Origin of the sequence: Kitasatospora sp. NPDC088779 (assembly GCF_040685395.1) — a bacterium.
Classification (GTDB): Bacteria; Actinomycetota; Actinomycetes; order Streptomycetales; family Streptomycetaceae; genus Kitasatospora.
Genome location: NZ_JBFBHW010000032.1, coordinates 1 through 56,498 on the forward strand (window position 1 = coordinate 1; position 56,498 = coordinate 56,498).

General features: G+C 71.5%; 56 protein-coding genes and 1 pseudogene (1 of these 57 running past the window's edge). 33 read left to right on the plus strand and 24 right to left on the minus strand.

Going from position 1 to position 56,498, the window contains the following annotated elements; genetic code table 11:
- The 13 genes from AB0P03_RS26355 to AB0P03_RS26415 form a co-directional block, all read right to left on the minus strand.
- On the minus strand, positions 1–782 hold a 782-nt coding region (locus AB0P03_RS26355), incomplete at its 3' end, for a trehalase-like domain-containing protein (protein WP_363631123.1).
- A 57-nt stretch (positions 783–839) separates the two neighbouring features.
- A complete protein-coding gene (locus tag AB0P03_RS26360) occupies positions 840–2,180 on the minus strand; it encodes a hypothetical protein (protein WP_363631124.1) in 1,341 nt (446 codons plus the stop codon).
- Complete coding sequence (locus tag AB0P03_RS26365; protein ID WP_363631126.1) at positions 2,177–3,064, minus strand: Scr1 family TA system antitoxin-like transcriptional regulator; 888 nt, start codon at positions 3,062–3,064, stop codon at positions 2,177–2,179. Before AB0P03_RS26365 ends, AB0P03_RS26360 begins: the two co-directional genes overlap by 4 nt.
- On the minus strand, positions 3,061–4,917 hold the full coding sequence (locus tag AB0P03_RS26370) for an AsnC family protein (RefSeq protein WP_363631127.1): 1,857 nt from the start codon (positions 4,915–4,917) through the stop codon (positions 3,061–3,063). The genes AB0P03_RS26365 and AB0P03_RS26370 overlap by 4 nt, the downstream gene beginning before the upstream one ends.
- Complete coding sequence (locus AB0P03_RS26375; protein ID WP_363631129.1) at positions 4,914–6,863, minus strand: hypothetical protein; 1,950 nt, start codon at positions 6,861–6,863, stop codon at positions 4,914–4,916. The genes AB0P03_RS26370 and AB0P03_RS26375 overlap by 4 nt, the downstream gene beginning before the upstream one ends.
- A 192-nt stretch (positions 6,864–7,055) precedes the next feature.
- Positions 7,056–7,952, minus strand: coding sequence for a Scr1 family TA system antitoxin-like transcriptional regulator (locus tag AB0P03_RS26380; protein ID WP_363631130.1), 897 nt, complete (start codon positions 7,950–7,952; stop codon positions 7,056–7,058).
- Positions 7,945–8,088, minus strand: coding sequence for a hypothetical protein (locus AB0P03_RS26385; RefSeq protein WP_363631131.1), 144 nt, complete (start codon positions 8,086–8,088; stop codon positions 7,945–7,947). Before AB0P03_RS26385 ends, AB0P03_RS26380 begins: the two co-directional genes overlap by 8 nt.
- A gap of 21 nt (positions 8,089–8,109) precedes the next feature.
- The gene (locus tag AB0P03_RS26390; RefSeq protein ID WP_363631132.1) at positions 8,110–8,349 is read right to left on the minus strand and encodes a hypothetical protein; all 240 of its coding nucleotides are present in this window, start codon (positions 8,347–8,349) and stop codon (positions 8,110–8,112) included.
- Positions 8,346–8,546, minus strand: coding sequence for a DUF5999 family protein (locus AB0P03_RS26395; protein WP_363631134.1), 201 nt, complete (start codon positions 8,544–8,546; stop codon positions 8,346–8,348). Before AB0P03_RS26395 ends, AB0P03_RS26390 begins: the two co-directional genes overlap by 4 nt.
- Before the next feature lie 36 nt (positions 8,547–8,582).
- Positions 8,583–8,999 carry a hypothetical protein gene (locus tag AB0P03_RS26400; protein ID WP_363631136.1) on the minus strand — a complete coding sequence of 139 codons (417 nt, stop codon included), beginning with the start codon at positions 8,997–8,999 and terminating at the stop codon, positions 8,583–8,585.
- 28 nt (positions 9,000–9,027) lie between these two features.
- Positions 9,028–9,885, minus strand: a complete 858-nt coding sequence (locus AB0P03_RS26405; RefSeq protein ID WP_363631138.1) for an SAM-dependent methyltransferase — start codon at positions 9,883–9,885, stop codon at positions 9,028–9,030.
- On the minus strand, positions 9,882–10,067 hold the full coding sequence (locus AB0P03_RS26410) for a hypothetical protein (protein WP_363631140.1): 186 nt from the start codon (positions 10,065–10,067) through the stop codon (positions 9,882–9,884). The genes AB0P03_RS26405 and AB0P03_RS26410 overlap by 4 nt, the downstream gene beginning before the upstream one ends.
- Before the next feature lie 52 nt (positions 10,068–10,119).
- Positions 10,120–10,638, minus strand: coding sequence for a hypothetical protein (locus AB0P03_RS26415; protein WP_363631142.1), 519 nt, complete (start codon positions 10,636–10,638; stop codon positions 10,120–10,122).
- A 543-nt stretch (positions 10,639–11,181) separates the two neighbouring features.
- Between AB0P03_RS26415 and AB0P03_RS26420 the strand changes: the two genes are divergently transcribed.
- Positions 11,182–12,354 carry an aldo/keto reductase gene (locus AB0P03_RS26420; protein WP_363631143.1) on the plus strand — a complete coding sequence of 391 codons (1,173 nt, stop codon included), beginning with the start codon at positions 11,182–11,184 and terminating at the stop codon, positions 12,352–12,354.
- A 58-nt stretch (positions 12,355–12,412) separates the two neighbouring features.
- On the opposite strand, the gene AB0P03_RS26425 is transcribed toward AB0P03_RS26420, so the two are convergent.
- Positions 12,413–13,114, minus strand: coding sequence for a 2'-5' RNA ligase family protein (locus tag AB0P03_RS26425; protein WP_363631145.1), 702 nt, complete (start codon positions 13,112–13,114; stop codon positions 12,413–12,415).
- A gap of 19 nt (positions 13,115–13,133) precedes the next feature.
- Complete coding sequence (locus AB0P03_RS26430; RefSeq protein ID WP_363631147.1) at positions 13,134–14,483, minus strand: hypothetical protein; 1,350 nt, start codon at positions 14,481–14,483, stop codon at positions 13,134–13,136.
- Between the two features lie 214 nt (positions 14,484–14,697).
- Here AB0P03_RS26430 and AB0P03_RS26435 point away from each other — a divergent pair, with 214 nt between their 5' ends.
- The 4 genes from AB0P03_RS26435 to AB0P03_RS26450 all read left to right on the plus strand — a co-directional run bounded on the left by AB0P03_RS26435 (position 14,698) and on the right by AB0P03_RS26450 (position 18,248).
- The gene (locus tag AB0P03_RS26435) at positions 14,698–15,549 is read left to right on the plus strand and encodes a helix-turn-helix transcriptional regulator (protein ID WP_363631148.1); all 852 of its coding nucleotides are present in this window, start codon (positions 14,698–14,700) and stop codon (positions 15,547–15,549) included.
- The gene (locus AB0P03_RS26440) at positions 15,546–15,812 is read left to right on the plus strand and encodes a DUF397 domain-containing protein (RefSeq protein WP_363631150.1); all 267 of its coding nucleotides are present in this window, start codon (positions 15,546–15,548) and stop codon (positions 15,810–15,812) included. The genes AB0P03_RS26435 and AB0P03_RS26440 overlap by 4 nt, the downstream gene beginning before the upstream one ends.
- Positions 15,813–16,057: 245 nt before the next feature.
- Positions 16,058–17,452 (plus strand): hypothetical protein, encoded by a 1,395-nt coding sequence (locus tag AB0P03_RS26445; RefSeq protein ID WP_363631152.1) that lies wholly within the window; start codon positions 16,058–16,060, stop codon positions 17,450–17,452.
- A 217-nt stretch (positions 17,453–17,669) separates the two neighbouring features.
- On the plus strand, positions 17,670–18,248 hold the full coding sequence (locus AB0P03_RS26450) for a hypothetical protein (RefSeq protein WP_363631154.1): 579 nt from the start codon (positions 17,670–17,672) through the stop codon (positions 18,246–18,248).
- Positions 18,249–18,437: 189 nt separating this feature from the next.
- On the opposite strand, the gene AB0P03_RS26455 is transcribed toward AB0P03_RS26450, so the two are convergent.
- A complete protein-coding gene (locus AB0P03_RS26455; RefSeq protein WP_363631155.1) occupies positions 18,438–18,734 on the minus strand; it encodes a helix-turn-helix transcriptional regulator in 297 nt (98 codons plus the stop codon).
- Between the two features lie 111 nt (positions 18,735–18,845).
- Here AB0P03_RS26455 and AB0P03_RS26460 point away from each other — a divergent pair, with 111 nt between their 5' ends.
- The 8 genes and pseudogenes from AB0P03_RS26460 to AB0P03_RS26495 all read left to right on the plus strand — a co-directional run bounded on the left by AB0P03_RS26460 (position 18,846) and on the right by AB0P03_RS26495 (position 28,910).
- Positions 18,846–19,772 carry a hypothetical protein gene (locus AB0P03_RS26460; RefSeq protein ID WP_363631156.1) on the plus strand — a complete coding sequence of 309 codons (927 nt, stop codon included), beginning with the start codon at positions 18,846–18,848 and terminating at the stop codon, positions 19,770–19,772.
- The gene (locus AB0P03_RS26465) at positions 19,769–20,965 is read left to right on the plus strand and encodes a hypothetical protein (protein WP_363631157.1); all 1,197 of its coding nucleotides are present in this window, start codon (positions 19,769–19,771) and stop codon (positions 20,963–20,965) included. The genes AB0P03_RS26460 and AB0P03_RS26465 overlap by 4 nt, the downstream gene beginning before the upstream one ends.
- Positions 20,966–21,620: 655 nt before the next feature.
- Positions 21,621–22,478 (plus strand): annotated as a pseudogene (locus AB0P03_RS26470) (reverse transcriptase N-terminal domain-containing protein); the annotation flags it as partial.
- Between the two features lie 592 nt (positions 22,479–23,070).
- Positions 23,071–24,366: a group II intron reverse transcriptase/maturase gene (gene ltrA, locus AB0P03_RS26475; RefSeq protein ID WP_363624192.1), complete on the plus strand. Its 1,296-nt coding sequence runs from the start codon at positions 23,071–23,073 to the stop codon at positions 24,364–24,366.
- Between the two features lie 38 nt (positions 24,367–24,404).
- Positions 24,405–25,316: a group II intron reverse transcriptase/maturase gene (locus AB0P03_RS26480; RefSeq protein WP_363631159.1), complete on the plus strand. Its 912-nt coding sequence runs from the start codon at positions 24,405–24,407 to the stop codon at positions 25,314–25,316.
- A gap of 210 nt (positions 25,317–25,526) precedes the next feature.
- Positions 25,527–26,069 (plus strand): hypothetical protein, encoded by a 543-nt coding sequence (locus tag AB0P03_RS26485; protein ID WP_363631161.1) that lies wholly within the window; start codon positions 25,527–25,529, stop codon positions 26,067–26,069.
- Between the two features lie 354 nt (positions 26,070–26,423).
- Positions 26,424–27,299, plus strand: coding sequence for a hypothetical protein (locus AB0P03_RS26490; protein ID WP_363631163.1), 876 nt, complete (start codon positions 26,424–26,426; stop codon positions 27,297–27,299).
- 156 nt (positions 27,300–27,455) lie between these two features.
- Positions 27,456–28,910: a hypothetical protein gene (locus AB0P03_RS26495; RefSeq protein ID WP_363631164.1), complete on the plus strand. Its 1,455-nt coding sequence runs from the start codon at positions 27,456–27,458 to the stop codon at positions 28,908–28,910.
- Positions 28,911–29,044: 134 nt separating this feature from the next.
- Here AB0P03_RS26495 and AB0P03_RS26500 read toward each other — a convergent pair whose 3' ends face one another.
- The 3 genes from AB0P03_RS26500 to AB0P03_RS26510 all read right to left on the minus strand — a co-directional run bounded on the left by AB0P03_RS26500 (position 29,045) and on the right by AB0P03_RS26510 (position 30,790).
- A complete protein-coding gene (locus tag AB0P03_RS26500) occupies positions 29,045–29,554 on the minus strand; it encodes an SUKH-4 family immunity protein (protein WP_363631166.1) in 510 nt (169 codons plus the stop codon).
- 136 nt (positions 29,555–29,690) lie between these two features.
- Positions 29,691–30,215 carry a hypothetical protein gene (locus AB0P03_RS26505; RefSeq protein WP_363631168.1) on the minus strand — a complete coding sequence of 175 codons (525 nt, stop codon included), beginning with the start codon at positions 30,213–30,215 and terminating at the stop codon, positions 29,691–29,693.
- A gap of 80 nt (positions 30,216–30,295) precedes the next feature.
- Positions 30,296–30,790, minus strand: coding sequence for a hypothetical protein (locus AB0P03_RS26510; RefSeq protein ID WP_363631170.1), 495 nt, complete (start codon positions 30,788–30,790; stop codon positions 30,296–30,298).
- 116 nt (positions 30,791–30,906) lie between these two features.
- Here AB0P03_RS26510 and AB0P03_RS26515 point away from each other — a divergent pair, with 116 nt between their 5' ends.
- From AB0P03_RS26515 to AB0P03_RS26525, 3 genes are all read left to right on the plus strand, one after another.
- A complete protein-coding gene (locus AB0P03_RS26515) occupies positions 30,907–31,251 on the plus strand; it encodes a hypothetical protein (RefSeq protein ID WP_363631172.1) in 345 nt (114 codons plus the stop codon).
- A 262-nt stretch (positions 31,252–31,513) separates the two neighbouring features.
- Positions 31,514–32,338, plus strand: a complete 825-nt coding sequence (locus AB0P03_RS26520; protein ID WP_363631174.1) for a hypothetical protein — start codon at positions 31,514–31,516, stop codon at positions 32,336–32,338.
- Positions 32,335–32,736, plus strand: a complete 402-nt coding sequence (locus tag AB0P03_RS26525) for a hypothetical protein (protein WP_363631176.1) — start codon at positions 32,335–32,337, stop codon at positions 32,734–32,736. Before AB0P03_RS26520 ends, AB0P03_RS26525 begins: the two co-directional genes overlap by 4 nt.
- 45 nt (positions 32,737–32,781) lie before the next feature.
- On the opposite strand, the gene AB0P03_RS26530 is transcribed toward AB0P03_RS26525, so the two are convergent.
- On the minus strand, positions 32,782–33,609 hold the full coding sequence (locus AB0P03_RS26530) for a S1 RNA-binding domain-containing protein (RefSeq protein ID WP_363631178.1): 828 nt from the start codon (positions 33,607–33,609) through the stop codon (positions 32,782–32,784).
- A 128-nt stretch (positions 33,610–33,737) separates the two neighbouring features.
- Here AB0P03_RS26530 and AB0P03_RS26535 point away from each other — a divergent pair, with 128 nt between their 5' ends.
- From AB0P03_RS26535 to AB0P03_RS26545, 3 genes are all read left to right on the plus strand, one after another.
- Positions 33,738–34,322 carry an SMI1/KNR4 family protein gene (locus AB0P03_RS26535; RefSeq protein WP_363631180.1) on the plus strand — a complete coding sequence of 195 codons (585 nt, stop codon included), beginning with the start codon at positions 33,738–33,740 and terminating at the stop codon, positions 34,320–34,322.
- A gap of 132 nt (positions 34,323–34,454) precedes the next feature.
- Positions 34,455–35,135, plus strand: coding sequence for a hypothetical protein (locus AB0P03_RS26540; RefSeq protein WP_363631182.1), 681 nt, complete (start codon positions 34,455–34,457; stop codon positions 35,133–35,135).
- A complete protein-coding gene (locus AB0P03_RS26545) occupies positions 35,132–35,536 on the plus strand; it encodes a hypothetical protein (protein ID WP_363631184.1) in 405 nt (134 codons plus the stop codon). The genes AB0P03_RS26540 and AB0P03_RS26545 overlap by 4 nt, the downstream gene beginning before the upstream one ends.
- 90 nt (positions 35,537–35,626) lie before the next feature.
- Here AB0P03_RS26545 and AB0P03_RS26550 read toward each other — a convergent pair whose 3' ends face one another.
- Entirely contained in the window at positions 35,627–36,973 is a 1,347-nt protein-coding gene (locus AB0P03_RS26550) for a tetratricopeptide repeat protein (RefSeq protein WP_363631186.1), read from the minus strand.
- Between the two features lie 172 nt (positions 36,974–37,145).
- On the opposite strand from AB0P03_RS26550, the gene AB0P03_RS26555 reads away from it, so the two are divergent.
- From AB0P03_RS26555 to AB0P03_RS26565, 3 genes are read left to right on the plus strand one after another with little or no spacing between them, the layout of a single operon-like run.
- Positions 37,146–37,727, plus strand: coding sequence for an ATP-binding protein (locus AB0P03_RS26555; RefSeq protein WP_363631188.1), 582 nt, complete (start codon positions 37,146–37,148; stop codon positions 37,725–37,727).
- Positions 37,728–37,779: 52 nt separating this feature from the next.
- Positions 37,780–38,472: a phytanoyl-CoA dioxygenase family protein gene (locus AB0P03_RS26560; RefSeq protein WP_363631190.1), complete on the plus strand. Its 693-nt coding sequence runs from the start codon at positions 37,780–37,782 to the stop codon at positions 38,470–38,472.
- A gap of 44 nt (positions 38,473–38,516) precedes the next feature.
- Positions 38,517–38,948, plus strand: a complete 432-nt coding sequence (locus AB0P03_RS26565; protein WP_363631192.1) for a hypothetical protein — start codon at positions 38,517–38,519, stop codon at positions 38,946–38,948.
- Positions 38,949–39,004: 56 nt separating this feature from the next.
- On the opposite strand, the gene AB0P03_RS26570 is transcribed toward AB0P03_RS26565, so the two are convergent.
- Entirely contained in the window at positions 39,005–40,249 is a 1,245-nt protein-coding gene (locus AB0P03_RS26570) for an MFS transporter (RefSeq protein WP_363631194.1), read from the minus strand.
- Between the two features lie 216 nt (positions 40,250–40,465).
- Here AB0P03_RS26570 and AB0P03_RS26575 point away from each other — a divergent pair, with 216 nt between their 5' ends.
- Positions 40,466–41,266 (plus strand): hypothetical protein, encoded by an 801-nt coding sequence (locus tag AB0P03_RS26575; RefSeq protein WP_363631196.1) that lies wholly within the window; start codon positions 40,466–40,468, stop codon positions 41,264–41,266.
- A gap of 86 nt (positions 41,267–41,352) precedes the next feature.
- Here the strand turns inward: AB0P03_RS26575 and AB0P03_RS26580 are convergent, their stop codons facing one another.
- Positions 41,353–41,550 carry a hypothetical protein gene (locus tag AB0P03_RS26580; RefSeq protein ID WP_363631198.1) on the minus strand — a complete coding sequence of 66 codons (198 nt, stop codon included), beginning with the start codon at positions 41,548–41,550 and terminating at the stop codon, positions 41,353–41,355.
- A 242-nt stretch (positions 41,551–41,792) separates the two neighbouring features.
- Here AB0P03_RS26580 and AB0P03_RS26585 point away from each other — a divergent pair, with 242 nt between their 5' ends.
- Genes AB0P03_RS26585 through AB0P03_RS26620 form a run of 8 tightly spaced genes read left to right on the plus strand, consistent with a single transcriptional unit; the run spans position 41,793 to position 51,149 of the window.
- Positions 41,793–42,443: a hypothetical protein gene (locus tag AB0P03_RS26585; RefSeq protein ID WP_363631200.1), complete on the plus strand. Its 651-nt coding sequence runs from the start codon at positions 41,793–41,795 to the stop codon at positions 42,441–42,443.
- A gap of 50 nt (positions 42,444–42,493) precedes the next feature.
- Positions 42,494–43,846, plus strand: coding sequence for an aminotransferase class III-fold pyridoxal phosphate-dependent enzyme (locus tag AB0P03_RS26590; RefSeq protein WP_363631202.1), 1,353 nt, complete (start codon positions 42,494–42,496; stop codon positions 43,844–43,846).
- Positions 43,846–44,595, plus strand: a complete 750-nt coding sequence (locus AB0P03_RS26595; RefSeq protein ID WP_363631204.1) for a hypothetical protein — start codon at positions 43,846–43,848, stop codon at positions 44,593–44,595. The genes AB0P03_RS26590 and AB0P03_RS26595 overlap by 1 nt, the downstream gene beginning before the upstream one ends.
- On the plus strand, positions 44,592–45,815 hold the full coding sequence (locus AB0P03_RS26600; protein WP_363631206.1) for a hypothetical protein: 1,224 nt from the start codon (positions 44,592–44,594) through the stop codon (positions 45,813–45,815). The genes AB0P03_RS26595 and AB0P03_RS26600 overlap by 4 nt, the downstream gene beginning before the upstream one ends.
- Positions 45,816–45,847: 32 nt before the next feature.
- Positions 45,848–46,705: a TauD/TfdA family dioxygenase gene (locus AB0P03_RS26605; RefSeq protein WP_363631208.1), complete on the plus strand. Its 858-nt coding sequence runs from the start codon at positions 45,848–45,850 to the stop codon at positions 46,703–46,705.
- 36 nt (positions 46,706–46,741) lie between these two features.
- Entirely contained in the window at positions 46,742–48,091 is a 1,350-nt protein-coding gene (locus AB0P03_RS26610) for a hypothetical protein (protein ID WP_363631210.1), read from the plus strand.
- Positions 48,088–49,410 (plus strand): aminotransferase class I/II-fold pyridoxal phosphate-dependent enzyme, encoded by a 1,323-nt coding sequence (locus tag AB0P03_RS26615; RefSeq protein WP_363631212.1) that lies wholly within the window; start codon positions 48,088–48,090, stop codon positions 49,408–49,410. The genes AB0P03_RS26610 and AB0P03_RS26615 overlap by 4 nt, the downstream gene beginning before the upstream one ends.
- Positions 49,407–51,149 carry an amino acid adenylation domain-containing protein gene (locus tag AB0P03_RS26620; protein WP_363631214.1) on the plus strand — a complete coding sequence of 581 codons (1,743 nt, stop codon included), beginning with the start codon at positions 49,407–49,409 and terminating at the stop codon, positions 51,147–51,149. Before AB0P03_RS26615 ends, AB0P03_RS26620 begins: the two co-directional genes overlap by 4 nt.
- 12 nt (positions 51,150–51,161) lie before the next feature.
- On the opposite strand, the gene AB0P03_RS26625 is transcribed toward AB0P03_RS26620, so the two are convergent.
- Entirely contained in the window at positions 51,162–52,355 is a 1,194-nt protein-coding gene (locus AB0P03_RS26625) for an IS110 family transposase (protein WP_363631216.1), read from the minus strand.
- 229 nt (positions 52,356–52,584) lie between these two features.
- Here AB0P03_RS26625 and AB0P03_RS26630 point away from each other — a divergent pair, with 229 nt between their 5' ends.
- On the plus strand, positions 52,585–54,771 hold the full coding sequence (locus AB0P03_RS26630; protein WP_363631218.1) for an HAD family hydrolase: 2,187 nt from the start codon (positions 52,585–52,587) through the stop codon (positions 54,769–54,771).
- Positions 54,768–56,498, plus strand: partial view of a hypothetical protein gene (locus AB0P03_RS26635; protein ID WP_363631220.1) — the 5' portion only. It continues 195 nt past the right edge of the window; only the first 1,731 of its 1,926 coding nucleotides appear in the window; its start codon is at positions 54,768–54,770; its stop codon lies off the right edge, out of view. Before AB0P03_RS26630 ends, AB0P03_RS26635 begins: the two co-directional genes overlap by 4 nt.

Consider the following 56,498-nt stretch of genomic DNA (forward strand, 5'->3'; position numbering starts at 1 on the left):
CCGCCGGTGGGGGCGTAGGTGAGGCCCTTGAGGGTGATCAGGGAGCGGATCACGGCCTCGCGGTAGGGGCCCTGGTAGGTGCACTGGGCGGCCCAGTCGCGCCAGAAGTCGGTGGTGCGGGCGAGTTCGTGGTCGGGGCCGACGATGGGTGGGGCGCCGCGGTGGGACTCGCGGTAGGTGAGGACGAACGCGGTCCATTCGCCGGCGGTGACGGTGAACTCGGCGGTGAGGGTGGCGTCCGTGTCGGCGTGGTAGTGGGCGCTGTCCAGCCATATCGCGTCGGGACCGGCGACCGCGGCCAGGCGGTGCGCGCTGCCGGGTTCGGTGTTCGGGCGGTCGAGGGCGGGCCGGGTGCGGCCGTAGCCGAAGCGGGGCCGCAGGGTGGAGCGCACCCGCACGGTGCCGGACACGCCCTCGACGATGCGGACGATGCGGGGCACCGGGTCGGCGCCGACACGGGCGGCGGCGGGCATGAAGTCGGTCACCCGGACGGTCCCGCCGGGGGTGTCCCACTCCTGTTCCAGGATCAGCGAGTCGCCCCGGTAGCGGCGGCGGTCGGCCGGGCGCGGGCGGTCGGTGGCGGGGGCCAGGTGCCAGGAGCCGTGTTCGTCGGTGCCGAGCAGGCCGGCGAACACGGCCGGCGAGTCGAAGCGGGGGGCGCACATCCAGTCGACGGTTCCGTCCCGGTGGACGAGGGCGGCGGTCTGCGTGTTGCCGATCAGGGCGTGGTCTTCGATCCGGCGTGCGGTCGGGTAGGCGTGGGCGTGGGCGTGGGCGTGCACGGGCGTCCTTACGTGGGTGGGAGCGGGGCGGCCGGGGGTCCTGGCCGTGGTGGGTGGTCAGGTGGTGCGGCAGGTGGGGGCGGTGCGGGGGGTGTCCGCTTCGAGCAGCACGCGGGCGGCCGTGCGGCGCAGGCCGGGGGACAGTCCGTCGGGCAGGACGACCCGGTCCAAGGCGCCGCCCGCCGTCCACGGATCGCCGGTGCGCGCACCAGGGGAGTGGGCCAGGGCCCGGCGCAACGAGGGGTCGAGGGCGGCGAGGACGCCGAGTACGGCGGCGGCGTCGGCGAGGTCGGTGTGGGGGTCGCGGCGGCCGGCGGCGGCGAGTTCGAGGGGGCCGGTCAGTACGAGCAGGTCGGGTCCCGGGTGTGCGAGGCCGCGTTCGAGCGCGGCGAGTACGGTCCACGGCATCCGGCCGGGTGCCAGCAGCATCACCGCGTCCACCGGTGTCGGCAGGGGCGAGCAGGTGGCGACGACGGCATGGCTGTCGCGGGCCAGGCGCGCGAGGATCTGCGCGCGCTCGTACGGGGGCTGGGCAGCGGTCAGGCACACGACCGGGCGGGGTCCGCGTCGGCGTGGCGCATCGGGCAGGGCGTGGGCCCGGGCGGTGAACCTGCGCGCGGTGGTGCCGTCGGGACACACCACCACGACACGGCCGATCCCGGGCCGGGCCGCGACGTCGAGGGCCAGGCGGGCGGCGGCGTCCAGGCGCGCGGTTCCGCCGGTGGGCCGTGCCGGGGCGTCGAGCGGCAGCTCCAGGCGCCAGCCGCGGGCGGTGGCCGGGCCCAGCTCGTGCAGCCGGCCGTACCGGGGGCCGGGGCGGGCGGTCCACAGCTGGCCGGCCTGGTCGACCATCGCGGTGGCGGTGGTCTGCAGCAGGCGTCGTGCGGCCGGGACCGCGGCATCCGACAGCAGGTCACCGGCTGCGGTGCCGGCCGCCTGGAGTGCCAGGACGTCTTCGACCAGCAGCAGCTGCCAGGGCCCGAGCCGGTGCGCGCGGTGAGCGTCGGCGACGACCTCGGCGCCCGCGAGCGTGGCCACGGCCAACACTGGCCCCGGGTCCCGGAGTTCGCGCGCCACGGCGATGGGGTCGCCGTGCAGCGTGCTGCCGGCCGGGGCACGACCGACTGCGACGCGCTCGCCGAACCCGTGGACCCCGACCAGCCGGGCACCGGGCGCCGCGGAGGGTTGCCAATGGGAGAGCGCGTGGGCGATGTCGCCACCTTGCAGGATCACCAGTGCACGGGCGGCGGCGCCGACGGCGTGCCGGGCCTGGACGGTGAGCGCGGTGCGCGGCCCGGTCATCAGCAGCCGCGCGGCCCTCCCGGTCCTGGCCGGCGTCTGCGGTACCTCGGCCCGGTGGTGGGCCGGGTACGCGGATGCGGTCTGTACCGCGGTCACCGGGTTCCTCCCGGCCGCTGGGACCTCACGCGGCGGGGGGTGGTGCGGACGTGCATCCACTGCGCCGCGATGCGTACTTGGCTGATGCTCGTCTGGGCGGAGGCTGCGCGGTGGGCGAGGGTGTCCAGGGCGAGCCCGGCATCCGCTGCGGCGGCGCCGGTGCGGTAGCGGACGCCGTCGGCGGCGATGTCGACCACCAGCAGGCTCCTGGCAGTGGTGGTGATCTCGATGAGAGGAGTACCCGTGTGCGGGCCCTCGACGAGGCGCAGGTCCACCTGCTTGGAACGTGCGAGTTCGACGAGATGGCTGAGCTGGGCAGCGGCAGTTGAGGGGCCACCCGTGGGCTGATGAAGGATCGCCTGGTCCAGGTATGCGGTCCGGCGCCCGGCCGACGTCGGCACCGTGGTCGCGAGGGCGGCGAGGGCCACGCGTTCGGCATCCGGCACGGTGGGCAGCACCGTGCTGATCCATAAGGCGTAGTAGTCGGTGGTGTGCAGTCCCAGCGGGATCACGCTGCCGCCGCCGGCTCGCCAGCCCGGGGCACCGTTCAGCACACTCGCCAGACGGGCGGCCCAGCCGGGCATCCGGTCGGTGACGGTGTGGGCGTCCATCCGGGCCAGGGCCTGCAGCGTCTTGAGCTCCGCCTCGGCTCCCATCGCGGCCAGCGCTGTGGCGAGCTGCTTGCGGGACGGCCGGGCCGTCCCGTCCCGGAAGGGCGCCAGCTGGTCCAGGGTCAGACCACTGCGTGCGGCCAGTTGGGGCCAGGTGAGGCCGCAGGCGGCGAACAGGTGGGCCAGACGCCCGTTGACCACGGCCGGGCCCGGCAGCAGGTGGGAGTGAATGGTGCCCGGCTGGGTGCCAGGAGTGATCGACACAGTACTCACGCCCCCTTCCCGGCGAGGTTGCGGGCGGCGTCCTCGAGCAGCATGAGGTGACGCCGGGGCACGCCGGGACCGGACTGGATCCAGGGCGAGGCGGAGCCGACCGGGTGCTGCCTGGCCCGCTCGGCCAGGGCCGGGTCCAACAGCGCGCAGGCGCGCACCAGGCCGGCGGCCCGCTGCGCGGCGCCGTCCTGCCCGCCGCTCGCGACGTGGTCGCCGGGCAGGGGGAGGACGACCACCAGGGGACGGGCGGCGTCTGCGCTGTCGCGCGCGAGGAGCGCCCACTCGATGACCTCGGCCGCAGTCTGTTCGTCGGCGGACTCCAGGACGAGCAGAGCGTCGGCTCCGGCGGCGGGCACCGGCTCGCACGTGATCAGCACGAGGAGGCTCGCGCCGCCCTCGGCGAAGTGCCGCACCGCGCCGTGGCGCTCCTCGGCTCCTGTGCCGGGGGTGATCACCCCCGTCCACAGGGAGGCTGGGCGCTGCCACTCGGTCAGACCGGCGACCACGGCGTCGAACGTAGTGGCCAGCTTTCGGCACTGCTCCGGCGTCGCGCACACGACCTGGACGCGGCGCAACCCGTGGCGGGGCGCTGTTTCCAGGACGAGGCCCGCCACGTCGGCGAGCGCTGGCGCTGCGGTACCGGACGGCGTAGCGGCGGCCAGCAGCCGGTGGCCGCGCACCCGCCCGGTCGCGGCGGCCCCGGCGGCGGAGCGTGCGACCGTCACCGTGCCGGCGCCCTCGGGCAGCCGGTGCGGCGCGGTGGAGGTCAGGAACAGGCGCGCGGCGGCGGGCACGACCTCGTCGGCGCACACCTGCCATCCCGGCGCGCCCCGTCGGCCGGTGCGGTCGGCGTCGGCGACGACGATCAGGTCCCATCGTGCGGCGCCGGGCATGCGGTGCAGGGCGGTGACGAGGGGCAGCGCCTCGGGCGTGGCGACGACGGTGGCCGGCTGCGTCGTACCGGCGAGGTCGAGCAGGGCCCGTACCGAGGACACGGCCGGCAGCCCTTCGGCCAGGGCCTTGCGTCCGGCCCGGAGCCGGTCGGACAGCTGGAGGCCTGCTAGAGCGCCGGAGTGCTGCCGGGCGGTGCCCCACTCCTGCATGGCGAGCTCCCACGCGGGCCCGGACGGGGCGACGACCAGGATCCGCCCGGTCGTGCCGAAGCGGGCGTGTGCGACCGCCGCCGCCGCCTGTTGCTGCTCGGAGCGGGGGATCTGCGCGGCAGCCCGGTGCGGGGCGTCGGCCAGTACGGCGGCGACGGCTTCGACGGCCGGGCGCAGCGCCTCCGGGAGCGCCGGGGCGGGAAGGGGCAGGTGGATGCCGGGGCGGATGTCCCACGGGCGGATGGTCCCGAGGTGGGCGGCGAGAGCGGTGGCCTGCTGGAGGGTGGCGACCTGCAGGTCGTCGAGCAGGCGCCGGATGCGTGCGCTCACCGTGGCGGCCGTCAGCCCCAGTTCGGCGGCGGCCTCCCGGGGGGTGCGGCGGGCGAGGAGCCTCAACAGCGCCTGGGCGGGCCTGCCGAGGTCGGCCGGGTCCTCCCCGTGGAGGGACAGCACGCGGCAGGGGACCAGTTGCGCGGCCGTGTAGGCGGCGGCGAGCTGAGGACGTGTGAGCAGGGCGTTGCGCTGCATCAGTCCTTCGGCGGCTCGCCGAACCAGCTCGACGGGCAGGCGCTGGCCGGCGGCGATCTGCTCCACCGTGCCGGGCCCGCACAGCAGGGCCGCCCAGGCCAGGGAGTCCGTGTCGCCGCTCAGCGTGCGCGCGAACGCGGCAGTGATCGCGGCGGCGTCCTTCCTGCTCCGCCCGGCGGAGCCTGATGGCAGGGAAGCGTCGGGGATGACGGTGTGGTTCATGCGGTGTCCCGTGAGGTGGAGGGCGAGGGCCGGGTCGGGCGCTGGCGGGCTGGCGGGCCTGCGGCCGGTGCGGACGGCAGACCGTGCCGCCGCACGGCCTGCCAGGCACTGAGCCGCAGGCCCGTGGGAGACAGAAGGTCAGGGTGGAGGGTGTCGGTGGCACGGGCACGCTCGGCGGTGTCGCGCATCTCCTCGGCCACTGTGGTGTCCGCCCACGCGCAGACCGCCCGGGCACGCTGCTCATTGGCGCCGGCAGGCAGCGGCAGCGCTAGCTCCAGGCCAGGCCAGCCGCCGCCGGTGGCGCGGGCGCGACGCAGGTCCTTCTTCAGGTCCGGGTCGAGGGCGGCGAGGGCGGCGGTGAGCGTGGACAGGGTCCCCCAGCGGCCGTGTGCGGTGCTGTCGGCGGCGATGAGCAGCAGCGGGCGCTGCCTGCCCGGGTCGGCGGGGGTGAGCGCGGCCTCGATGGCGGCGGCGGTCCGGGCTGCGGGCAGCTCACCGGTGGTGTGGATGAGGGCGTCCGCGTCCAGGCCTGCGGGCAGCCGGCCGCCGGTCACCAGCACCCGCAGCTGGTGTGGACCGTGCCGAAAGCGCGACACCACCGTGTTGTGTTCCGGGTCATGGCCGGCGGGTAGGACGTCGATCTGGACCCCGCCGTCGCCGTCGGTGATCGCCTTGGCGAGCCGTGCGGCGTCCCGATCGGTCGCGCCGTGGACGACCACCCGCGCCAGGTGGTGGGCACTCGCCAGGGCGAGGACCAAGTCGCCTAGGCCCTCGCCCCGCAGGCCCGGTGCCGCCGCGGCCGCGAGCCGGTAGGGACGCATCCGCCCCGCCTCGACGGCCTGACATGGCATCAGGTTCGCGGTGATGGGGCCCGTGGTGTACGGATCGCAGCCTTCGTGGCGCGTGCGGCCGGTGGCTGTGAGGCGCGGTGTGGACGTCAGCCGGAGCACGGCGCGCACCGGTGGGCAACTCGGGTGGCGGCCGACCCGCTCCCCTACCTGTGGCAGGTGATCGTCGAGCGCGATCGAGAGATCGAAGGGGTGGTGCGTGTGGGCGGCGGCCAGGATCTCCAGGCCCGCGGGTGTCGTGATGACGGTGGCGGGCAGGGTCGTGCCCACCAGACGGCGCATTCCCCGCAGGCTGGTGGCGACGGGAACTCCCGGCGGCGTGGGCGGGCGGCCCGGCCGCTCGGCTTCAGAGCGTGTCAGGATGACGGCGACGTGCCCCGCCTCGCGGCGCGTCGCGGCCAGCGTCGCCACGTCGCTGGTCCAGTGCTCGCCGTACGGGGTGACGGCCAGGACCCGCGTGCCGGCGTCGGCTTCGCGGTCGGTGACGGCGCGGGCGAGCCCGGCCTGTTCGGCGCGCGGTGCCACCACCAGCGCCCGGCCCGTGTCCGCCAGCGCGCGCCGGGCACGGTCGACAACGGTCGCCAGGTGCGCGGGCAGCGGCGCGGTGGTGTTGTACTCGCGGTCGGGGTACACGTCGGCCGGGCGCACGATCCCGGCCAGACAACCCAGGCCGACGGCCTGGTGGATGCTGGCGAGACCGGTGCTGACCAGCAGGTTGGCGCGGTAGTTGCTGACAGTGGCTCGGGAGTTGCCTAGCTCGGCCGCGATGTCGCCGGTGCTGTGGCCCGCAGACAGGCGCAGCAGCAACAGTTGCTCGGGACCGAGGTCCCCGATGGTGTCGAGGCCTGGTGCGCCGAGGTTGTGCGCCGTCAGGTGGCCCGCCAGGGTGTGGGCGGCGACCAGTGCGGTCCGGGACCGGACGTCGGCCGCCCTGCGCAGGCGGGTCACAGCGCCCGTCACCTCCACGACGTTGCAGCCGAGCTGTTCGGCGATCTCCTCGGCGGTCAGTGGTCCCGCCATGCGCCGTGCCCAGGCCTGCGACGCGGCGTCGTCGAGCGGAGCGGGCACACCGGCCGGGCGGGCCATGGCAGTGCTCATCGCGCACCTGCCCGGTCCCGCTCGGCCATGACGCCCCGGGGTGCTCGGGCGACCTGTCCGTCGGTGACCGGTCGTGCGCCGGCGACCGGGGTGGGTGGGATGCGGTTCATGGGCGGTGTCCTGGTGAGGGTCGGTGGTGGCCGGGCGCCGACGTGGGCGACGGCTACCGGGGATGGACGGGGATTGCCGTGGTCACCACGCGGGGCGGATGCTCGCCGCGGCGGTGAGCTCGGAGGCCGTACGCCGCAGCATGCTCAGGCTCGGTTGCGGGTCCAGTGCCCGGGTCGCGCAGCGGTCGACGAGACGGCGGAGTTCTTCGGCTGAGTCCGATCCGCCGATGCGGTAGTGCGCTCCGTGGTGCTTGACCTCGACGACCAGCACGGAGCCGGCCGGGCCGGGAAGGAGGAGTTCGACCAGTTCGGTGGTGGGATGGCCGCCGCTGGCGGCTGTCGCGACCTGGACCCGCACCTCGGTGCTCTCGGCGAGATGGACCAGGTGCCGGATCTGCCTTGCCAGGCCGGGACTGGCGCCCTGGCGCAGGACGGCTTCGCCGAGGACCACCGTCCACGGCGGACCGTCCGTGAGAGCGGTGCGCGACAGCGGTGTGGTCAGGGCGGTGCGATCCGCAGGGCTTACCTCGTCCATGAACTGGATGACGGCGGCGCCGTAGGTGCGGGTGCGCAGCCCGATCGGGACGACCAGGGCGGCACTCGCCCGCACCCGCTCGGCTGTGCCGGCGACCAGCATCAGGCGCCCTGCCCATCCGGGTTGGCAGTCCGCGAAGGCCGCGCAGTTTTCCGGATACGCCGTCAGCTGCGCGGCGATAGCGATCAGGCCCGGCCAGTGGTCGCTCGTCTCCGGGGTTGCGTAGGCCGCGAGCAGTCCAGCGGTCTGGCTCGGGCTGGGGACAGCCAGGCCGGTCTCGACGCGCCGAAGGTAGTCAGCTGAGCAGCCGGCCGTGGTCGCGCCGTGGCGCAGCATCCGGTCGGCGCGGGCGGTTCGCAGGCACAGCCCGAGCAGGACGGCGCCCGCCGCGCGGCCCCCGCGGCCCAGGGGCTCCGGGCCCGGAAGGCCGGCAATGTCACGCATCGAGCGTCGCCTCGACACTCTGCCGTCCGGTGACGGTGCCCGGGTCCGCGGCGGGCAGCGGCGCGGGCATCCGCACCGGATCGGTGGGGGATCCGGTGTACGGCGGGGCGGTCGAGGTGACCAGGTCGCACGGCACGGTGGAGCTCCAGGGGAGTAGTCAGCGGGAGACGGACGCACACGGGCGGGGCCGCTGGGGGTAGGCGGCGGCGACCTGACGGGCGAGATCGGTGTGGCCGGCGCGACAGCTGGAGTACGAGGCGTCGCTCGCGGCGGTGAGACCGGTGTGCGTGCGCACGGTGGTGGCCGAGACCAGCACCGCGACGGGAAGGCCCTGCGCGTCGGCGGTGCGCTGCACCGGATCCGGCATCGCGGCCGGCGGTACGAGGGTGTCAGTCACGCCGTGCCCCTCTGGCAGCGGGGCTGGGCGACCTCGCCGAACACGGAGAGGGCGCCTCCGTCCTCGAACAGCAGGGTCCCGTTGCACAGGGCCATCCAGCCCTGCTTGGGATGGGACACCACGATCTGGGCAGCGGCAGCGTCGGGTGCTTCCGGCGTAGGGCAGTTCGGCTCGTGCTGGCAGTTCGGGACGGTCACCAGTTTCTCCTCTCTCTCGACGTGCTGAAGGGGCGGTCAGCGACGCTGTGGCTGCCGCGGTGGGCGCCGCCGGCCCGGGACGCCATACGCGAAGTGCTCGGCCAGCGCGTTTGCCACGGCGGCCGGGTCGGTGGTCCCGGCTCCCGGCGGCACCAGCCAGTGGATGCCCTCGTGCGGCGAGGCCGTCAGCGGCGGAATGTGGACGCGTGCCTCCGGGGGCATCGGGCGGACGCCGGGTGCCCGGGGCACACGCTGGCGGAGGAACTCGCCGGGCGGCAGCAGGAGGTCGTGGTAGCCGAGCCTGGTCGCGATCACCGGCCCGCAGTCCGGGCTGATTGCCGCCAGCACCGCTGCGGCGGGCCCGTCGTCGATCCGCAGGACCTCGAACACCCGTCCGCACAGGAGACCGACGACGTGCGCCGGCAGCCACACCGGCCGGGCCGAAAGCGACACAACCGCACTCGCTCGTTGCATGAGGCGCCTACCGCTTCCGCGCGACCGCGCCGTAGGCACCCGCCGCCCGAGCCAGCCGCAGGTTGCCCGGCGCCCGCGAGGCGGACCACCGCTGAACGGGGACGACACCGGGCCCCAGCAGCTCCCAGCCGTCGAACAGCGCAGTGAACTCCTCCCGGGACCGCGCGAAGAACGGCAGCTGCATCGCGGTACGTCCCAGAACGCGCCGGCTGTCCCTGACGTGGTCCAGACTCCGGTGACTGATCGCCAGCAGGCTCCCCGGCGCCGCGACCTCCGTGTACGCGGTCACCACCCGGCGCGCGTCCTCGACCTCGTGCAGCACGTCGAACAGCGTCAGCGCGACCGGCTCACCCGACGAAATCAGCCCACTGCCCAGCACCGCCCCCACCTCGGCGAGATCGGCACGCACATGCCGGACCTCCGACGTGCCATTCCCCCTCAGCAGGGCACGGGCGTGCGACATCACGATCGGGTCCCGATCGACGTAGACCACCCTCGAACCAGGTGCTGCCAGCTCGTGGACCTCGCCAAGCAGTCGGTGATGGACCGATCCCGGCATTGCCCTGTCCCACCAGTGCGGCAACGGCAACCCACACCCGAGATCGAGGATCTGCATCGGACCACAGCTCCCGATCCAGGCCAGCACCGCCTTCCGGAAGGCTTTACGCTGCAGCGCGGCCCGCCGAGCCCCGGGCTCCCAACCCCACAGCAGGCCGACCTCCTCCCGATCCGCTGGAAAATTACCGATCCCGCCCAGCAGGTAGTCCTCGACCCGCGCGGACTGCGGCCGATGGAGATTCAGCTCGATCCCGTCGAACTCCTCCACGGCGTCCGGCTGCGCCATCTCATGGGCCGTGGTGATCATGCGGCACGCCCTGCCACGGTGAGGCGGGCCGGGAGGCGGTGAACCTCGTGGAAGGTCAAGGGGCCGCTTGCGTGCAGCGCCCAGCCCTGTTCGAGCGCGGCGAACGCGATCTCGGCGTCCTGCTTGGAGGAGGTGGCGGAGGCCGTACCTTCGCGGGGAACGACCGGGACGTGGGGGTACACGGCGGGACTCCTTCGGATTGATGGACGAGGCGAGATGGGACAGGTGGGCTGGTCAACCGTGGTGGTGAGAGCGGCGACGCCGCCGGACGGGCTCCTGCCAGGTGGGGCGCTCCGGTCGGCCGAAGGCGGCGACCGCCGCCGCGTACAGGCCCTCGGCCGTGGTGGTGCCCCCGGGCGGTACGACCCAGTGCAGGAACCGGCCCGAGGCGTCGGTCAGCGGCGGAACCCTGATCGGCGTACCCGTCGGCAGCTGCCACGCCTTCGGAATGTCGCTGTCAACCCGCGTGCCCTGGGCCAGCAGGAAGTCGTAGAAGTTGGCGGCGGGACTGGCGATCACCGGACCGCAGGTCCTGCCGAGTCGAGCGGTGATCAGCGTGCCGGCCTCGGCTCCGCACCGCACCGCCTCGAAATAGCGGCCGACGTCGACACGCCATGAGGCGGTGCCCGCCGTCGGTACCCAGCTGGGCTGTAGACCGAAGGCGTCCGGCGCCGTCCGGGAGCCGGTGGGGCTGAGCTGGTCGGCACCGCCCGAGGTGAACTGGGCTTGGGCGGGAAGGGCAGGAGCGGTCACTGGTGCACGCCTTCTGAAGTGGGGATGGAGGGAGCGTTGGTGGCAGTCAAGTCGGAGGTCCTTGAGGGTCCAGCCGGTGCGGCGGCCGCACCCAAGTCCCTTGGGCAGCACAGGTTTCGCCAACGCGTGTTGCCCAAGGGGGTGCCGGCCGTCCCCGCCTCGTGCGGGCGGTAGGGACATGTGGGACTCACCCCCGGGGGTCGGCCGTCGAGGCCCGCTGCTGGCGGCTTCGGAGAACGAACCAACCGTGGCCCCAGCTGGGCGGACATCACCAGGCTGTTGGGCGGCCATCTGACGGCCATCTTCGGGCTGCGAACGCCAGAGATCGTCATCAATGAGAGTTATTTGTCCCAGTTTAGGATTCTGTACATGGCTGGCTGCAGGCGGAGATGTCCACCAGATGGCCACCCAACGGCCTGGTGGTGCCCAGCTGGCAGCAGGCACCGTAGGACCCTGGGTGCCATCGGATCGCTTGCTGCGGGCGCGGGGCCCTTGCCACGGCAACTGGCCCAAGTAGGCGGCTGCCAGCGGATCAAGGAATCGATGGAGGAGATCTCGGTGGACGGCGAGGGTCCGCGATCTGGCTATCCTGAGCGCCTGCTTCACCCGGTGACGCGGGCGTCCGCGCCCGACCGGCACTTCCAGGACGGCGGCCCCCCGCTTGATGCGCTCGCCCAGCCGGTCTGCCTGGATCTGGCGCCGCGACGTCTTGCACCTGGCCTTGCCGTCCACCCCCTCGGCCTGGGCTGCCGGTCCATCGGCTCAGATATGACACCTCACGCGGTTCCCGACAGCGAGTGGCTCGACGGCATGCGGAGCGCCGTCGAGCACGGCGCCAACCTCTTCGACGTCGCCGACACGTACGGGGACGGACGCGCGGAGCGCCTGCTCGGTCAAGTGGTCGGGGAGTACGGGAGGCAGGGAGTCACGCTCAAGATCAGCAGCAAGGTTGGGCACCGAGGGACGGCGCCCCATCCCTACGCAGGACCTCACCTGAGGCATCAGCTCGAACAGAGCTTGGAGAACCTGAACGTCGAGCAACTCGACTTGTTCGCTCTGCCCTCCCATGACTTCGGGCCGGGCGACCGCTACCTGGGCCCGGCCGTCGAGGTCCTGCGAGCTATGAAGGACTTCGGGACGATCGGGGCAATCGGCCTGGTCGGACCATCGTCGGGCCCTGCCGCCACGCCTAGCGCAGGCGGCCACGCGCGCTTCGATGAGCTGTTCGCCCTGATCCAGCCTGACGTCGTCATGCTTCCCTTCAACGCGCTGACGCCGCTCGCGCTCCTACCAGGGGGTGGAAAGGGCGAGCTGATCTCCCGTCTCGCCGACAGTGACACCGGGGTGCTTCTCACCTCACCGCTGGCCGGCGGGCTCCTTGCGGGGGCCGTTTCCTGCAGAAACCGTTTGCCGGCGCCGAGGAACGAGACGAGGAACGTAATCGCTCGCGTGCTCGCCCCGCTGCGTGAACGTCTCGGGGGCCACCCGGCGGTTCTCGGTCAGGCCGCGCTGCGGTACTGCCTGTCCCGCGGGCGGGGCACGGCCGTGGTGGCCGGGTTCGGGCGTGCCGATCACGTCATGCTGAACTACGGTTGCCTCGGCCTGGACTTGTCGCCTGAGGACGAGGCGGCTGTCGAGGCCGCATATGCCACGCTGCGCGAAGAGCTCCAGTTGACGCGACCCGAGGTCGTACGGCAGTCCACGGCCGCTGGGTAGCCCGCCCTGCCGGAACGCCGGCATGCGGAACGGCCGGTGGGCTGACGCATCCCACCCATCAGACCAGGGCAACACGCCTGAGAGTTCGCCAGTGGTACTGCCGACCGTGACGGCGCAGTTCGACGAGGTCGAGAGCACCGACGTCCAGCGCCACGGGCGCGAGTACGCGCAGTGGTTCGACGGCGTCGATGAGCGGCCGGGCAGGTCGGGCTACAGGGTTGTACCCGATTCCGAGGTGTGGCCGGAACCGACCGGTCTCCGTTCCCCCGGGCACCCCGAGGCTGCGCCCTGCGGAGGTAAGCTGCTGGTGCAGGTGGACCAGGCCGGTCCAGGGGGAGACCGAGAATCGGACCGCTCCGCGTGAGCCACTGAGCGGATGTGCGGCCAAGGCCAGGCGAGGCAGCTCCAGGCACTCCACCTGGCGCGCCAGCGCGTCGACGGTACCTGTCGGCACGTCGGCGGTGTTGCCGATACGCAGAACGGTGAGGTGCAGGCCCTCGGCCGGCGTGAGGTCGAGGGCCAGGTGCTCAAGAGCTTGCTGGCACTGCACCGCCCGCTCGGCCAGATCGCGGTTGTCGCCGAAGGTCAGCATCCAGTACAGGCGACGGGTGCCGTCGTCCCAGCCCGGCCGCTCCCAGTGGTTCACGAGACGGTCGAGCCCAGCGTAGGCATCCCAGTCGGTGCGCACGATGGCGTTCGCATCGGCGAGGTCCGTCGGCGGCGCGCAGGGGAACGCCGCGGAGTCAGGCAGCAGGGCCATGATCGCTTCCTTCGGCGACTCAGGCGGCGCCCGGGGCCCGGGTGCTCCCGGCGACCGTACCGGCGGACGGGCTGGCGCGCCAGGCTCGAAGACGCTCCGCGTAGTCGCCGACGACGGGTTCATCCCTCCAGCGTTCGGTGCGTTCGTAGAGCTCGAAGCCGCGCAGCCACACGGAGCGGATCGGGGGCGTGGTGCCCGAGCCCAGCGCCTGCTCTCCGCGGTACATCGCCATCTCGAGGTCCGGCTTCGGCTGCTGGAGCAGGGCCGTGGCGATGTCCAGGCCCACCAGCGCGCGGCTCCAACCGGAGTCCGAACTGGCCAGCATCGGCTCGAGGTCCCGGCCCCGGTTGAGAACCTGTTCGGTATCCCCGATCGCCAACTGGGCGGTCACCACGTTGGCCAGCGCCCGGGCGGCTGAGTACGGCTCGAACGCGATGCACGGAGTCAGCCCGGGAGGGACGTTGTGGCGGTCCAGGAGGTCCAGGCCCTGGTCGATGGCTTCGAGCGCCAGCTGGTGGCGTCCGGCCCGGGCGAGGGCCCGGGCCCGGCCGTTGATCAGCAGGCGGATCGCCTGGGGGCTGCCTGGAGCGATCGCGACCCCGGCGACCGCCGCTTCGTCGGCCAGGCCGTACTCCCCCTGGTAGTAGTACCCGAGGGACCGCGTGCCGAAGGCCCACATCTGCAGGTCGCGGTCACCGATCTGGTCGGCGAGCTCCAGCGCCTCGGTGCTGTATGCCTGGGCCTCCGTCGGCCGGTCGGCGTTGGTCGCCATATAGCCGAGGAGGCCGGAAACCCGGCCGGCGAGGCGAAACAGCTCGGTTTTGACCCGGGGAGGCTGGTGCCCGGCCAACAGGGTATGGAGCATGCTGCGCAGCAGTTTGGCCTCACCGACCAGCTGGTGCGGCCCCAGACGCTCGTAACGCTCCACGATCCCCGTGATCGCGCCTGCGGCCATCGCGAGGATGGCGGGGTCCGTGTTGGAGGCTGTCAGGAGCCGGGTCTGCTCCCGAACATGCTGAGGATCGTCGAACTCGAGGACAGGCAGGCCGACATCAGGCAGAGTTTCGCCGGAGCCGGCAAGGGGGAGCCCGAGGGAGTCCGGGGCGACCATCTCGAAGATCTTGTCGACGGACATGTTGAACAGGTGCTTGAGGACCAGACCGAGTGCGATGGTCGGGGCACTGCGAACCCCAGCCTGCATCCATCGGTCGAAAGTCTTGCGACTGGCCGTGGCCGTGGCCAACGATGGCCGCCCCTCTCTCTCGGCCGCAAGGCCGGCAGCCCTGGCGAAGTGGGCGTCGAACTTCTCGAAGGGCTCCAGCCCCCGCTCCTTGACGAGAAGCCGGAATCTGGGGATCAGTTCACCCATGACCTTCTCCTAGATGCTGGCGGGCCATCGAGAACGCCCGGAGAACCCAACGTGACCCACGTTGATCGAGCACGCGGCAACCGCACGGGCACGCCTCGTCGGACACCAGAATGTCCGTCAGATCGGCGCGCAGCAATGCGTTTCACCAAATTGATGGCGCAAATTGCCCCCAGGCCGCTTGTCCATGTAGGGCAAGCCCGGGAAGACTGATGCCATGCCCACCAGACAGACCACAACCTCGGCTGCCCGTAAGGAACTCGGCGAGCTGCTGCGCCGCCTGCGCATCCGGCGGGGCATGACCGGGGTCCAGGTTGCCGAGGCCACAGGAATCGACCCAGGCACCCTCAGTCGGTACGAGAACGGGCGTCGCAAGGTCGAGCTGCTGATCGTCAAGACGCTGCTCGACCTGTACGGCGCTGACGAATCCGGACACCGGGCTGCTGTCGCCTTCTGGGAGGCAGACGCGAAGACCGAGGCCAAGCCCTCGTGGTGGCGACGGGGCTTCACCGTGCCTGAGGACTTCGGCCAGTACCTCGCCGAGGAACAGGAAGCCCGGCTGATCCGCTCTGTGGAACCCCACCTGCCTCCTGGCCGCTTGCAGACCGAGGAAGTTGCCGCTGCCGTCATCGCCGGCCTCCGCCCGGACCTGTCTGCCGAGGCGGTCACAGGACTGGTCGATCTCCGGATGCGCCGTCAGGCCGAGACTCTCGAAGCCGACCAGGAAATCCTGCTCGGATCAACAGTCCTCGACCTTCCCGGGCTCTCGGCCGGTTCCGCGATCCTGCAGCTCGAACGGCTACTCGAAGGATCGCAACAGCCTGGCATGCGCATACGCGTGCTTCCGGCGGGCCTTTCCTACAATCCTGCACTTGCCGCGCCATTCGTCCTCATGGTGCCGCCCGTAGGCCGCACCTCCGCCTGGGTCGAGCTCATGGACCGAAGCATCCGCCTCCCCGATGCGGCAGTCGAGCGCTACCAGGCTGCCTTCTCCGTGACCGCCTCACACGCTCTCAGCCCCTCCGCCACACAAGACCACCTCGCTCAGTTGATCAAGGACCGCAAGTGACCTTCGCCGCTCCATCGTCCCCATCCTGCGCCTTGCTCGACCTGCGCGGTCTGACCTGGACGAAGTCCAGCCACAGCGGCGGCGGAGGAAACTGCGTTGAGGTCGCTACACGCGGCTATCAGCGATATGTCCGAGACTCGAAAAATCCGGATGGCCCGGTGCTCACCTTCACCCAGCAGGCGTTCATCCGCTTCATCGCCGTTGTGGTTGCTGGCGAGTACGACCACGTAACCGAACCGCCCCTTCGGGCACCTGGACTCTGAGCCGACAGACGGGTAGGGGTGCGCCTGCCGACTTGGCAGTTGCACCCCTACCTGCCACTCCTGGCCTTCCGGCCCGGCGCCGCGGGTGGGCTGTTCACAAGTGGCGCTGACCAGGGCTGATTATTACCTCACGAAGATCGCTTCCCAATTCATTGAAGATCGTTTCCCGAACTGCTCCGCCGTGGGCCATCTCTCACCTGCGCCGACGCACCGCGAGTGTCGGAGTCGACTGGAACACTGCGACCATGATCGACAAAACAGCCGGCGGCCCGTCCACCGCTCCCGAGGTGTCCCTGCCGCCTCCCGCATTGGCCATGCTCACCGGCACCGCGTGGAGTGAGCTGCCGCATTTCTGCACCGACCTGCACAACGTGCCCGACACGCCGGACATCCTCATCGGACTGCTCGACGGCGATCACACCCGCCGGGCTCAAGAGGTCTGGAACCTGTACCGGCTGCTCCTCAACCAGGAACGGGTGTTCCCGGCGACCGCCCCGGCGGCTCTGGTCATCGGCGCCCTTCTCGACGATCCGCGCATGCTCGCCGAGGGCCAGTGGGAGCGGAGAGCCGGCACACGGTCGCTGCGCGCAGAGCTGCTGAACTGGCTAGCCTCGTTCGCCGATGTCACTCGCCTGGATGCCGAGAATAGTGTCGGCGCACCGCAGGATCTTGCCGCCGCCCGCGCCGCACGGCCGACGCTCCACACCTACGTCGCAGTCTTCTGCGAGGACGACGATCCACAGGTGAGGGAGGCCGCCGTCGCGGCCACCGCCCTTCTGCTGGCAGATCCCGCCCTCGCCGCGTCGATCCCGCACTACGCGCCCGCCGTCCGCGATGTGCTGGCCCGAAGTACTGACTCCTACTACCGGTGGATCGCGCGGGAACGACTGGAGACCTGGGGTGAGGACATCGCAGACCTCATCACCGCGGAGGAGGAACACCGCGCCGCCACGGCCCAGGCGCACGAGCTGGCGGACGACCCGTTCGACGAGGGCCAGGAGCAGGCGATCCGATGGCTGGCCGAGCAACCGGAGGACACCGCTGCCCTGGAACCCCCGGGCCGTTGGCACCCGGACTGGGCGGCACCGGGGCGAGCGGCCCCTCACGAGCCGTCGCCCGAACCGCCAACGGCGGCCCAGGGAAGCGCGCCGGGGTACCGGGGCCCGTGGCGGATCGCGGGAGACGAGGAGCGCCATGAGTGGACGTACACGCCGTACGTCGGGGTGGGACCGCTGCACTTCGGGATGGCCCTGGAGGAGATCACCGCCGCCCTCGGCGAAAAGGCGTCTGTCTCGTCCTCCCACTACGCCGACTTCCGCACTGCCGGGGTCAGGGCTCTCTTCCGGAGGAACCGTCTGGAGTGCGTGGCCGTGGATGCGCTCACCGGCCCCCAGGTGCGGCTGGACGGCGTTCCGCTGACCGGCTGTGCACCGTCCCGGGTGGAGAACTGGCTCGCTCACCGCACAGCGCACGGGCGCCTGATGTACAGCCCCGCTGCCGACCCGGTCTTCCCCGACCTCGGCCTCGCGATCCGCTCCCAGCAAGCGGGCGACGTCAACCTGACCCGACCGCTCTTCCTGCTGTATAGCTGGCTCGACCTCTGGCACTCACTGCCCAGCCAGGAATGGAACTTCCGGTAGAACTCGCCCGAGCGCGACCAAGGCCGTCTACGGCTGCCGCAGGGCCGGCAGATACCTCTCCCCTCAGCTTCCCAAGCTGTCCTCAGCCTCGCCAAGGCAGCCATCTGCCGGTCTTGGCCCCAACTGCCAGACGTGGTTGGCCGTTTGGCTGTCTGGCACGCCTGGCATTCCCTACGATGTCTGCGGTTGGCGAGTGTTGGATGCCTGGGGAGGGCGCGTGGAAGCCGTGGGCGCGGATGAGGCTGTTGCGGCTCCGGGACTGCGGATCGCCGTGGACTTCTACGCGGCGAAGGCCGAGGAGCTTCGGCTGCGGCAGGCGGCGCTGGAACACGAACTCACGACGCTGAAGGCGGAGTTGGCCCGTATCAGCGGGACCCGGGACCAGCTGGCCGATGTCCTGGCCGAGCTCGCGGTCGACCAGCCGCAGGCGGCTCCGGCGGAGCCAGGGCCGACGGCCGCGGCAGGGCTTGGCCCCGGCACCGTCGAGGAGTCCTCGCCGGTGCCGCCCTCCGAACCGTCCCCGCCACGTCGTGCCGCGGGACGCCGGGGTGCTCAGTCCGGTGAGGTCATGCAAGCGGTCCTCAGGGTTCTGGTCACCGCGGGTCGGCCCATGCGGGTGCGGGAGATCACCGAGGCCATCGGGCGCCCTGCGTCCGGCAGAGAGGGCCGGGCTCCGCAGGAGACGACCCGCTCGACGTGCAAGCGGCTCGCGCAGCAGGGCAAGGCCGTCGAGGGCCCGGTCGGCGTGTTCGCGATCGCCCGCAGCGAGAAGCCGCAGGCAGAGGGAGCCGCTTAACGACGCGCCGTTATCTGAAGGTGTTCCCTCCTCCCCTGGCAGGGAGGAGGGAACCGGTTCCGTCGAGGTAGTAGCCGCTTCGGAACCATCACGTGGCCCCTATCAAGTGGTTCACGCACCCCCGAGCGTAGAGGAAGCTCACTGGCCTCGGGGGGTGCGTGGCCTATTTCGTCGTTCCCGGGGACCGAGTCACCGGGGACGGGAAGGCCGTTCACCATGCGCGATGCGCGTCTCAACGCGGTGCGGGTACAGCGGAACGTCCAGGAAGTTCTCCAGGCGGGCGACGGTGGCGACGTCCGGCCAGGACCGGCCGGCCAGCAGGTCCGCGATCGCCTGCCGGTTGACCCCGGAGCCGACAGCAGCCTGGCGAAGGCTCACCGCTTGGCCGGCAAGGGCCTCGGCGAGGCGGCTGGAGATGACCCTCACAGCTTCAGCTGCAGTGTCGCCACTGGCCAGGCGGGGCCAGGCTTCAGGATCGTCGGTCATCTCCCGTGGGGGGCGCACGCGGGCGCTTCCGCCGACCATGCTCGCACCATCCTGTCCGTTGAAGTGGATCAATCCCCTGACGGCTGCTTGAGCAGCCGATATTCGTGGACCGTGACTCTTGATCCGGACACGTCCGCGAAGATCGCCCGCTATCGGCCCCGCCATGCGCCGGCCGGCTGGGAGGACGTCGCTCCGCTCGTGCGGTCGGTCGTCACCGCGACGGTCACGGCGGTGCCCTACGACGTCGAGCGGCTCCTGCATGCCGTGGCCGCCCTGGTGTTGTGGGCCGAGGCGAGCGGGCTGCCGCGTGATCCGGACGCGTGGCTGCGGGGCGAGGTCATCGACGCGTTCGTGCTGTCCCGGGCGGGCGCTCTCGCGCCGACGTCGGTACAGACTTACCGCACCTGGCTGCGGCGCGTGCGGGACGCACTGGCGTGGACGGACCGGGGCGAGCCCGTTCCACCCAAGCTGCACGCGCCCGCCAACCCGCACGAGCCCTACAGCAGCGACGAGTTGGCCGGGCTCCGGGACTGGGCGTCGCGTCTGCGGGGCCAGCAGCGAACCGACGCGCTCGCCCTGCTGGGACTCGGTGCCGGCTACGGGCTGACGCCCAGGGAGGTGGCCTCCACGAGGGGGCTGGACCTTCGCCGGCCGGGCCCGGGGCATCCCCTGGTCCACACGGGCATCGAGCGCTCGCCGGTGGCCGCGCGCGCCCAGTGGGAGGAAGTCCTGGCCGACCTCGCCGACGAGGCCGGCGGCCGCTACCTGTTCAGGCCACAACGCACCAAGCCCTACGCGAAGAACCTGATCGGTTCCTGGTCTCACCTGCACCAACCCGCAGACGGCCTGCCACCGCTGTCGGTCGGCCGGTTGCGGGCCGGCTGGATCGTGGAGCTGATGCGCGAGCGCATCGACCACGATCTGATCGCCAAGGCCGCGGGGCTGGCCTCGGCCGCCTCGCTGGCCCGCTTCCAGCACCTCGTCCCGCCGCTCGACGACGCCACCGCGGCCCGGCTCCTGCGCGGCAGGACAGCGTGACCCTTCCCCGCTCGTGGCGGGACGCGGAGAAGGCCCGGCGTCGTCGGCCGCGGCCGGTCACCGACGCGCCCGCTGAGATCCCGGACTCCAAAGTCGGCCAGGTCGACTTCCTGCTCCACCGCTCCGGCGCGCTCGACCTGATCGACGCGGAGCTGGCAGGACGTCCCGGCCCTGACGGCCTGCCCGTCCGCACCGTGCTGGCGGGTCTGCTGCTGGCGCTGCACTACCAGGCGAGCGCGAACCTGGCCGACGCCTGCCGGGTCCTGCTCGACCAGATCAGCCCCACCGCACGGTCCTGGCTCCACGTCCCGGAGATCGAGCCCGGCGACCCGTGGGCGCGGAACGCGTTCTGCCAGCGCGTCTACCGGTCGTTCGACCGCCTGACCACCGCACTGGACCCGGCCCGCACGGACCGCCGTCGCCGACTTCCCCTCACGGAGGCTGCTGTCCACGCATCCGCCTGGGAGGACGCCGACGCCGAGCATGTGCGCCGCCGTGACCTCCTGCAGCAGATCAGCGACCGTCTCGTCCTGGTCACCGTCCAGTTGGCCCACCGGCGAGGACTCTTCAAGGGGTGGCAGGGCGACGCAGGTACCGACACCACAGCCTTCCCCGCCTGGCACCGCCCCCACAGCAAGCGCCGTGGCCTGGCTTCGGTGGAGATCACGGGAGGCTGGCACTTCAGCGGAGGCAGCACCGAGGGCGAATTCGGGTACAGCGCCACCCTCCTGGCATCGGTCAGCCGCCGGCACCCCGCCGGCCACCCGGCAGCCGGAACCCGGGTGAGCAGGCACCCCCAGCTCATCCTGGGCGCCGCTCTCGACAGCCCTGGCAAGCGCGTCGGCCCCAACGCCGTCCACACGCTCCAGGCCCTCGTCCCGCTCGGCCTGCCCATCGGCCTGCTCGCCGCCGACCGCGCCTACACCGACCAGGTCACCGAGCACTTCCAGTCGCACGTCCGCCGGCTCGGCTACCAGCTCGCCCTCGACTACAAGCAGGACCAGCGCGGCATCCAGGGCAGCCACCTCGGCGCCGCCCTCGTCGACGGCACCCTCGCCTGCCCGCTCATGCCCGAGCCCCTCGCCAACGCCACCACCGGACTCGACGACAAGACGGTCATCAATCCCGACGAGACACTGCAGCAGCGACTGGCCGCCAGGGAGCCCTACTTCCTCAAGCGCAGTGCGACCTGAAGTCGCAAGATCTAGTGGCAGGTCCGGGAGGAGTGGACCTGCTTCGGCCAAGTGATCAATGCGGCCGATCCCCTAGGGCGGGTGCTCGCTGGGTAACCGGTGGGTGCCAAGCCGCCTGACAGATAAGCCCCAAGGGCTGGCGGGCCATCGCCGACCACAGGGCAAGGGGAAGACCCGAAGGGTGAGCGCAAGCGAACCCCCCGTGAGGACTCGTGAAGGAAAGCCGCGTCAATGGTGAGTAATCGGCGGTACAGGACAACGGGCTGCGATGCCCGAAGCGGCGCGGGGCCCTGCGCTACCCCGTGTGTGATCACCGCTGTCCCGGGTTATAGGGGGCACCCTCACGGGTCGCATCTAGATCTTGTGGAACAGGGAAACCCCGTAAGGGTCCAGCCCACCAGGGCTGGTAAGCCGGAGGTAACGAAGGTGAATCCCCCTGCGGGAACAGGATGTCCCGAGAAGCAAATGCTGCTAGGGCGACAAGCCCAGGGGAAACGGCGGGACTACGGCACCTCAGCCGCCGCCCATAACCCGGCAGATACCGGACCGATGCCCGGAACCGAAAGGTAGCTGACGCGGGACAGGTGGACCTTTGAAGAAGCAACGGGCATGACCCATAACCAGGACGGATGTAGATACCGGAGGTGAAGGCGGAATGAGCAGCGAGCGTGAAGCGCAGGATGTCTCTCCGGGGACTGAAACCCTGGACGACGCGAAGCTCTGGCACAGCATTGACTGGGCCGAGACGGAGCGGAACGTGAGGCGACTGCGCCAACGCATCTTCAAGGCCGAACAGGAGGGGGACCCGAAGAAGGTCCGTAGCCTCCAGAAGCTCATGCTGCGGTCCCGCTCCAACACGCTCTCCAGCGTGCGGAGAGTGACGCAGCGAAGCTTGGGAAGGCGCACCCCCGGCATTGACGGGGAACTGGCGCTGACGCCGTCGGAACGGGGTCGGTTGGTGAGGTCACTCGCCGAGGATCCGGCGGACGGAGTCAGGCCGGTGCGCCGCACGCACATTCCGAAGGCCAACGGAAAGACAAGGCCACTCGGCATCCCGGTCATCCGGGACCGAGCCCAACAGGCCAGGGTGAAAAACGCCCTGGAACCCCAATGGGAAGCGCGCTTTGAAGGGCGAAGCTACGGCTTCCGTCCGGGGCGAAGCTGCCACGACGCCATCGGAGCGATCTTTGCGATCATCTCCGGAAAGAGTCGTCGGCGGTGGGTTCTAGACGCTGATCTGGCGAGCGCGTTTGACCGGATCAACCATGACCACCTGATGGGGGTCATCGGGGATTTCCCTGCGAACAGGGCGATCCACGGTTGGCTGAAGGCTGGCGTGATGGAGCACGGAAGGTTCGCACCGACCGAGGAGGGAACTCCACAAGGCGGTGTAATCAGTCCATTGCTGATGAACATTGCGCTACACGGAATGTTTGAGGCAGCGGGGTATCGAGACGATAGGTCGCCCGCCACGACGGCGAAGATGCCCATGTTGGTTCGGTACGCGGATGACTGTGCGCCACGAACACATCAGGAGGTTTCGGTGTAGACGGAAGCTGCTGATGTGGTGCTGCACTGGTGATGGAGGTGGGCCCTCCGGGACCGCCCACGCAGGGGGAGGTCTCAAACCACCGCAGGCTGCTCCGGTGAATGAGCCGGGGTGGTGAGCACTGCGGACAAGGCGCACTTGATGCGTCAGGTGCGAGCCGAGAAGGCGAACGCGAGTGAACCACTGCCGAAGTGTCGAAAGCGTATGGACGGTTACCGAAACCGGGGTCCAGTTGTTGCCCCGGGATGAGTCTGGCGGGGTCCTGTATTCCTGGCCAGGTGGTGCCCGGCATGAAGGTGGCGCGAGCTCGGCTCAGGCGCCGGTGCGGAACGTGGGAACCCCTCGCCGCGATGCTGCCGGTGGCCGTGTTGACGGTCCGTCGGCGTCAAGGGAGAACCCCAAGCAGCTGAAACTGCAAGGGGCAGAGTACCGATGCGCGGCAGGGGGACGGACCGCCTCGTAGTAGTGGGGAAGCCCCTGTAATGGGGGTGGAGCGAAGGGGGCGGGTCGTCCTGGTCTTGTTCGGTGGTCAACCGGAGTTCCCGGGAGGAGCCAGGTGAACGGATCGAGGCCGCAGGCCGAGGTCATGAGCAAGTCGTTTGACATCCCCAAGTGGATGGTGTGGCAGGCGTTTCAAAGGGTCAAGGCCAACAAGGGTGGACCCGGGGCGGACGGGGTGACGATCGAGCAGTTCGAGCAGGACCTGAGCAGGAACCTGTTCAAGCTGTGGAATCGCATGTCGTCCGGCTCGTACTTTCCTCCGGCGGTGAAGGCCGTGGAGATCCCCAAGGCGGGCGGGCGAGGTGTCCGCGTGCTCGGGGTGCCCACCGTGGCCGACCGGATCGCCCAGACGGTGGCCGCGATGTATCTGGAGCGGCGGGTGGAGCCTGTGTTCCACCCGGACTCCTACGGCTACCGGCCCAGGCGGTCGGCGTTGGACGCGGTGGAGACGTGTCGGCAGCGTTGCTGGAGAAGCGACTGGGTGGTCGATCTGGACATCCGGGCGTTCTTCGACAGCGTGGACCACGAGCTGATGCTCAAGGCGGTCGAGCGGCACGTCGACGCGGACGGGAAGTGGGTCCTGCTCTACGTCAAGCGGTGGCTGGTCGCGCCGCTGGCGTTGGCGGACGGGACCCTGGCGCGGCGGGATCGGGGGACTCCGCAGGGGTCGGCGATCTCGCCCGTGCTGGCGAATCTGTATCTGCACTACGCGTTCGATGTGTGGCTGACGCGGGAGTTCCCGCAGGTCACCTTCGAGCGCTACTGCGATGATGCGGTGATTCACTGTGGCAGCGAGAGGCTGGCCCGCCGCGTGCGGGACGCTCTCGCGCAGCGGTTGGCGCAGGTCGGTCTGGAACTGCATCCGGACAAGACGCGCATCGTGTACTGCAAGGACGCCGATCGGCGCGGCTCGTATGAGCACACGTCGTTCACGTTCCTCGGGTACACGTTCCGGCCCAGGCTGGCCAAGAACCGGTTCGGGAAGCACTTCGTGAACTTCCTGCCCGCGGTCAGCAAGGAGGCGATCAAGGCGATGGGCAAGGAGATCCGTTCCTGGCGCATCGCCTGCCGCAGTGACAAGTCCCTGATGGACCTTGCGCGGATGTTCAACAGCATCGTGCAGGGTTGGATCAACTATTTCGGGCGCTTCTACAAGTCCATGTTGTATCCCCTCCTCCGGCGCATCAACGACCTGTTGGTGCGTTGGGCCTGTCGGAAGTACAAGCGACTGCACCGCCGCGAGAAGCGGGCGAGGGAACTGCTGGCGGGCGCCGCCCGCCGCTACCCGAACCTGTTCGCGCACTGGCGGTTCGGCCTCAAGCCTGACGGCTGGACGATGGGAGCCGTGTGAGCTGAGAGGCTCCCGCACGGTTCTGCGAGCGGCGGCGGGTGCGATTCCCGCCGCCGACTCTCCGGCTGCTGGGGTTCGCCGGCCCCAAGCACGAAGCCGAGGAGATCAAGTCGAAGATCGGTGCGTTCCTGCATGACGAGCTCAAGCTGGAACTCTCCGAGTCCAAGACCGTGATCACACACGCCACCAGCCAGGCGGCGCACTTCCTCGGCTACGAAATCAGGGCCCAGCACTCCGACACGAAGATCACCCGGAATCGTCGGGCGGTCAACGGAGCGATCGGCCTGTTCGTGCCACGGCAGGTGATCAGGCACAAGTGCGCGCTCTACATGAGCAAAGGGCAACCGGCGCAACGCGGAATGCTGCTTCACGACGAGGACTTCACGATCGTCGCGAAGTACCAGGCCGAATACCGGGGACTCGTCCAGTACTACCTTCTCGCCCAGGACGTGTTCCGCCTGGGCAGGCTCCAGTGGGTCATGGAGACCTCGCTGCTGAAGACGCTGGCCGGGAAGCACCGGTCGACGGTCACGAAGATGGCTCGGAAGTACAAGAGCACCGTCGAGACACCCGAGGGACCGCGAACCTGTCTGACCGTCACCGTCCCACGCGACCGGGGAAGGAAACCACTGGTCGCCCGTTTCGGCGGGATCCCGCTCAAACGACAGCGCAAGGCCGTCCTCACCGACAGGCGGCCGGTCATGGCCAGCGCGAAGCGAAACGAGCTGATCCACAGGCTCATCGCTGAATGCTGCGAGATCTGCGAAGCTCGGACGAATCTTGAGGTTCACCACGTCCGCAAGCTCGCCGACCTCAACCGGCCGGGACGTCGGGACAAACCCGACTGGGTGCACCTCATGGCCAAACGACGGCGCAAGACCCTGGTGATCTGCCGTCGCTGCCACGAGGACATCCATGCCGGGCGAGGCACCGCGCCACCACGGAAGTGATCACTGGAGAGCGGGATGCCGGGAAACTGGCCCGTCCCGTTCGGGAAGGGGCCGTCGGAAAAGGACCCGAACCACGGGCACCTCGTCGGCGGCCTACTTCACTCTGAGGGGGGACTCTGGCCGAGAGGCCAGGGTCCTACCCGACAGCAGGGCCCCGACCGGGGCGGGGCGGTCCGTTTCCAGTGCCCGGCCGCCGGGTCCTCCCCGTCCGTGACCTGTCCCCGCTTCAACCGCGCGCACCGGCCCCAGGCCGGACCTCCCACAGTGGTCGACCTCACCAGCACCCGCTCCACCTCGGCCCACCTCTCCGCCAAGCCCAGCGTCCAGATCACCCCCGCGGAACGACTGCGGCCGCCGCCGGTCAAGGACCTCCCGAGGATCTGCCGCAAGCCGACGATCACCGTCCGCCCCGGCGACCTCGGCAAGATCGACAAGCTCCGGCAGGACCGCCCCTACCTCGGCCCCGCATGGCGCGACGCCTACAAGCCCATGCGGGCCCATAACGAGGCCGTCAACGGCCGCGCCAAGGGCCACCGCATCAACATCGCCGACCCGAAGAAGCGCCTTGCACACGGACGCGTCGCCCAGGCGATCCTGCTCGCTCTGATGGTTCTCATGATCAACCTGCTGACCATCCAGGACTGGTTCTCCACCACCGGCCCGGAGCCGGCAACGACAGCCACCGTCAAGGACTACGACGGCCTCACGCCGACCCCGGCCGACTTCAACGGCCTTCCCCCACCGCCCGGCTGACGAACAACCCGCAAGAGCCTCGAAGAGACCTGCATCACACAGCCGTTGGCGTGCCGCTCGACGGCAGTCCTCGCATGCCCGCTCCAGCCCGGCCACCCCCGAGGAAGCCCGAGCAGCCCCGTGATCTACGCCACGAAGCACCATCGCCATCGCACGCCGCCTCGAACAGGCCCGCCAAAAGCAGAAATCCCGCTCGACCGAACCGGCCGAGCGGGATTTCGTGACCATCTACGAGTCAGGCTCGTAAACAGTCGGAAGTGCGGGCACGGGGGAACCGGGTTGCGGGGCGGTCGGGAGCTGCGGTGGAATCTGGCGGGCCGTGCACCTGCGGCCCGCACGGGGAGGGATCGGTTCATGGACGGAACGACAGCGCTGGACAGCGTGCTGCAGCATGCGCATGCGGTCCAGGTGAGTTCGGTGAGCGGGATCGGGGTGGACGAAGAGATCCGGGTGGACCTCTCCGATCCGACGGAGTCGGCCCAGCTCAGGACGGCTATGGCCGTGGAATCGCTGCCCGGGTTCCACTGCATGTGCCTCGGGGACGTCCGCTTCGAGTTGTTCGACCGGGACGGTGAGCGACTCGCAGTCGTCGTCCTGCACCACGGGGCGACACTGAGATGGGAGCAGTGGGAGAGTGACGCCGTCCTCGCCGATGGCCGCCGGCTCCTGGCGTGGCTGGACAAACACGGCATGCCCGGACCCATGCAGCAATTCGAGGCCGACCAGCAGCGAGCGGAGGAAGGGACCGAGGAGAAGCGCGACTGGCTGGCCGCGATGCCCGCCGGACTGCAGGGGACCGCCGACCGGATCCTCGACCTCTCCCGCACCGGCGGCAGGCCCTCCCCCGAATTGCTCGCGGAACTCACGGACCGACTGCAGCTGACGTTCCCCGACCCGGTGGAGCGGGTGCTGGCCCTGCTCGACTGGCATGGCTCCGGCAGCGGGCGCTGCTCTGGCTACCCCGTCCACGAGGGCGTGCCTGGCGAGTTGCTCGGCAGGGTGCCGATCGCCGATCTGCTCGCCGGGCTGGCCGACCTGCGAGCTGAGGAGCGGCACGACGCCGGGGCCGTGCGGCATCTGGTGGGCTGGAAGACCCGCCCACGCCAGAAGCAGGACGTTGCCGACCTGCCCGAACCGCTGCGCGCCCGTCTGCTGGCGCATGCCCTCCGGTCTGGGGACTCCGACAAGCAGGGCCGCGCGGAACGGTGGTTGGCACCCCCGCGGGCCTGAGACCCGCCGGAGCGTTCAGCGGCTGGCGAAAGCGGCGCGCTCAGCAACAGAGAGGGGGAGGTGGGTGGCCTGGTACGAACACGCCCGAGTCGTCTTGCTGCGACGGCCGCGCAGGGGTCACGAGAGCTCCAGCAGCGGACCTGGCACCATGGGGCGGTGCCCGCTTCCTTCGAACTTCCCGCCATTGCACAACCGGTCCTGGAGAGGCTGCTGCTTGGCCTGGCCGGCAACCCGTCTGCACCGCCGGAGGTCCTCGTTCGCCTGACGGCGGCGAACATCGACCGGTCCGGGTTGGCCCGGCGGCGCGACCTGCCCACGGACGCTGCAGGGGCGCTTGCCACCGACCGTGATGTGACCGTGCGGTCGAATCTCGCCTCGAACCCGAGCCTCCCGCCTTCGGTGCAGGTCGTCCTCGCCGGCGACGCCGACCCACGGGTGCGAGGCCGGCTGGCTGAAGGACCGGAGTACTTCACCACAGTCGGTGTACACGGGCGCCGAATCCCGGACCCGCTGCCGCGTGATGTCTACGAACTACTGGCCCGTGACCCGGACCCGAAAGTCCGCCGCGCGTTGGCCTTCAACCGTCACCTGCCGGACGATGTGCGGGCCAGGATGCTCGATGACGCGGACTCGCGAACGGCCGCCATCGCCGCCAGCGAATGGCCCTTGGCGCCGACCGGCCGGATCGGAGAACTCCTGTCGCGGGCAACCGGCGCTTCTGGCCGACAGATGCTTCTGCTCCGCCTGGATGGTGCGCTTCCCGCAGAGGCCGCACGCGCCATGCTTGCCGAAATCGACTCCGCTGCAGGCGATGCCTACAGCGAGGGTCTGCTGCGGCAGATTGCCGAAGTCGCCGACCTGGACGCCGGTCTGACTGGCCGATTTCTGGCGACTCCGGACTTGCGCGCCGCGGTGGCGGCCAACCCGACGCTGTCGGCCGGGCACATCGCGGACTTGGCGTGTGATCCGAACAACCAAGTACGCGCGGCTGTTGTCGCACGACGCAGCCTCGACCCGGAGTTGCGAGAGTCGATATCGGTCGACTACGACGACCGTAGCAGCGACATAGTCGGCTGGCTGCTGACCGAAAACCTGTCCAAGCAAGATCAGCTGGAGTTCGCCCGCAGCCGGCACCGGATCTTCCGCAAGACCCTGGCCATGCGCGCCGATCTACCAGACGAAATTGTCGAGATCCTCGCCGACGACGAAAGCTTCGCAGTTCGACTATTCGTGTGCGAGCGACAGCCGAACGCCCCCGGTCGGCTGCTGGCCCAGATCGCCGAGCAGTGGACCAGCTACAGCCGGTGGGACATGCTCGCCCACAAGAACTTCCCCGCCGATGCCGCTACTGGCCTGGCCCGCTCCGATGAGCCCCACGACCGCGCGGTCGCCGCAGCACACCCCGGTTTGCCGGCCGATACGATCGAGGCTCTGTTGACCGACCATGATGACACCGTACGACGTCGAGCCGCGACCAACCCCGCCATTCCAGCCGACCGGCTGATCGGCCTACTTGGTGCCGCCGATTCCGCCGTTGCCGCAGGAGCTGCCGCAAACCGGCTGCTTCCTGTGAACACGATGCACCAGATGCTCGATCAGGCAGGGCTGTGAGGACGCGGCGCGATCCCCGGGCTGGTTGAGATGCCCGACGACCCGCGCTTCGGCCACTGGGCCGAGTTGGAGCTTCGAGTACCGTCAGCGGCGGCCTCATGAACGGCTGACCGAAGTCGGAGATCGCTGCCAGATCACGCATCCCAGTCCGTATAGTCCCCGATTGCCACGTCGTCGCAGAACGTCTCCCAGAATCCGTTGTGCACGAGGGCGGTCTCGTCGATGCCAGAGATGAGACCGCGGAGCTCGTCCGCTACCTCCTCGTACCTGTCCTCGTCGCCGTCCGCGTAGAACGGGAAGCGTGCGATCACGGCCGCGACGCATCGGTTGAAGGAGCCGAGGTCGCTGTTCACGTGACTGGCCGTCGCTGACTCGGTCTTGGCAAGTTGCACCACGTGATCAGTGGCCACGTCGACGGCGATGCGGCCGAACAGACCACTCGTCGCGATGGCGACCAGCCCCCGCTCACCGATCCCTTCGAGGAACACCGGCTCACTCAGCGCCCGGTACTCGTATCCGATCAACCCGCCTGGGACGCCGGTCTCACCGAGATCGACAGCAATCTGGCCGGGCACCCCGGGTGGAGCCTCGGCGCGGAACAAGACGAACTCGGGCTTCGGCAACTGCGGCAGGGGCTGGCTCACGGGAAGATCTTCTCCCGATGGACTGTCCCGGCAACACCCGTAGGCCCGCGAGAGGGGCGACTCATGTCGGGCGGCCGGTCCTGACATCCCCAATCAAGTTCAGTAACGCCGGGCTTGTCGACGACGGGCACGCCGCTCAGCCCTTGATCAGCGGGTCGTAGGGCTCATCCTCCGGCGTGAAGATCAGGATGAAGTCCTTCCCTGCCTTGGTCGTGACCTCGCACAGGCGGGCCAGGGCGTCGGTCTCAGTGGGAAGGTCAAGGCCGAGAGCAGCGGCTGCTCGGTCCCGCCGAACCGCCAGGTCGGGCATGTCCTCCATGTGCTCGGCGGCCAGCTCACCGCTCTCCTCGGCAGTAAACGCTCGGCAGTCGCGCCACCAGGGCGCGACCAGGAGGAGCCGTAGGAGTTCCGGCAGGCCGATGGCGACCAGCGCCGCGCCACCTTCGGAATCCGCGTACAGGACCGGACGTTCCTCCCCGCCATCGCCACAGAAGAAGTACGTGCCCCCGGCTCCATCACCCGCGAAGCCCTCCAGAGCCGCGCCCGACGCGAGGTGGACGTCCTCGCCATGGTCTCTCCGGTCGAGGTCAAAGTCGCCCGGCCAGGCCAGGAAGCGGGCAACGTCGACGTGTTCGTAGATGGCGGTGATCAGCGATTGCATGCGCCGCACCTTAGCGACCGGGAACGACACTCACGCGCTCACCGGCAACACACCGACCGGGGAATCTATGGCGGTGAGGATCAAGACAGCAAGCGGATGTTGGGGGACTGCGCGCTGGTGGCGAGAGGGTGAGCACAGTGGGTACAGGCTTGGCTCACGGGGCGAACCATGTTGCTCTGGATACTGAACACTTCGGCCTGCTGTGATTCCGGGCAGCGGTATCCCAGGTACAGCCGGACCCATGGCGCGCGCGTCAGCGCAGCCGCCGGCTGGTCCCGCTTGATGTCGTGGAACGGTGCCCACCAGTAGTCGACGACAGCCCGGAGCACCGTCCGCTCCCGCTCGTCGGTGACGTCGAAGGCGGCAACACGAGCCGCAGCCGGATGCTCCGCTCTCTGACTACCTGAACATACCGCGCATTCCTCGCCATATCGGAAGTGAGTAGTGCGCCCTGTGCGCTCACAGGTGAAGCAGTCCAAGCTCAGGTCCAGCTTCTTCTGCCAGTGGAGGTTGTGGAAGACCTCACCTCGGAGGGGCACTGTCAGTTCGGCGGTGATCTCAACGGTTCGCAGCACTGTGCGATCCTCGCAGACGGGCGGCTGAGGGACGCCGAGGCATCACTCCGGTCATCGCCCAACGGATCATCATCGCGGAGCGGTCCGGCGGATCAAGGCGGCATAGGCTCCAGGGCATGCACAGCACCCTGACGGAGCACGCCCGGTGTCTCTACGGAGACGAGTACCGACCTACGCCGAAGTGCGACGGCGACCACCGGGAGCACTACTTCGTCGAAGAGCTGACCTTCGCTGACGCAGATTCGATCCTCGCGATGCTGCGTGAGCTGAGCCCGCACGTGGTCGACGGCCATCTGCCGGTCTGGGTTCGCAACCTGGCCTACCGCCTGGTGCTCCTGCAGCGGCCGGACGAGCCGGCCCTGTTGAGAGAGTCCGCCGAAAACCTCTGGCTCCATGGACCGGACTGGGACGACATCGCGGCAGACCTGAAGCGGCGGGCCGACTCGCTGGAAGCGGGCTGAGCTGGCGAGGACCATGTGGGAGAGGTGGGAATAGTGCACAGTCGGAATAACCCCCTCCCGCCAGTACAAGCACATCAAGCGTGCCTGCGTCGAGGCCAAGCGCGACGAGGACGGCAATGCCTACCGCTGGCGAGTACACAGTCGAGCCTTCAAGGGCGAAGAGGATGCAGAAGGCGTCGAGGCGACATGGACCGTCTGCGAGCCCGTCGTCCGTGCAATCCGAGTCCTTGAGCAGTTGCAGCCCGCTGGCCAGAACTACCTCATGAGTGCCCTCCTCCACGGACCGGGCCAGCCGAAGAAGACCGGCGTTGATCGAGCCGTCGGCGTTGGCGCCACCAATCAGAACCTCAATCTCTTCGCCGGCTTCGTCAACGAGCTCTGCACGGAGCGGGGACGCACCGACACCATCGCCGCTGGCCAGGGTCATGCACTCCGGCTCAAGACGAGAGTCTTCAGAAGGACTCTGGCTTGGTTCATTGCGCGACACCCCGGCGGAGTCATCGCTGGGGCCCTGCAATATCGGCATCAATCAATCCAAATGTTCGAAGGATATGCGGGGACCAGCGATTCCGGCTTCCGGGCCGAGGTCGAAAGCGAGCAGGCCATCGCCCGGGGCGAGGTCTACATGGAAATGATCGACTCCCACCAGCACGCGGGACTGGCCGGTCCGGCCGCCGAAGAGGCAGCCCGTCGGCTCGCAGACTTCGGCGAGCGCGCGCAGTTCCACGGCCAGGTCGCGCTGGACAGACACCGCCTCGAAAGGATCATGAAGCGTCACGACCCGGCGATCTATCCCGGCGAGTACATCACCTGCGTCAACGATCCGGCCAAGGCCCTCTGCGAGAAGGCCCGCCGCGGCAACAGCGAAGGACTTCCCTCGCACGGCGGCTGCCTGCCGTTGGCCTGCCGCAATGTCACCCTCACCCCCGAGAACATCACCGCCTGGCAAGGCGAGATCGCCCGCATCGACGGGCGCATCGCCTCGCGGCCGATGCTGCCGCCCCGCCTCCGACAGTTCCTTGAGAGCCGACGGGCCGAGATCGTCGAGTTCCTGACGGCGAACGGGCAGGAGGCCGTTCCGGCATGACCCGCAACGTCCCCGACCTGCCCGAGGCCCTGGTCCGCAAGCACCTCCAGGAGGTGCTGGACACCTGCCGCGAGACCAACAAGCAGCCCAGCGTCCTCATGCTGGCCCGCCGCCTAGACCTGACCAACACCACCTTCCGCCGCCGCTACCCCGAAATCGCCCGAGAAATCGCTGATCACCGAGCCACCCCCACCGCCCCTCGCAGCGGACCGACCGCACACGACAGACTCGTCGCCCGCAACGCGAAACTCCGCCGACACAACCGCGAGCTGACCGCTCAACTCACCCTCGCTGCTGCACAGATCCAGCACCTTTCCCTGCGCAACGAACGACTCCAAGAGGCACTGGAGGAGACGTCGAACGTCACGAGCATCACCAGCAGGGCCCCACGCCGTTGAACAAGTGACCTCGCGCTCTGGACACGCGAGACGCTGACGGCGTGATCACTGCGAGTCGCCGTTTGCCTGCCCCTCTGCCGCGCACAGCCTCACCCGATGACGCTGAACGTCGACCTCGGCAACCCGGACCGTGATCTGATCGCCCTCGCGCACGAGCTGGTCAGGGGTCACTGCTGGCTGGCTCGTCATCTCGGACAGGTGAAGGAGCCCTTCCACGTCTGGGGCGACGCGCACGAATACGCCGAATGGGACGATCTTCGTGACAGTGCCGCGGAGGACCTGACCTGATTGATCAGAGAACTCGATCAGAGGGTCTTTCTGCAGTGCCTTCATTGAGATCGCGACCTGTCCCTGACGTGTTTCGGCGATGAGCACCTCGGCGGTGATCCTCTGGCCGGCCTCGACCGCTTCCGAGGGGTGACTGATCCACGACCAGGTCAGTTCGGGCACACGGATGAAGCCAGTGCATAGCCCGTCGGGCTCGCCGTCGAGATGGACGAAGACGCCGAAGTTGTGAACCCCCGACACGGTCCCGGAGACGATCTTCCCTGGCTGGAGCGCGAGCAGGAAGGTCCGGAGCTCGGGGTTCTCGCAGGCGCGGGCGGACAAGTGCAGTTCTCCGCGCCACCGTCCGATCTCCTCAGCATCGAGTTCCTGGCCGATCTCGAAGACCTCAGACGGGTGGTCGATACGGCGCATCGACGCCTCTTCCCGGGAAATTCGGCCAGCTTCGTTGTTCCCCTCGCTCGATGCCCCGAGCACGACCAGGACGTCTGACCTGTCGAAGCCGGTGACGGTTACCCTGCGGACCGGACCGGGATGGAGCTTGTTGAGGAGCGACTGCAGGCGAGGATCGGAATCGGGCTCGGACATGGGCGGAGCCTAGCCCGAGTGCCTCCCGGGCGCAGCGGACATGCACTCCACCAGGCACCGCTTCTGTTCGGTGGTGGGCACGCATCCCTCGCCGTTAGGCTTCGGGACCGAACGAGAGAAGATCACGTATGGACCCCCGCCTGCCCCGCCTGCGCCGGAAGCTCGCCCAGATCCCCTTCAGCCCTCTTCGCAGCCACTCCTTCGGCGAGGAGAAGCATCGCTTCCAGCTCGGGCGAACCGTCAGCCCGGCGACGCTCGACGCCTTCGAGACTGACGGCGGAGTCGTGCTTCCTGCCCCCTACCGCGACTTCCTGACGTTCCTTGGCGCGACCGGGGCTTCCCCGTTCTACGGACTCCTGCCCCTGAGCCGGTGCGAACTGTTCACGATGGACCCGAAAGGGGCCGAGGATGGGGCCCCGCGGGGCTTCACCACGGTCGAGGATCGTGCGCGTCCAGGCGACAGGTTCCTGCACATCATCGAAGCAGGATGCAGCGACGTGGTTCTGCTGGGAGTCACGGGACCGCTGACCGGCCGCATCGTCACGGGCAACTCCGATGGCTTCTGGGGCCCCGACCTCTCGTCGGCCCCCGACTTCATCGCCTGGTATGAACTCTGGCTGGACGAGATGGCGGCAGGTCACGACAGCCGGGCGCTCGAACTGACGTCGCCCGCCAGCCGCAGCGCTGAAAGACGCGCGCGTCCCACCTCATAGCAGCTCCGGACGGCATCCGAGGACATCGGTCCTCACTGACATTGATCAAGAAGATCGTGCGTCAGTGACTCCCAAAACCATCTTGGAACGACATCCATGACGACTGACGGCTTCATAGCCACGAGGAGGCCGTTGCAACCTGCCAGTGGTCAATGGTCAGCGCAGAACAGCGTCCACAAACTGGCCTGGCACGTCGCCCGCCGCCCTGGCGGACTGATCGCCCTGGCCATCCAGTACGGGCACATGCGAACGATCCTGGACGCCCGCACCTCCACCGGCTATGGCACCCGCAGCCGGCGCGGCATCCACGGTGAGCTCGACGTCGAGACCGTGCGGGCGGCGGCCGACACCGCAGCGAAGCTGAACGATCGGATGGCCGCCGGTGAAAGGATCTCGGGCCCGGCCGCCCGCCGGGCGCTGACGGCCGCAGCAACAACGCCCAGGTTCGAGGGAAAAATCGTCACCGCCAAGTTCGCCAAGAAGGCCGCCAGCTTCCTGGCCCGGGACGGCCTGGTCCTGTTCGACAACCCCGATGCCCACCTGATCTGCGTCTTCAAACGAGACACCGCACTCTGCGAGCCGGACCCGAACGCGACTGCGCCGAACCAGTTCGCCTGCCAGCTCGGCTGTGGCAACGCCATCCGTACTGACAGCGACGCCCGCAACCTTCGCGAACGCGCCCGCGAACTCGACACCCTGGCCGCTGCGGCCCCAGAACCCGTCGGCCGGCGGCTGAAGCACAACGCGGACCGCCTGCGCGAGGTCGCCGGCACCCACGACGCCACCGCCCAACCTGCCGAGGCCCTGACATGAACGAACAACACCAGGACGAACGCGCCCGTATCCGCGAGGCCATCGATCGCCTCCTGACCGGCCAGGCCACCGTGTCCAACGGCAGCCTGACTGTCGTCGCGCTGGCCGCCGAGGCCAGCGTCCACCGTATGGCCCTGCTCAAGCGTCACGCGGATCTAAAGAACGAGTTCTACGAACGCGTCCGCACTGAGACGAAGCAGGTCCCGGAAGCCGAGAGGCGGCTGCGGAAGACCGTCACGAAGCTGAAGGAGCGGGTCTCCGACGTGACTGAGGAGAACACGAGGTTGAAGGACCAGATCACCCACCTCGCGCTCGCCGGCGCGGTCCTCGCGGACCGGTTGCGCAAGGCCGAGGAACAGGCCCGGTTGCCCGACAACGTTGTCCGTTTCCCCAAGCCGTAACCGCACCGACGAGCAAGATCGTGTGGGAGACGGCGCGCGAGGACGACCCTCGCCTTACGCGTACGGCGCCGCGCCCTCTCGACGAAGGGTTCAGATCGGACGGCCTACTGCCATGGGTCGGGCACGTTCTAGGAGTTCGCGGACGTGGTGGTTGCGGCGGTGCGACTGGGTTGCGGAGAGCATGGTGCGGAAGCGGTCATCAGCCCGGCCGGACTGGACGTGGGGGAAGTCGTCCAGGGCGAGGTTCCAGCTCTGTACGGCTTCCTCCAGCCGACCGGCTTCGAGCTGCCATTCGGCGAGCATCGCGCGGTGGCGGACGCGGGCTCGGCGGTAGACCGCGGGGCGGACCTTCTCGGAGTGCTGGAGGGCGCGGATCGCGCCTTCGCGGTCACCGAGTTCGTAGTTGACCTGGGCGACGTGGTACGAGAGCGAGGACGGGTCGTAGGAGCCGTGGGCCTTGGCCTTGGACTCGGCCTGTTCCATGGCGACTTCGGCCCCGTGGAGCATGGCCAGGGCGCCGGCACGGTCGCCGGTCTGGGCGAGGGCGTGGGCCTGCTGGCCGGCAAGGAAGGCTCGCATCCTGGGCCCTGCCTCGGGTGAGGCGGCAGCGGCGGCGTTCGCGTACCGGAGGGCGGGTGCTCCGTGGCCGAGTTCGACGGCCTGAACGCTCATGCCCCGCAAGGTCGTGCAGTAGGTCAAGTGGTCACCTGCGGCCAGGGCCAGCTCCAGGGCCTTCGTGTAGTAGCTCTGGCCGAGCAGGTCCAGGCGTTCGTCCACGGCCATGTAGCCGGTCAGGTAGAGGTGGTCCGCTGCGGCGGACAGCATCGCCTTGCGAACCTCGTCGGAGGCGGTGGCCTTCAGGTACGGGGCGATGTTGTTGACCATGAACGCTGCGGCCATCGGCCGGGCTGTCCGGCCGCCGAACTGGTCGTCCAGCTCGCTGATCTTCTCGGTCATGGCGATCACGGACTCGACCTCGGCCATGCCGATCCGGCTGTGCGGGTCGGTCTTCAACCGCTCGAACCGCCCGAGGTGGTCCGGCCAGCCCGGGATGGTGAGGGCGACCGAGTACAGGCCGGCCCCGAGTACGCCCCTGCGCGATGGGTCCATGTCCACAACCCCCAGATCGATCAGTCCTGCCACCGTATCCGTGGACTGGGGCTGAACGTCAGGCTCATCGGCGAATCCCGCCTCGAACGCGGTGACCGGTCGCCTCAGGCGGCGGGTCAGGGCCTCCAGTACCACCTTCTGGTACTTGGCCATGGGGCGGGTGCCCGAGAGCCAGTGCGAGATGGCGGACTCGTCGTACTTCAGCTTGTACCCGGCCTCGGTGCCGGCCCGGTTGACCGCGCGGGCGAACTCGCCGTTGCTCGCCCACCGGCACTCGGCGACCAGGGCGGCGAGCTTGCCGTTGGGTGTCCGTTCGCGTGCTGCCATCGCCGCCCCCGGGCCAGGTTTCAAGGGTTTCAAGCATCCGGGGTGTCTCTACCGTGTTCACGCCCCGCGCACACCTGTTGACTCGATGTCAGGCCGAGCGAGAGCCCCGGAAGCGAGGGGCCGCTGCGGCTCCACGATCGGCGGCACCGCCCACCCGCTCGTCCATTCCCGGGTGGCCGGTGCCGCTCTCCAGGCCAGCGCCGAAGGGTTCCTCACCGTGGTCGTGCACTCCCATGTCTTCTTCCTGACCAGAGATCCGGTCTCCGTCCCCATTGCCCGCCGCAGAGTGAGGACCCGCATCGTCAGCTGGGGCGTCCTGCTCGACGAGGACACCCGCCTCGCGCTGGACACGGTCACCTCCGAACTGGTGGCCAACGCCGTCCGGCACACCCAGGCCCCGATGCTCACCGTCGCCGTCTACGTGAACGTGCGGCTGCGGCGGGCCCTGGTCGAGGTCTACGACGGCTCGACCGCGCTGCCCCGGCGCCGCCGGGCCGGGGCCGACGCAGAGAGGGGCCGAGGGCTGGAACTGGTCGAGTACCTGGCCCTGGCCCACGGGGCCGAGCGGACCGAGCGGGGCAAACGGGTCTGGGCCGAGCTGGCCCTGCCCGAACAGCCGGTGACCCGACGTCAGCTCTTGGCCGTCCCGCGCCGGGCGGTGCGAGCCGCCCTGCGCGTGCTCCCGCGGCCCGGACGTGCCCCGATACGGCCGCCGTTCGCGCCCGGCACCACCCGCCCCCGCACGGCAGCCTGAGCCGACACCCCGCATCGCCCAGGGAAACCCCGCTTCGAAGGGATCGGACCTGATGACCAGTGTGACCAGCGCAGAGGGAGTCCTCGGCCGCCGCGGACTGCGGACCGGCGTCGAGTGGTCCACGCCCGCAGCGGCACGCGCCCGCGCCGCCCAGCTCGTCGCCGAGCACCGCGCCGGCCGCCAGGAGATCGTCCGCAACCCGCACCTGAGCGCCGAGTGGGCCCGCGCGGCCGTCCGTGCCCCGCAGCTGCTGGCCGCCGTACAGGACGTCATCGGGCCAGCCATCGCGGTGGAGAACACCTTCCTCGTGGTGAAGTGGCCCGGCCGCACGTTCGAGATCCCCTGGCACCAGGACGGCATCGACGCCCGCGTCGAACTCGACCCCGGCCGGTCCGTCTCCGCCTGGCTGGCCATCAGCGACGCCACCCTCGACAACGGCTGCCTGCACGCCGTCCTCGGCTCACAGCACTTCGGCTACCTGCCGTTCTCCTCGGAGGCCGAGCACGGTGCCGAGCGGGGCCGGGCCGACCAGGCGACCGGCTTCACCGCCGACGCCACGACCGCCCTGCCCCTGTCGGCGGGGTCCGCCGTGCTCATGGACAGCCGCCTGCTGCATCGCTCCGGCACCAACACCGGCGACGGCGCCCGGGTCGGCCTGAACGTCCGCTACGTCGCCCCGGACGGTGTCCGTCGACGCGACCCCCAGAGCCCCAGCCTCGACCCGGTCACCGGGACGGGCTGGTAGCACCACCCAAGGGATCAACACCCCAGCGAGAGGAGCACAACACCGTGACCATCCTCGAAGAGATCGCCACCCGCGAGGACCTGGTGACCCGGGTCCGCGTCCTGACCGGGGAGGACGCCGACGCGGCCCGCCGCGCCGACAAGACCCCGATCGCCAAGTCCGACTGCACCTACTACTGCCCCGACGCGGCCACCGCCGAGCGGTGCATCCAGTCCCTGCGCGAGTCAGACGAGCGCCTGCGCAACCGCCCCGAGGAGCTCATGCTCTGGGACTGGCAGTGCACCTACTGGGAGGCCGAACCCGGCAACCCCAACGGCGGCGGCACCGTCCTGCTCGGCGTCGCCTGGTACGACCAGGCGTTCTTCGACGACCGCCGCGACGCCTGGTTCGGCGCCATGCACCAGCGGATCTACAAGGACCTCGGCATCCCGCTGGAGGACATCACCGTCACCCACTGGCAGCTGCTCGCCGGCTGACCTGAGCACCACCAGCACACCGGCCGGGCCCCGCACCGAGGGGCCCGTGCCCGTGCTCAGTCGCGGGCCGCCAGCTCCGGAACCGGCGCGGCCTCCGGCAGCGGCCGGCGCCCCCGCGCCAGGACCAGCACCAGCACGGCGCCCGCCCCGCCGACCACCGCCACCACCAGGCCGCCGCCCAGGAACGCGGCCCTCGGGCCGCCGGCGGCCAGCGCCGGGACGAACAGCATCGAGACCGTCCCGCACGTGCGGATCACGGTCAGGTCCACCGTCAGTAGCCGCCTGCGGGCGGCCGGAGGGAACAGCGCGAAGTGCGTGGACAGCGCGATCTGCAGGAACGGCGACACCGCCCCCGACAACACGGACAGCGCCAACAGCACAGGCAGCGACCCGGCCAACCCGGTGGCCGCCAGCACCAGCCCGGACACCGCCCACGCACCGCAGTACACCGCCGTCAGCGGCGCCGGCAGCCGCACGTTCCCGGCCACCAGGTTGCCCGCCAGTGCCCCGGCGCCGGTGCACGCCAGCACCGCCGCGTAGGCGGAGGCCCCGGCGCCGAGCCGGGCAGCCAGCAGCGCGGGCATCGCCAGCGACACCGCCCCGGCGAAGATCCCGATCCCGTGCACCGCCAGCACCACCCCGGTGTCCGGATGGGTCCGCACCAGCGACCAGGCGCCCGGCCACACCCCCGCCGCCTGCGGCCCGGCCTGCGGGGCGGCAGCAGCCAGGCGGACGCGGGCGGCCAGCAGCACCAGGGCAAGGGCCGAGACGGCGAACGTCGCCGCGTCCACCCAGAACAGCCCGGCCAGCGGCATCACCGCCAGCAGCAGCCCGGCCGCCCCGGGGCCGGCGATCCGGGCGATGCGGCCGGTCAGGTCCATCAGCCCGCTCACCGCCTGGACCTCGCCCGGCCTGACCAGGTCCGGCACCATCGCGCCAAGGTTCGGGTCGAACAGCGCCCCGCCGACCCCCAGCAGCGCGGCCGAGGCGATCAGCCCCGCCGTGCCGAACTCGGACCACGCCCACGGCAGCGTGGCCACCAGGACCAGCCGCACCGCGTCCACCACCGCCAGGGCCCGCAGCGACGCGAACCGGTCCATCACCCGGCGCCCCACCGTGCCGAGCACGATGTACGGCAGTGACTCGGCGACGGCCACGAGACCCATCGCCCCGGCGCCCGCGTGCTCCCACGCCATCCACATCACGGCCATCGCGTACAGCCGGTCGCCGAACACCGACGCCGTCTGCGCTCCCCACAGCAGAAGCACAGGCCCGCGCCGCAGCAACCGCACGTATCGCATGATCCACTCCGCCCCAGGAAGCACGAAGTCCCGGCAGCGAGCCGCCACCGGGAACTCCCCACACCCTAGGGCAACTTGAAGCCCGGCCGACGCAGGCGCCCCGAACACGGCAGCCCGCCCCCGGCGGCCACACCCGCCACTCGCCCCCGGCCCCGAAGTCCGGCAGGCTGGCCACCAGGACACCCGCCGGAGAACAGACCTCCCGGAAGGACTTCCGTGCACCCCCTGATCACCGAGCTCGGCCTCGACGGAGACCCGAAGCTCCTGCACGAACGGCGCGGCACCACCTTCTTCAAAGTCGGCGACACCGCCCTGAAGATCACCGACGGCCTGATGGCAGGCCGCGAAGGCGAGGTGCTGGCCGCGCTCGGAGCCGACCACTACCGGGCCCACGGCCGGTGCGGGGACGGTACCTGGCTGGCCATGCGGTGGATCGACGGCACCAGCCTCTGGGACGCCATGGAACCCGCCCACCGCGGCGACGACACCCCAGCCGCCCGCCGCTCGATCCTGACGGCCGCCGCCGAGGCCGCCGAAGCCCTCGCCGACCTCCACACCGCCGGCTGGACCCACGGCGACCTTCAGCCCGACCACGTCGTCTTCGAGGACGACGCCGTACGGATCATCGACCTGGCCTGTGCCCAGGGCCCCGTCCCCGTACCGTTCTACGTCCACCGCGGCGGCATGACCCACACCACCGCCCCCGAGGTGGCAGCCCTCGTGATCGGCTCCACCGAGCACATCGCAACCACACCCGAGGCGGACGTGTGGTCGCTGGTCGCCTCCCTTTTCTGGTCTTGGACCCGCACCCCACCGACCGACTACCGCGACCCAGACAGCAGCCGAGCCGAACTCCTCGCCGACATCGCCGCTGGCCACCCCCGCGATCTGACAGCCTCCCGCCCCTGGCCGTTCCCTCAGTTCGAAGACGCCCTTCTCGCTGGCCTCGCTCACGATCCCGGGCAGAGGCCAGCAGCCGAGGCGCTGGCCAAGAACCTCCGCTCCGCGAAGCCGTGACCGTCCACTGCGCTGAACACTGCTCAGACCGCAGCACTGCCGATCGTCGAGGGCGTCACCACGACCTCAGGGAGCGCAGCGGCGGCTCAAAGAGGGCTGAAATCTGAACACAAGAACTTGACAGGGAACGTCCAGCTCCCGTGCGTGTAGCTGCGGGGGTGTCCGGCCTGCTCACAGAGCCTGTTGAGCCGGTAGGCCAGCGACTTGCGGCTCGCACCGGTCTCCGCGACGAGCCGGGCGAGGGCCTCGTTGGGTGCCTTGGCCCGGGCTTGCGTCTTCGTCACCTCGTACCCACCTTCGGATGATCACGCGGCGTGCCCTCCTGTTGACGGGGTGTACGAGCCTAGGGCACGCGGGGGGTGCGTGGGAGCCGCTTTCGTGGTCTGTGAACCCCCCTTGTGACCCTCCCGCGCGCGCCTGCGATCGAGTTCTCTGGTCGCACCCGCCCAAGGGCTCGGAAGTGCACCCCTAGGACACCTCAAGTCCCTTGTTCAGTCCGCCAGTTCGACGACATCTCGAGGAAGCCATGACCCTTCTTGTCTGCGTTGACGGCATCGACCTGGCCGGGAAGTCGACCCTCGTCCGCGCCTTGGTCGCCGAGCTGCAGCGCCGCGGCAGGACCGCGCGGCGCCACCGCGGAATGATGGCCCGCCGCCACCCCCTGGACCGGCTGCTCCGCCACCTGTCCTCGGCCCGGCAGCCGGACAGCTGGCTCACGACGACGGCCTACCTGATCGGCGGGTTCGCCCTGGACAGCCTCCTGGTCCGAGGCGGACGCCGGAAGGCGAAGGAGGTGGACGTGATCATCCAGGACGGGGGCGTCGACCGGACAGCGGCCTTCGGCATCGCCGGCGGTCCCTATCGCGCGGCGCGCGTGGCCCTGCGCTGGCCCGGCGTGTTCGCCCGCTGCGACCTGGCAGTCCACGTGACCGCCGGCATCGAGACCCGGGCCGAGCGGCTCGCCCGGCGGATCGCCGAAGGGCACCACGTCGACGTCCGCGACCACCGGGCCGCCGGCGACGCCGCGTTCAGCGCCCGCTTCCACAGCGCTCTCGCCGTGATGGGCCGCCGGCACCGGCGCCTCATTGCGCTTGACACCACCGACCGTGACCCGCAGGAGATGGCGAGCGAGCTCGCCGACCGGATCCTCGCCCTTCCAGGCGACCGGCGCCGATGACAGTCCGCACCGCCCCGACAACCGATGCCACGAACCCGGAGGTACGACCCGTGAGCACACCCGCAGAGCTTGTCCCCGACACCGTCCGACGCGCCGACTCCGAGCACCTGTGGCACCCGTGGGAACCGCTCGCGGTCAAGGACCGCCTGATCCTGACGGGCGGTCGGGACTGCTGGGTGCGCGACGACCGCGGCCGCGAGTACCTGGACCTGCGGGCCGGCACCCTGAACGCCACGGTCGGCTACGGCCGGACCTCCGTGGTCGAGGCGATGGCCGCGCAGGCGCAGCGGCTGATGACGTGGGACCTCGCGGAGGTGACCACCGCGCCGGCGGCGTTGCTGGCCCGGCGGATCGCCTCCCTCACCCCGCCCGGCCTGTCCCGGACGCTGTTCTGCAACTCCGGGAGCGAGGGCATCGAGGCGGCCGTCAAGATCGCCCGGATGGTGCACTGGATCAACGGCGACCGTGACCGCACCACGATCGCGTCCTTCGGTGAGGGCTATCACGGCGCGACCACGGCCGGTGTCGCCGCGACCGGGGCGGCGTTCCGCCGCGAGGGCGCGGGCCCGCTGCCCGGCGGATTCGTTCACCTGGCCACCCCGCGCTGCCCCGACTGCGCCGCCGGCGGGGGCGAGCACCGGTGCCGGGTGCCGGGGGTGGCCGAGTGGGAGCGCCGGCTCGCCGAGGTCGGGCCGCACACCATCGCGGCGATCGTGGCCGAGCCGGTGCTCAGCGTCGGCGGCGTGATCGTCCCGCCCGAGGGGACGTTCGCGCGGCTGCGCGAGCTGTGCGACCGGCACGGGATCCTGCTGATCGCCGACGAGGTCGCCACCGGCTTCGGCCGCACCGGCGCCATGTTCGCCTTCCAGCACGACCTGGACCCGGCGACGGGGCCGGACCTGCTGGTCACCGCGAAGGGCCTGTCCGGAGGGTACGCGCCGCTGGCCGCGGTGACGGTGCGCGAGGACCTCTACCAGGTGTTCGGCCGGGACCCGCTGCTGGGCGGTCTGCGCCACGGCCACACCACCGGCGGGCACGCCACCGCCTGCGCCGCGGCCCTGGCGGTGCTCGACATCGTCGAGGGAGAGGACCTGCCGGCGCGGGCGGCCGCGATCGGTGCGCGGGTCCTGGGGCAGCTGCGCGAGCAGCTGGCCGGCGCGCCGCCGGTGCGGGAGGTGCGCGGGCGGGGCCTGCTGATCGGCGTCGAGATGACGTCCCCGGCCGCGGCGCAGGAGGCCACCACCGTGGCGCAGGAGGCCGGGGTCCTCGTGAGGGCGTTCGGTGCGGTGCTCACGGTCGCCCCTCCGCTGGTCATCGCCGAGGACACGGCCCTGCGCGGTGCCGCGATCCTCGCCGACGCCGTGCTCGCCGCCGGCCGTGCCGGTGCGGGGAGGCGAGCGTGATGCGGGACACCGTCGTGCTGCCGCTGGCCGGCGCGGGAAGCCGCCTGGGCCTGCCGATCGCCAAGGAACTGGTCCCGGTGGGCCCCGGCCGGGTCGCCTTGGACCACACCCTGGACCTGCTCGCCCCGCACGCCGGCCGCCTGCGCGTGGCCGCCGTGCTCGGCGACGGACGGGAGGCCACCGCCCGCCACCTCGTCGCCCGCTGCGAGCACCTCGGCCTGCCGCTGGCGGTGTGCCACCAGCACCCGGACCGGGCGGAGTCCACCGGCGCGGTGTCGAGCACCAGCGGCTGGTGGAGCCCGGCGACCGCCGTGCTGCTCCCCGACCAGATCCTCACCCACCCCGATCCCGCCGCGATCGGCGCGCTCCTGGACGCCATCCGCGTCGGCCACCCGGCCGCGTTCCTGACCGCCGACGAGAGCGATCCGGCCCGCCTCGCGGTCGACGGGGCGCTGCGCCTGGAACCCGACCCGGCGGGCGGGCGGAAGGTGGCGGACTTCGCGGACAAGCCCGGCCCGCAGGCGACCGGGGCGCGCGGCTTCAACGCGGTGTGGTTCGGCTACGCCTTCGCCGTGGCGGCCGGTGACGCGGTCCTCGACGTGCTGCACCGGGCAACGCTCGGCGAAGACCTCGCCCGCACGGACCTCGGTCCGCTGCTGGGAGCACCCGCGATCGACGCCGGCCCGTTCACCGACATCGGCACCTGGCCCGCCGTGGCCGCGACGATCGCCGGGGCAGGTGTGCGGTGAGCCGGGTCCTGGTCCACACCGGCCCCTACCCGGTGGACGAGCAGCTGGGCGGGATCGGGCTGCGCCTGTGGGAGACGGCCCAGCTCCTCGCCGACGCCGGTCACCCGGTCACCCTCGCCCTCCCGCGGCCCTCGCCCTTCGGGCACCCCGGGATCACGGTCACCGCCCGGCCGTGGCAGGACCTGCTCGACGGCGCCGACGCGGTGCTGACCACCGACCTGCCCGACACCCGTCTCCTGCTGGCCGCCCGCACCCGGGGCCTGCTCCAGGTCGTGGAGAACGCCCCGCCGATCGAGCACCTGCACTATGAGCGCCTCGCCGCAGCCGACGGACAGGCGCTGTACGAGGACACCGTGGCCCGCTGGCGTCTGCAGCTGCTGCTGGCCGACCACCTGCTCGTGCGCTCCGAGGCCGAACGCGCCTCCACCCTCGGCGCGCTGGTCGCCGCCGGCCGCCTGTCCGCCGCGCACCACCGCGCCGGTCCCTCCCTCGAGCACCTGATCAGCCTGTTGCCGATCGGCTTCAACGCCTACTCGCGGGCCGCGGCCGACGCCGCCGGCCCGGGCGAAGCGGCGGTGGATGTGGTGTGGAGCGGCGGCGCGTGGGACTACTGCCACCCCGCCCTGCTGCTGCCCGCCCTGGCCCACGCCCTTGCCCTCGGGCGGCCCCTGACGTTGCGGATGCTGTACGAGCCCGGCGAGGCCTTCCGCCACCAGGTCCGGGCGCTCGGCCTGGACGACCTGGTGCGACTGCCGGCCGGGCCGCTGCACCACACCGACCGCGACCGGCTCCTGAACAGCGCGCGGTGCCTGGCGATCACCGGCGCCCGCACCGCGGAGAACGCGACCTGCCACCGGCTGCGGCTGCGCGACGCCGCCCTGTACCGGCTGCCGGTGGTCGTCGACCCGCACGGCGCGACCGGCGAGGTGGTCGCAGCCCTGGGCATCGGCGCCCTCGCCGACCCGGCCGACCCGAAGGCCCTGGCCGACGCGCTGATCACCGCCACCGGCGACGGCCCCGTCCGCACCGGCTACCTGCACCGGCTCGATACGGCGCGCACCGACCGGTTCCGCCTGGAGAACCACCTCGGCCCGCTGCTCAACCTCCTCAACCAAGGCCGCCCGGCACCCGACCGCGAACACGGCGCCCACCACGCGGCGATCCAGCACCTGCTGGACAACCACCCGCAGCTCACCCACACCGCACCCGACGTCATCTGACCACCACGCACCTCGACGCCCAGGAGGACCCAATGCCCGCTCCCACCCTGCGCCGGCCCACCGCGACCCCGCAGCTCCCGTCCTTCACCCAGCAGCCGGCCCCCGCCGTCACCGCGGACCACTGGTCCCTGCCCGACCCCGGCACCCGCCGCCAGATCGCCGAGTCCTACGCCGCCAGCGGCTACGCCGTCGTCCACGTCCCCGGCACCGAGGCGACCGAGGCGGACCTGACCCTGCTCGCCGACGCCCTGGGCCTGGGCCGCGCATTCACCCCCGCCCAGTACGCCAGCAGCCCGCACACCAGCGACGGTGTGAGCCGGCTGACCGCCGCCGCCGACCCCACCCACCCGTTCCAGGACCGCGCCGGCCAGAACTTCCACAGCGACGGCACCCTCCAGCACCTCGGCCAGATCGCCACCACGATCATGCTGTGCGCCCGCCCGGCCCACTCCGGCGGCCACACCCTGCTCTTCAACGCGATCGCCGCGTTCGCCGACCTGAAGGCCGCCGACCCCGAGGCCGCCGCCCAACTCACCCACCCCCGCGCGCTGCTGCGCACCTCCACGTTCATCCCGGGCCTGTCCACCGCCGGACCCGCGTTCGGCCACGACCCGGCAGGCCGGCTCATCACCCGCTACAGCCTCACCGCCACCGACACCTACCACCCCAGCACGCCCGAACACCGCGCGGACCTCGAGCGGGCCCTCGCCTACCTGAAGGCGGCCGCCGACCCCGGCCTCGGATACCGCTGCCAGCTCACCCTGGCCGCCGGCCAGGCCCTGGTCCTCGCCAACGACCGCCTCTGCCACGGCCGGACGAGCTTCTCGGACGACCCCGCCGCCCCGCGGCTGCTCCTGCGCGGCCTGTACACCGCACGCCCCGCCGCCTGACCCCTCGACCACCGCCCGCACACCAAGGAGCGCGGCATGACCCACCACACCGTCCCCTCCCCGGCGCCGGCCGCCGGGGACGACCGGCGTCCGAACGGCGCCCGGCTGCTGGACACCGCCCTCGCCGCCGTGGAGCACAGCGAGCGGGCGGCCCGCCGCTCGTTGTGCCTGATCCCCGCCGAGAACACACTGGTGCCGGCCGCCCGGCTGCCCTACCTCGCCGACCTGGCCGCCCGGTACATGTTCGACGACCACCCCGACCCCGCCGAGGCGACCTGGCGCTTTCCCGCCGCCCGCGAGGCGCAGTGGCTGGAGACCGGCCTCGCCGTTCCGCTGCTGCAGCAGCTGCTCGGCGCCGCCCACGTCAACGTGCGCCCACTGTCCGGCCTGCAGGCCATGCAGCTGACCATCGCCGCCCTGCCCCCCGGCGCGACGGTCGCGGTCCTGGCCCCCGAGCAGGGCGGCCACTACGCCACCGCCGGCATCGCCCAGCGGCTCGGCCACCCCGTGGTCACCCTCACCGGACCCGACCCGCACCACCTCGACCCCGCGACCGTCGCCGAGGCGTGCCGGGCCCGCCGCCCGGCGCTGCTGTACGTCGACCAGTGCCACACCCTGCTGCCCTACGACCTCGCCGCGCTGTGCGCCGCGGTGAAGGACGCCAGCCCCGCCACGCTGGTCCACGCGGACATCTCGCACCTGCTCGGACTGGTCATGGGCGGCGCCGTCCAGAACCCGCTCGCGGCCGGCGCCGACAGCCTGTCCGCCTCCACCCACAAGTCCTTCGCCGGACCGCAGAAGGGCATCCTGGCCACCAACAGCGCGGACCTGGCCCAGGCCTGGCGCAGCGTCCAGCCGCAGATCGTCTCCAACCACCACTTCGGCTCGGTGGCCGCCCTCGGCATCGCGCTCGCCGCCTTCGCCGACCGGGCCGACACCTACGCCCGCACCGTGATCGAAACCGCCCGCGCCCTGGGCAAGGAACTCGCCGCCCTCGGCTGGGACGTGGCCGGCGCCGAGTTCGGGCACACCCGCACCCACCAGCTCTGGGTCACCACCGACCCCCGCCTTCCCGCCCGCCGGGCCGCCGAGCGCCTCTACGCGGCGGGGATCCGCGTCAACTGGCTGACCGACCTGCCGCTGCCCGGTCCCGCGCTGCGCCTGGGCCTCGCGGAAGCCGTCTGGCGCGGCCTCGGCCCCGGCAACATGGCGCACGCGGCCCAGCTGATCGACCAGGCCCTCACCCGTGCCCGGCCCGCCGACCGGATCGCCGCCGACGTCGCCGAGCTGTGCGCCGGTGAGCGCTTCCCCTTCGCCGCCCGCCCCGACTCCGCCGCCACCGCCCGGCTGTCCGGCCTGCTGCTGGGAACGGAGGCCGGCCGATGAGCATCCGCCCGTTCCCGGCACCCGCCGACGCCGCGTGCGTGGCCGTCTACCGGGACCTGCGCGAGGGCGTCCCCAAGGACTCGGCGCAGATCGGCTACGGCTACAACCTCTACCCGGCCGCCCCGGCCACCGACCGCCACGTGCAGCAGGTCCTGGCGCGCTGCCAGCGGCAGGGCCGGCTGCACGAGTACGGGACCGCGCACGACGCCGCGGACCGGGCACTGGCGGCCGAGCTGGCCGGCGAGTACCTCGGCGTGCCAGTCGGTGAGGAGCAGGTGATGTTCACCGCCGGTGCCAGCGAGGGGATCGGCCTCGTCGCCCGCTACCTGGCCGCCTGCGACACCGCCATGATCCTGCCCGCCCCGTGCTACTTCGCATTCGAGCAGGCCACCCGCCGCAACCCGGCCGCGATCGCAGGCCGCTACCGCGAGGACGGCACCGTGCACTGGTCCGGCGGCGGCGCCCGGCACACCGCGCTGGTGGAGACCCTGCCCAACGGCGTCACCGGCGACCTCTTCGTCCCGCCCGCCGTCCAGGCCGACTTCCGGCTCCTGGACATCGTGTTCCAGGCCGGCGGCCACGCCCCCGACCCGCACCTGATCACCGACCGGGCCCGAGCCGCGCTGAACGGCACCCTCACCGACACCGCGGTGATGATGACCCCCTCCAAGGACCTGTGCGTGCCAGGACTTCGGGCCGGACTGCTCATCAGCGGCGACACCTCCCTGATCAACGCCGCCCGCGACGACGTCTTCAACCGCGTCGCCTCCCCGAGCCCGCTCGCCGGCCAGCTCGTGCTGCTGTACCTGACGGTCCTGCTGATGGCCGAAGCCGCCCACCACAGCAGCGGGCGCGCCGCCGGGCGCCGCTACGCCTGGCTGCGTGCCGCCTACCGCCGCCACGACGTCGACTGCCCCACCGAACAGACCCTCCAGGTGATCGCCCGGCACCTGGACGCGATGAGCACCCACTTCGAGGAGTCCTTCCACCTGCTCACCGAACACGGCCGCGGCCTGCTGGAGATCCGCGACCACCTCCAGCCGGTGGCCGGCTACTCCCTCCTTCCGGGCCTGACCGCCGACTTGGACGGGCCCGAGGAACTTATCGCCTGGGTCAACCGGGTCGGGCGCGAGCACCGCCTCAAGGTCAACCCCACCCTGCTGTTCGGTGGCACCCGCGACTCCTGGAGCACCCTCTACCCGGGCCGGGCCGCGATCCGGGTCAACCTGTCCGTCCCCCACGACGACCTGCTGCACACCCTCGCGCTGCTGCGCACCGCCCGCCACGGCCTCGCCACCGCCAAGGTGGTGGTGGCATGAGCACCTTGACCGACCTGCTGGCCACCGTGGCCGACCGGGCGCCCGACACGCCGGCCGTACGCGACGGGCACACCACCGTCACCTACCACCGGCTCCACGAGCGGAGCGAGGCACTGGCCCGCGCCCTGACTGCGGCCGGCGCCGCCGGGGCCCCGGTCCTGCTCGCACTGCCGCCCGGTGCGGCATGGGTGAGCGCGCTGCTCGGCTGCTGGCGCGCCGCAGCAGCGGCGGTCCCGCTCTCCCCCACCCACCCGCCCGCCCGGCTGGCCCGGCTCGCCGAGGGGGTGCGCGCCACCATCGCGATCACCCCCGGCGGCCGACCGCCGGACTGGGCACCCGCCGTCACCGCGATCGGGGCCGAACCCGTTCCCGTTCCCGATGCCGGGCCCGGCGGGCCGCCGCCGGCTGTGGCGGACACCGCGACAGGGTGCCTGTTCCACACCTCCGGCACCACCGGCATCCCCAAGCCCGTGATCGTGAGCCACCGCGCGCTCGCCGACCGCGCCCACGGCATGCCGAACGTCGCGGGCATCACGTCCGGCGAACGGATCGCCCAGCTCACCAGCCCCGCCTTCGACGCGATCCTGTGGGAGGTGCTGTGCGCGCTGGCCACCGGCGCCACCCTCCACATCGCCCCGCCCGAGGCCCGCGTTCCGGGCCCGGCGCTGACCCGCTTCCTCGCCCAGGAGCGGATCACCGCGCTGACGTGCACCCCCAGCCAGCTCGCCGCCACCCCCGCGGCCCCGATGCCCGACCTGCGCCTGGTCGTCCTCGGCGGCGAGGCCCTCCACCCGGCCCCGCTCGCCGCCTGGTTCACCCCGGGCCGCCGCCTGGCCAACGCCTACGGCCCCACCGAGACCACCGTCGAGGCGCTCTTCGCCCCCGACATCCAGCCCGGCCAGGAGCCGGTGCCGATCGGCCGACCGCTTCCCGGCGTCCACGCCCTCGTCCTGGACGCCGACCGGCGCCCCGTCCCGGACAGTGAGGCGGGCGAGCTCCACCTGGCCGGCACCGGCCTGACGGGCGGATACCTGCACCGGCCCCAGGAGAGCGCCGCCGCCTACCTCACCCTCACCCACCCCGACACCGGCCGGCCGGTGCGGGCCTACCGCACCGGCGACCTGGTGCGCCGCCTGCCCGACGGCCAGTACACCTTCTGCGGCCGCACCGACGCCCAGCTCAACCTCCACGGCGTGCGCCTGGAGCCCGACGAGATCGAGGCCTGCGCCACTCGCCTTGCGGGCGTGCGGGCCGCGGCCGCCCAGCTCGACCCGGCCGGCGAGCGACTGGTCCTGTTCGCCGAGACCACCCACCAGGTCACCCCCGAGGCGCTGCGCCGCCACCTGGCCGCCCACCTGCCGCCCGCCGCCGTGCCGGCCCTCATCACCTGCCGCCCCGCGCTGCCGCGCACCGCCACCGGCAAGCTCGACCGCCGGGCCCTGGCCACCGGCGCGCCCACGGAACGGGCCGACCCCAAAAAGTCCGGCACGGTCCTGCCCGAGCCGCTCGCCTCCTGGTGGCACGAGGCCTGCGGCACCCCCGCCCACCAGGAGGACAGCTTCTACGCGGCCGGCGGCGACTCCCTGCGCGCCCTGCACCTGCTGGCCCGCCTGAACGAGCACTACGACACCAACCTGTCGATCGGCGACTTCACCGCCGACCCGACCGCCACGCACCTGCTGCGCACCGTCACCGAACCGGGGAGGATTCCCAATGCTGTTGTCAAGCGTGATGGGTAAGGCATGAGCGCGTCACGCCGCCTTGGCGATGGGCGGTACGAGCTCGAACAGGCGACGGTCACGGATCAGGGCCCACAGGACGTTGATCCGTCGGCGGGCGAGGGCGATGACGGCCTGGGTGTGGCGCTTGCCTTCACCGCGCTTGCGGTCATAGAAGGCCCTGGACTCCGGGTGGCGCTGGATGCTGATCAGCGCGGACTGGTAGAAGACGCGCTGGAGCCCGCGGTGGTAGCGCTTGGGGCGGTGGAGGTTGCCACTGACGCGGCCGGAGTCGCGTGGGGCTGGTGCGAACCCGGAGAAGCCGGCCAACCGGTCCGGAGAGCCGAAGAGGTTCATGTCGCCGCCGGTGGCCGCGAGGAACTCGGCTCCGAGGGTCGGGCCGATCCCCGGCATGCTGGTGATCACTTCGGCGAGCTCGTGCTCGGCGAAGCGGCCCGCGATGAGTTTGTCGGTCTCGGCGATCCGCTCGTTGAGGGTGGCGATTTCGCGCGCGAGGGTGCCGACGAGCTGGGCGGCAAGGCTCTCGCCGGGCACGGTGGTGTGCTGGCGCTCGGCGGCCTCGACAGCAGCCTGGGCCAGGGCAGCGGCTCCGCGGACCTTGCGGTTTCGCAGCCACGTTTCCAGGCGGCTACGGTCCAGGCGTCGGATGGCGGCGGCGGTCTGGTAGCCGGTCAGAAGGACGAGCGGTCCCGCGTTACCAAGGTCCAGCGCCCGTTCCAGGGAGGGAAAGAAGCCGGTGAGCTGGCCACGCAGACGGTTGATGGCCCGGGTGCGGTCACAGACCAGGTCCGTGCGGCGGGCGGTGAGGAGTTTCAGCTCCGCGCTGATGTCGTCGGCCGGCCGTACCGGGTTCAGATCGCGTCGCATGCGGGCCTGGTCGGCGATGATCGCGGCGTCGCGGGCGTCGGTCTTGCCCTCACCCCGGTAGGCGCCGGAGGCCCGGTTGACGGTGCGTCCGGAGATGTAGAGCACGTGCTGGCCGTGGGCGAGCAGCAGGCTGATCGCCAGCGCTGCTCCGCCGTCGGCGAGGTCGACCGCCCAGGTCACCTCGTCGCCCAGGGCGAGGACATCACCCAAAAGTTGAAGCAGTTCGACCTCGTCGTTGGCCACGCGCCGGGAGAGCAGCTTGCTGCCCTCGGAGTCGATCACCACGCAGTGGTGATGGCCCTTACCGGCGTCGATCCCGGCCCATATCCGGCGCTGCATTGCTCTCCCGCTCGTCGTCGTTTCCTGTCCCACAGACGACCTCGCCGGCATGTCCCTACACAGCGATCTTGTCGCACTTCCCAATTGGCGGCCGAGTCGTCGTGGGGTGTCGGGCGGCCAATCCTCCGGAGCCATGAAGCGGCAAACCCGTGAAAGCCACACCCGACACCCCTGGGCGAGCCAACCCTACGAACGGCTCGCTCAACCCGATCAAGAAGGGAGGGAACCCGTGAACACCACCACCAGCGGCAACGCGGGCCCGCAGATCCGTGGACTGCTCGTGGACCTGGACGGCGTGGTGCGCCTGTGGCACCGGGCCGGCGCGCGAGCGGCGGAGGCCGAACTCTCACTGCCCGACCGCCACCTGAGCCGGTACACCACCAACCGGTTCAGCGACGCCGCCCACGCCGGGGCACTCACCTGGGAGCAGTGGACCGACGGGGTGCGCGAGCGCCTGGCCGCCGACCTGGGACCCGAGGCCGCCGAGCGGGCCACCGCTCTGTGGACGGCCGACCGCGGACAGGTCAACCAGGAGATGGCCGCCCTGCTGCGCCGGGCCCGGACCGCCGGCCTGAGCGTCGCGCTGCTCACCAACAACACCACGGTCCTGGACCGCGACCTCGCCCACCACGGGATCGACGGCCTGTTCGACCACGTGCTCAACTCGGCCGCGACCGGGCTGGCCAAGCCGTCCCGGCTCGCGTTCGAGGACGCCCTCGCGCACATGGGCCTGGCCCCCGGCGAGGTCGCCTTCACCGACGACTCCGACCTCAACACCGCCGCCGCGGCCGCGCTGGGCCTGCACGCCCACCACTTCCGCCAGCCCGGCGGCGCCGCCGCCTTCGAGGCGTACCTCGCCGCCCTGGGAGTCACCCTGCCGCCCGAACCCGCCCGCGTCCCGCTCCCGACCGAGCCGGGCACCGGCGCCCCGCCCGGGCACGGCGACCACGACCGGCACCGCTCGGTCCACGTCCGCTACCTGGCCACCGGCCTGAGCGCCGAGCACGCCGCCAGGCACCTGCCCACCGCCGCATGGGCACAGCCCCTCGGCGAACACACCCTCGCCACCGGCAGCAGCACCGGAGCGGTGACCGTGTGGCGCCTCACACCGGCCGGCACGCACGTGCGGCACGCGGCCGGACACCCGGACGCCTGGATGCCGCAGCCCGTCCCAGGCGGCGCCGAGTACCTGCCGCCGTGGACCACGGCCACCCGCGCCCAGGCCCGCCCGCACGCCGAGGCGCTCCTCACCGAGGCGGCCCTCGCCCTGACCCAGCTCGCCGATTCCCACCGCGCCGGCGACCGGCTCGGCGCCGCCCTCCACCTCCAGGCGGCCCGCCACGCGCTCACCCGCGCGGCAGTGCTCCTCGCCCGCCGCCAGGCCCGGCCCTGGCCGGACGCCATCGGCTCCCGCTACCTCACCCCCGCCGTCGCCCAGCACCTCGCCACCAGCCTCGCCGCCGACCCCACCACCCCTACCGGCCTTGCCACCTCCCTCCGCCCACTCCTGGAGATCCTGGCCGCCGTGCGCCACGACGCCGACCTGGTGCTGACCGCCGGCCTCGCCTGGCCCTGGCAGGACCTCGCCCGCGCGCTCGGCCCCGTCCTGGGCGACGACATCCGGCTGCACCCGGCCACCGACACCCCCAGCCTCTACGGCGCGGCACTGGCCGCGACCTACGACGAGCACCGCCCCGTCGGCCCGCACCTCGCCGCAGCCCTGCGCGCCTTCGCCACCCGGACCCTCACCGGCCTCCAGGTCGTCGAGCTCGGCGCCGGGACCGGCCGCATCACCGCCCACCTCGCCCACACCGCGGCCGGCTACACCGCCACCGAGCCGTCCGCGGCCATGGCCCAGCACCTGAGTGCCCTCCGCCTGCCCGCGGTACGGGTGCTCCTCGCCGACGCCCTCGCTCTGCCGCTGGCCGACAGCTCGGCCGACGTGGTCGTCGAGCACGAGGTGCTCCTTTTCGCCGCCGACCCGCTCGCCGCCGCCGACCAGGCGCTGCGGATCCTGCGCCCCGGCGGGCAACTGGTGCGCCTGCTCCTGCACTCCAGCGGCCAGGACCCGGCCGCCGACCTCGACGCGGCCTACCGCCGGGCCGCCTTCACCGACGGCCCGGCTCCGCTGATCACCGGCAAGGGCACCGACCACCTGATCACCCGCCACCTCGCCGACCGCGGCCTGGCCACCGCCGAAACCGTCCTGGCCCAGTACACCGAGACCCGCACCCCGCACCAGGCCCTGAACGCGCTCGCCGCCCGCGCCTGGCCCTACCAGCACCAGGCCAGCGAGGCCCAGCACGAAGCCGGCATGGCCGCCGCCCACCGACGCGCCCGCACCCTGCCCACCATCGGCCGGCCGGTGCGCATGGTGCTGCGCGCCCTGACCACCACCGCCGAGGGGACGCGATGACCAGCACGACGCCAGCCCTGCCCGACGGCTACGCCTGGGCCCACGGGCTCGACCACGCCCACCAGCTCCTCGCCGACCGCACCGTTGCGCTGCTGGCCACCGGCGACCGGGACCGCGACCAGCGCATCGCCGACGCCCTGGCCCGCTACGGGCCGCCGACCGGGCCGCTGCCCCGCCCGGCCGGCGCCTGCGCCCGCGTCGTCTCCATCGGAGGATCGGCGCAGCACCGGCTCGGCGCGCTCGCCGCTGCCGCGCTCGGCCGCCCCCACCACCCCTACCCCGACCTGGAGGCCGCGCTCGCCGACCCCGGACCGGCTGGCGGCTCCGTCCTGCTCACCGCCGCCGCCCCGGACCTGACGCTCGCCCAACTCCTGCCCGCCCACAACACCTGGACCGGACGCGGCACCCGGCTCGGCCTGCTGACCGGCCGCGACCTGGCCGCCGCCGTCTTCCTCCTCGCCAAGATCCTCGCCACCCCCAGCACACCGGGCGGTCCCAGCGCCCTGATCGACGGCACCACCGGCCGCTCCCGCCACCTCGGCGACCCGAACGGACCCAAGCTCACCACCAGCGCCGCACTCACCGGCTCCTGGCGCACACTGTTGGTCGACGCCCACGGCTCCGCCGCCCACGCCAACCTCGGCACCGCCGTGCTGTGCGGGCTGCCCGGCCCCACCGAGCGCACCCTCGACGGCCAGGCAATCCCCGGCGGCTGTACCACCACCGGCTGCAAGACCGACGCCACCGGCCGGCTGACGATCCACCACCCCCACGACCTCGAGGCCAGCGTGCTGGGCCTGTGGGTGTGCAACGCCATCACCCTCGGACCGACCGAGCAGTTCCCCTCCACCGTCAACCTGGCCCTGGACGCTGTCGACGGCCATCCCGCCGCCGTCCTCGGCCTGGTGCGCGGCGACGCCGACACCACCGGCGGCGACCCGGCCGCGGCCGCCGAACTCCTGCACACCGGCGCGGACCTCGGAACCGTGGTCGCCGACCAGAACCGACGCGCCGCCGAACGCGGCCTCGCCGGCGGCGCCGCGGTCCTCCTCGGCGACCCCGACCACCGCCCGCACCCGGTCCGAAGCGACCGTCCCGCCCCGCCCGCACCCCGCACCATCCACCCGCGGCCCCGCACCGCCCCCGCGCCCGACCACGACGCGGCTCTGCGCGCCTGGGCCCTGCGCACCAATGAGGCCAACCTGTTCGAGACCGCGCTGCGCGACAGCATCACCCACCGGCCCGACCCCGACCTCGCCCGCTGCCTCGACGACATCCAGGCCCCCCGCGAGCAGGCCCAGACCCTCCTGCGCCGCGCAGCCGCCGGCGGAAACCTGGACCTGCCGCACCTGGAGCAGCTCGCCCGGCAGTGGGCCGGGCACACCCTGTCCATCCTCACCCGCACCCGCGGCGGCGCCTTCAGCCGCCAGCTCACCGCACTGCGCGCCCACCACCGGCTCCAGCACACCGCCGCCGCCACCCCGTGCCCGCACTGCGGCGCCCCGCGCCGGGCCGAGCACCTCACGAGCCCGCTCGGCCCGGCCGACCGGATCACGGCGGCCTGCCCGCGCTGCGGACCCGCCGAGAGCCGCCCCCACCACCAGACCGCGTTCCACGTCGACGCCCCCACCACCATCCACCCCGGCCGACCGTTCACCCTCACCCTCACCACAGGCCCCGACCAAGGTCTGGTGGCGGTCCACCTTCGCCCCCGGGCCACCCGCCTG

Excerpts from the sequence above, each read along its gene's own strand:
- AB0P03_RS26610 (WP_363631210.1), top strand. The coding sequence starts at position 46,742 with ATGACCCACCACACCGTCCCCTCCCCGGCGCCGGCCGCCGGGGACGAC.
- AB0P03_RS26535 (WP_363631180.1), top strand. The coding sequence starts at position 33,738 with ATGGACCCCCGCCTGCCCCGCCTGCGCCGGAAGCTCGCCCAGATCCCC.
- AB0P03_RS26545 (WP_363631184.1), top strand. The coding sequence starts at position 35,132 with ATGAACGAACAACACCAGGACGAACGCGCCCGTATCCGCGAGGCCATC.
- AB0P03_RS26570 (WP_363631194.1), bottom strand. The coding sequence starts at position 40,249 with ATGCGATACGTGCGGTTGCTGCGGCGCGGGCCTGTGCTTCTGCTGTGG.
- AB0P03_RS26380 (WP_363631130.1), bottom strand. The coding sequence starts at position 7,952 with ATGCGTGACATTGCCGGCCTTCCGGGCCCGGAGCCCCTGGGCCGCGGG.
- AB0P03_RS26370 (WP_363631127.1), bottom strand. The coding sequence starts at position 4,917 with ATGAACCACACCGTCATCCCCGACGCTTCCCTGCCATCAGGCTCCGCC.
- AB0P03_RS26425 (WP_363631145.1), bottom strand. The coding sequence starts at position 13,114 with ATGGCCCTGCTGCCTGACTCCGCGGCGTTCCCCTGCGCGCCGCCGACG.
- AB0P03_RS26430 (WP_363631147.1), bottom strand. The coding sequence starts at position 14,483 with ATGGGTGAACTGATCCCCAGATTCCGGCTTCTCGTCAAGGAGCGGGGG.
- AB0P03_RS26615 (WP_363631212.1), top strand. The coding sequence starts at position 48,088 with ATGAGCATCCGCCCGTTCCCGGCACCCGCCGACGCCGCGTGCGTGGCC.
- AB0P03_RS26505 (WP_363631168.1), bottom strand. The coding sequence starts at position 30,215 with ATGCAATCGCTGATCACCGCCATCTACGAACACGTCGACGTTGCCCGC.
- AB0P03_RS26455 (WP_363631155.1), bottom strand. The coding sequence starts at position 18,734 with ATGACCGACGATCCTGAAGCCTGGCCCCGCCTGGCCAGTGGCGACACT.
- AB0P03_RS26490 (WP_363631163.1), top strand. The coding sequence starts at position 26,424 with ATGGACGGAACGACAGCGCTGGACAGCGTGCTGCAGCATGCGCATGCG.
- AB0P03_RS26620 (WP_363631214.1), top strand. The coding sequence starts at position 49,407 with ATGAGCACCTTGACCGACCTGCTGGCCACCGTGGCCGACCGGGCGCCC.
- AB0P03_RS26405 (WP_363631138.1), bottom strand. The coding sequence starts at position 9,885 with ATGATCACCACGGCCCATGAGATGGCGCAGCCGGACGCCGTGGAGGAG.
- AB0P03_RS26605 (WP_363631208.1), top strand. The coding sequence starts at position 45,848 with ATGCCCGCTCCCACCCTGCGCCGGCCCACCGCGACCCCGCAGCTCCCG.
- AB0P03_RS26420 (WP_363631143.1), top strand. The coding sequence starts at position 11,182 with ATGGAGGAGATCTCGGTGGACGGCGAGGGTCCGCGATCTGGCTATCCT.
- AB0P03_RS26560 (WP_363631190.1), top strand. The coding sequence starts at position 37,780 with ATGACCAGTGTGACCAGCGCAGAGGGAGTCCTCGGCCGCCGCGGACTG.
- AB0P03_RS26530 (WP_363631178.1), bottom strand. The coding sequence starts at position 33,609 with ATGTCCGAGCCCGATTCCGATCCTCGCCTGCAGTCGCTCCTCAACAAG.
- AB0P03_RS26375 (WP_363631129.1), bottom strand. The coding sequence starts at position 6,863 with ATGAGCACTGCCATGGCCCGCCCGGCCGGTGTGCCCGCTCCGCTCGAC.
- AB0P03_RS26550 (WP_363631186.1), bottom strand. The coding sequence starts at position 36,973 with ATGGCAGCACGCGAACGGACACCCAACGGCAAGCTCGCCGCCCTGGTC.
- AB0P03_RS26625 (WP_363631216.1), bottom strand. The coding sequence starts at position 52,355 with ATGCAGCGCCGGATATGGGCCGGGATCGACGCCGGTAAGGGCCATCAC.
- AB0P03_RS26525 (WP_363631176.1), top strand. The coding sequence starts at position 32,335 with ATGACCCGCAACGTCCCCGACCTGCCCGAGGCCCTGGTCCGCAAGCAC.
- AB0P03_RS26585 (WP_363631200.1), top strand. The coding sequence starts at position 41,793 with ATGACCCTTCTTGTCTGCGTTGACGGCATCGACCTGGCCGGGAAGTCG.
- AB0P03_RS26435 (WP_363631148.1), top strand. The coding sequence starts at position 14,698 with ATGCCCACCAGACAGACCACAACCTCGGCTGCCCGTAAGGAACTCGGC.
- AB0P03_RS26595 (WP_363631204.1), top strand. The coding sequence starts at position 43,846 with ATGCGGGACACCGTCGTGCTGCCGCTGGCCGGCGCGGGAAGCCGCCTG.
- AB0P03_RS26445 (WP_363631152.1), top strand. The coding sequence starts at position 16,058 with ATGATCGACAAAACAGCCGGCGGCCCGTCCACCGCTCCCGAGGTGTCC.
- AB0P03_RS26515 (WP_363631172.1), top strand. The coding sequence starts at position 30,907 with ATGCACAGCACCCTGACGGAGCACGCCCGGTGTCTCTACGGAGACGAG.
- AB0P03_RS26520 (WP_363631174.1), top strand. The coding sequence starts at position 31,514 with ATGAGTGCCCTCCTCCACGGACCGGGCCAGCCGAAGAAGACCGGCGTT.